Source organism: Algoriphagus pacificus, from assembly GCF_017254845.1.
GTDB classification, from domain to species: Bacteria; Bacteroidota; Bacteroidia; order Cytophagales; family Cyclobacteriaceae; genus Algoriphagus; species Algoriphagus pacificus.
Window position 1 is genome coordinate 288,358 of record NZ_JAFKCU010000003.1, and the last position, 56,837, is coordinate 345,194.

At 38.4% G+C, this 56,837-nt stretch carries 58 protein-coding genes (2 of these 58 only partly in view); 25 read left to right on the forward strand and 33 right to left on the reverse strand.

The annotated features are described in order from the left end of the window. From J0A69_RS13735 to J0A69_RS13750, 4 genes are all read left to right on the forward strand, one after another. A protein-coding gene (locus J0A69_RS13735) for an MATE family efflux transporter (protein ID WP_206587180.1) crosses the window boundary here: on the forward strand, window positions 1-1,314 show its 3' portion. The gene continues 69 nt to the left of window position 1, outside the view; the window shows 1,314 of its 1,383 coding nt (coding positions 70-1,383); the start codon falls outside the window, past its left edge; it ends in the stop codon at window positions 1,312-1,314. A 520-nt stretch (window positions 1,315-1,834) separates the two neighbouring features. Further along, window positions 1,835-3,253 (forward strand): sugar porter family MFS transporter, encoded by a 1,419-nt coding sequence (locus J0A69_RS13740; protein ID WP_206587181.1) that lies wholly within the window; start codon window positions 1,835-1,837, stop codon window positions 3,251-3,253. A 164-nt stretch (window positions 3,254-3,417) separates the two neighbouring features. Further along, entirely contained in the window at window positions 3,418-4,749 is a 1,332-nt protein-coding gene (locus J0A69_RS13745; RefSeq protein WP_206587182.1) for a vanadium-dependent haloperoxidase, read from the forward strand. A gap of 116 nt (window positions 4,750-4,865) precedes the next feature. Next, window positions 4,866-5,327, forward strand: coding sequence for a YehS family protein (locus J0A69_RS13750; protein WP_206587183.1), 462 nt, complete (start codon window positions 4,866-4,868; stop codon window positions 5,325-5,327). On the opposite strand, the gene J0A69_RS13755 is transcribed toward J0A69_RS13750, so the two are convergent. Next, entirely contained in the window at window positions 5,324-5,542 is a 219-nt protein-coding gene (locus J0A69_RS13755) for a YwbE family protein (protein WP_206587184.1), read from the reverse strand. The genes J0A69_RS13750 and J0A69_RS13755 overlap by 4 nt on opposite strands. A gap of 141 nt (window positions 5,543-5,683) precedes the next feature. On the opposite strand from J0A69_RS13755, the gene J0A69_RS13760 reads away from it, so the two are divergent. The 3 genes from J0A69_RS13760 to J0A69_RS13770 all read left to right on the forward strand — a co-directional run bounded on the left by J0A69_RS13760 (window position 5,684) and on the right by J0A69_RS13770 (window position 7,214). Next, window positions 5,684-6,154 carry a hypothetical protein gene (locus tag J0A69_RS13760; RefSeq protein ID WP_206587185.1) on the forward strand — a complete coding sequence of 157 codons (471 nt, stop codon included), beginning with the start codon at window positions 5,684-5,686 and terminating at the stop codon, window positions 6,152-6,154. 8 nt (window positions 6,155-6,162) lie between these two features. Beyond that, window positions 6,163-6,636: a hypothetical protein gene (locus tag J0A69_RS13765; RefSeq protein ID WP_206587186.1), complete on the forward strand. Its 474-nt coding sequence runs from the start codon at window positions 6,163-6,165 to the stop codon at window positions 6,634-6,636. Window positions 6,637-6,749: 113 nt separating this feature from the next. Next, window positions 6,750-7,214, forward strand: coding sequence for a hypothetical protein (locus J0A69_RS13770; RefSeq protein ID WP_206587187.1), 465 nt, complete (start codon window positions 6,750-6,752; stop codon window positions 7,212-7,214). Between the two features lie 67 nt (window positions 7,215-7,281). Here J0A69_RS13770 and J0A69_RS13775 read toward each other — a convergent pair whose 3' ends face one another. The 12 genes from J0A69_RS13775 to J0A69_RS13830 form a co-directional block, all read right to left on the reverse strand. Next, window positions 7,282-7,530, reverse strand: a complete 249-nt coding sequence (locus J0A69_RS13775; protein WP_206587188.1) for an acyl carrier protein — start codon at window positions 7,528-7,530, stop codon at window positions 7,282-7,284. Further along, the gene (locus J0A69_RS13780) at window positions 7,527-10,568 is read right to left on the reverse strand and encodes an efflux RND transporter permease subunit (protein ID WP_206587189.1); all 3,042 of its coding nucleotides are present in this window, start codon (window positions 10,566-10,568) and stop codon (window positions 7,527-7,529) included. Before J0A69_RS13780 ends, J0A69_RS13775 begins: the two co-directional genes overlap by 4 nt. A 1-nt stretch (window position 10,569) precedes the next feature. Next, on the reverse strand, window positions 10,570-11,619 hold the full coding sequence (locus J0A69_RS13785; RefSeq protein WP_206587190.1) for an efflux RND transporter periplasmic adaptor subunit: 1,050 nt from the start codon (window positions 11,617-11,619) through the stop codon (window positions 10,570-10,572). Between the two features lie 3 nt (window positions 11,620-11,622). Next, window positions 11,623-12,978: a TolC family protein gene (locus J0A69_RS13790; protein ID WP_206587191.1), complete on the reverse strand. Its 1,356-nt coding sequence runs from the start codon at window positions 12,976-12,978 to the stop codon at window positions 11,623-11,625. 52 nt (window positions 12,979-13,030) lie between these two features. Beyond that, entirely contained in the window at window positions 13,031-13,648 is a 618-nt protein-coding gene (locus J0A69_RS13795) for a TetR/AcrR family transcriptional regulator (RefSeq protein WP_206587192.1), read from the reverse strand. Between the two features lie 62 nt (window positions 13,649-13,710). Continuing rightward, window positions 13,711-15,573, reverse strand: a complete 1,863-nt coding sequence (locus J0A69_RS13800) for a monovalent cation:proton antiporter-2 (CPA2) family protein (RefSeq protein WP_206587193.1) — start codon at window positions 15,571-15,573, stop codon at window positions 13,711-13,713. Then, a complete protein-coding gene (locus J0A69_RS13805; RefSeq protein WP_206587194.1) occupies window positions 15,573-16,154 on the reverse strand; it encodes an NAD(P)H-dependent oxidoreductase in 582 nt (193 codons plus the stop codon). Before J0A69_RS13805 ends, J0A69_RS13800 begins: the two co-directional genes overlap by 1 nt. A 5-nt stretch (window positions 16,155-16,159) precedes the next feature. Then, window positions 16,160-16,594 carry a (4Fe-4S)-binding protein gene (locus tag J0A69_RS13810; RefSeq protein ID WP_206587195.1) on the reverse strand — a complete coding sequence of 145 codons (435 nt, stop codon included), beginning with the start codon at window positions 16,592-16,594 and terminating at the stop codon, window positions 16,160-16,162. 131 nt (window positions 16,595-16,725) lie between these two features. Beyond that, window positions 16,726-17,226, reverse strand: coding sequence for a hypothetical protein (locus J0A69_RS13815; protein WP_206587196.1), 501 nt, complete (start codon window positions 17,224-17,226; stop codon window positions 16,726-16,728). 73 nt (window positions 17,227-17,299) lie between these two features. Beyond that, the gene (locus J0A69_RS13820; RefSeq protein WP_206587197.1) at window positions 17,300-17,659 is read right to left on the reverse strand and encodes a hypothetical protein; all 360 of its coding nucleotides are present in this window, start codon (window positions 17,657-17,659) and stop codon (window positions 17,300-17,302) included. 63 nt (window positions 17,660-17,722) lie between these two features. Further along, on the reverse strand, window positions 17,723-19,213 hold the full coding sequence (locus J0A69_RS13825; protein WP_206587198.1) for a glycoside hydrolase family 32 protein: 1,491 nt from the start codon (window positions 19,211-19,213) through the stop codon (window positions 17,723-17,725). Between the two features lie 7 nt (window positions 19,214-19,220). Next, complete coding sequence (locus tag J0A69_RS13830) at window positions 19,221-20,486, reverse strand: glycosyltransferase (protein WP_206587199.1); 1,266 nt, start codon at window positions 20,484-20,486, stop codon at window positions 19,221-19,223. Between the two features lie 161 nt (window positions 20,487-20,647). On the opposite strand from J0A69_RS13830, the gene rfbA reads away from it, so the two are divergent. After that, window positions 20,648-21,508 carry a glucose-1-phosphate thymidylyltransferase RfbA gene (gene rfbA / locus J0A69_RS13835; protein ID WP_206587200.1) on the forward strand — a complete coding sequence of 287 codons (861 nt, stop codon included), beginning with the start codon at window positions 20,648-20,650 and terminating at the stop codon, window positions 21,506-21,508. Between the two features lie 58 nt (window positions 21,509-21,566). On the opposite strand, the gene J0A69_RS13840 is transcribed toward rfbA, so the two are convergent. Beyond that, window positions 21,567-22,322 (reverse strand): hypothetical protein, encoded by a 756-nt coding sequence (locus J0A69_RS13840; RefSeq protein ID WP_206587201.1) that lies wholly within the window; start codon window positions 22,320-22,322, stop codon window positions 21,567-21,569. 193 nt (window positions 22,323-22,515) lie between these two features. Here J0A69_RS13840 and J0A69_RS13845 point away from each other — a divergent pair, with 193 nt between their 5' ends. Continuing rightward, the gene (locus tag J0A69_RS13845; RefSeq protein ID WP_206587202.1) at window positions 22,516-22,902 is read left to right on the forward strand and encodes a DoxX family protein; all 387 of its coding nucleotides are present in this window, start codon (window positions 22,516-22,518) and stop codon (window positions 22,900-22,902) included. A 50-nt stretch (window positions 22,903-22,952) separates the two neighbouring features. Here J0A69_RS13845 and J0A69_RS13850 read toward each other — a convergent pair whose 3' ends face one another. The 6 genes from J0A69_RS13850 to J0A69_RS13875 form a co-directional block, all read right to left on the reverse strand. After that, on the reverse strand, window positions 22,953-25,724 hold the full coding sequence (locus J0A69_RS13850; protein ID WP_206587203.1) for a M14 family zinc carboxypeptidase: 2,772 nt from the start codon (window positions 25,722-25,724) through the stop codon (window positions 22,953-22,955). A gap of 107 nt (window positions 25,725-25,831) precedes the next feature. Then, window positions 25,832-26,854: a hypothetical protein gene (locus J0A69_RS13855; RefSeq protein WP_206587204.1), complete on the reverse strand. Its 1,023-nt coding sequence runs from the start codon at window positions 26,852-26,854 to the stop codon at window positions 25,832-25,834. A 3-nt stretch (window positions 26,855-26,857) separates the two neighbouring features. Continuing rightward, window positions 26,858-27,175, reverse strand: coding sequence for a DUF3817 domain-containing protein (locus tag J0A69_RS13860; RefSeq protein ID WP_206587205.1), 318 nt, complete (start codon window positions 27,173-27,175; stop codon window positions 26,858-26,860). A gap of 1 nt (window position 27,176) precedes the next feature. After that, window positions 27,177-27,755, reverse strand: a complete 579-nt coding sequence (locus J0A69_RS13865; RefSeq protein ID WP_206587206.1) for a hypothetical protein — start codon at window positions 27,753-27,755, stop codon at window positions 27,177-27,179. 80 nt (window positions 27,756-27,835) lie between these two features. Further along, window positions 27,836-28,363, reverse strand: coding sequence for an acyl-CoA thioesterase (locus tag J0A69_RS13870; protein ID WP_206587207.1), 528 nt, complete (start codon window positions 28,361-28,363; stop codon window positions 27,836-27,838). Between the two features lie 103 nt (window positions 28,364-28,466). After that, window positions 28,467-29,123 (reverse strand): protein-L-isoaspartate(D-aspartate) O-methyltransferase, encoded by a 657-nt coding sequence (locus tag J0A69_RS13875; RefSeq protein WP_206587208.1) that lies wholly within the window; start codon window positions 29,121-29,123, stop codon window positions 28,467-28,469. Between the two features lie 115 nt (window positions 29,124-29,238). On the opposite strand from J0A69_RS13875, the gene J0A69_RS13880 reads away from it, so the two are divergent. Beyond that, a complete protein-coding gene (locus J0A69_RS13880) occupies window positions 29,239-29,835 on the forward strand; it encodes a riboflavin synthase (RefSeq protein ID WP_206587209.1) in 597 nt (198 codons plus the stop codon). Here J0A69_RS13880 and J0A69_RS13885 read toward each other — a convergent pair. From J0A69_RS13885 to J0A69_RS13910, 6 genes are all read right to left on the reverse strand, one after another. Then, window positions 29,832-30,932 carry a lipase family protein gene (locus tag J0A69_RS13885; RefSeq protein ID WP_206587210.1) on the reverse strand — a complete coding sequence of 367 codons (1,101 nt, stop codon included), beginning with the start codon at window positions 30,930-30,932 and terminating at the stop codon, window positions 29,832-29,834. The genes J0A69_RS13880 and J0A69_RS13885 overlap by 4 nt on opposite strands. 65 nt (window positions 30,933-30,997) lie before the next feature. Further along, window positions 30,998-32,089, reverse strand: coding sequence for a formylglycine-generating enzyme family protein (locus J0A69_RS13890; protein ID WP_206587211.1), 1,092 nt, complete (start codon window positions 32,087-32,089; stop codon window positions 30,998-31,000). 69 nt (window positions 32,090-32,158) lie between these two features. Then, window positions 32,159-33,175 (reverse strand): hypothetical protein, encoded by a 1,017-nt coding sequence (locus J0A69_RS13895; RefSeq protein ID WP_206587212.1) that lies wholly within the window; start codon window positions 33,173-33,175, stop codon window positions 32,159-32,161. Window positions 33,176-33,391: 216 nt separating this feature from the next. Next, window positions 33,392-34,645 (reverse strand): sterol desaturase family protein, encoded by a 1,254-nt coding sequence (locus J0A69_RS13900; RefSeq protein ID WP_206587213.1) that lies wholly within the window; start codon window positions 34,643-34,645, stop codon window positions 33,392-33,394. Window positions 34,646-34,891: 246 nt separating this feature from the next. Then, complete coding sequence (locus tag J0A69_RS13905; protein ID WP_206587214.1) at window positions 34,892-35,437, reverse strand: ferritin; 546 nt, start codon at window positions 35,435-35,437, stop codon at window positions 34,892-34,894. A gap of 97 nt (window positions 35,438-35,534) precedes the next feature. Beyond that, a complete protein-coding gene (locus J0A69_RS13910; RefSeq protein WP_206587215.1) occupies window positions 35,535-36,881 on the reverse strand; it encodes a M28 family metallopeptidase in 1,347 nt (448 codons plus the stop codon). 68 nt (window positions 36,882-36,949) lie between these two features. On the opposite strand from J0A69_RS13910, the gene J0A69_RS13915 reads away from it, so the two are divergent. The 4 genes from J0A69_RS13915 to J0A69_RS13930 all read left to right on the forward strand — a co-directional run bounded on the left by J0A69_RS13915 (window position 36,950) and on the right by J0A69_RS13930 (window position 40,535). Next, entirely contained in the window at window positions 36,950-37,465 is a 516-nt protein-coding gene (locus J0A69_RS13915; RefSeq protein WP_206587216.1) for a DinB family protein, read from the forward strand. A 2-nt stretch (window positions 37,466-37,467) separates the two neighbouring features. Beyond that, window positions 37,468-38,262, forward strand: coding sequence for a PhzF family phenazine biosynthesis protein (locus J0A69_RS13920; protein WP_206587217.1), 795 nt, complete (start codon window positions 37,468-37,470; stop codon window positions 38,260-38,262). Between the two features lie 3 nt (window positions 38,263-38,265). Continuing rightward, on the forward strand, window positions 38,266-38,967 hold the full coding sequence (locus J0A69_RS13925) for a potassium channel family protein (protein ID WP_206587218.1): 702 nt from the start codon (window positions 38,266-38,268) through the stop codon (window positions 38,965-38,967). 86 nt (window positions 38,968-39,053) lie between these two features. Beyond that, complete coding sequence (locus tag J0A69_RS13930; protein WP_206587219.1) at window positions 39,054-40,535, forward strand: S10 family peptidase; 1,482 nt, start codon at window positions 39,054-39,056, stop codon at window positions 40,533-40,535. A gap of 46 nt (window positions 40,536-40,581) precedes the next feature. Here J0A69_RS13930 and J0A69_RS13935 read toward each other — a convergent pair whose 3' ends face one another. Beyond that, entirely contained in the window at window positions 40,582-41,454 is an 873-nt protein-coding gene (locus tag J0A69_RS13935; RefSeq protein WP_206587220.1) for a glutamate--tRNA ligase family protein, read from the reverse strand. A gap of 36 nt (window positions 41,455-41,490) precedes the next feature. Here J0A69_RS13935 and J0A69_RS13940 point away from each other — a divergent pair, with 36 nt between their 5' ends. Together J0A69_RS13940 and J0A69_RS13945 are read left to right on the forward strand one after the other, a co-directional pair. Beyond that, window positions 41,491-42,150: a DUF6503 family protein gene (locus J0A69_RS13940; RefSeq protein WP_206587221.1), complete on the forward strand. Its 660-nt coding sequence runs from the start codon at window positions 41,491-41,493 to the stop codon at window positions 42,148-42,150. 65 nt (window positions 42,151-42,215) lie between these two features. Next, window positions 42,216-42,950, forward strand: a complete 735-nt coding sequence (locus J0A69_RS13945) for a carboxypeptidase-like regulatory domain-containing protein (RefSeq protein WP_206587222.1) — start codon at window positions 42,216-42,218, stop codon at window positions 42,948-42,950. Here J0A69_RS13945 and J0A69_RS13950 read toward each other — a convergent pair. Next, entirely contained in the window at window positions 42,947-43,453 is a 507-nt protein-coding gene (locus tag J0A69_RS13950) for a DUF4442 domain-containing protein (protein ID WP_206587223.1), read from the reverse strand. The two genes, J0A69_RS13945 and J0A69_RS13950, sit on opposite strands and share 4 nt — an antisense overlap. A gap of 93 nt (window positions 43,454-43,546) precedes the next feature. Between J0A69_RS13950 and J0A69_RS13955 the strand changes: the two genes are divergently transcribed. Continuing rightward, on the forward strand, window positions 43,547-44,341 hold the full coding sequence (locus J0A69_RS13955) for a M48 family metallopeptidase (protein WP_206587224.1): 795 nt from the start codon (window positions 43,547-43,549) through the stop codon (window positions 44,339-44,341). A gap of 37 nt (window positions 44,342-44,378) precedes the next feature. Here J0A69_RS13955 and J0A69_RS13960 read toward each other — a convergent pair whose 3' ends face one another. Both J0A69_RS13960 and J0A69_RS13965 read right to left on the reverse strand, forming a co-directional pair. After that, window positions 44,379-45,185, reverse strand: coding sequence for a 3'-5' exonuclease (locus J0A69_RS13960; RefSeq protein ID WP_206587225.1), 807 nt, complete (start codon window positions 45,183-45,185; stop codon window positions 44,379-44,381). Window positions 45,186-45,243: 58 nt separating this feature from the next. Next, complete coding sequence (locus tag J0A69_RS13965) at window positions 45,244-46,599, reverse strand: UDP-N-acetylmuramate--L-alanine ligase (RefSeq protein ID WP_206587226.1); 1,356 nt, start codon at window positions 46,597-46,599, stop codon at window positions 45,244-45,246. Between the two features lie 139 nt (window positions 46,600-46,738). Here J0A69_RS13965 and J0A69_RS13970 point away from each other — a divergent pair, with 139 nt between their 5' ends. The 3 genes from J0A69_RS13970 to J0A69_RS13980 all read left to right on the forward strand — a co-directional run bounded on the left by J0A69_RS13970 (window position 46,739) and on the right by J0A69_RS13980 (window position 50,104). Then, window positions 46,739-47,422, forward strand: coding sequence for a lycopene cyclase domain-containing protein (locus J0A69_RS13970; protein ID WP_206587227.1), 684 nt, complete (start codon window positions 46,739-46,741; stop codon window positions 47,420-47,422). A 102-nt stretch (window positions 47,423-47,524) separates the two neighbouring features. Continuing rightward, complete coding sequence (gene dnaB, locus J0A69_RS13975; RefSeq protein WP_206587228.1) at window positions 47,525-49,102, forward strand: replicative DNA helicase; 1,578 nt, start codon at window positions 47,525-47,527, stop codon at window positions 49,100-49,102. A 3-nt stretch (window positions 49,103-49,105) separates the two neighbouring features. Continuing rightward, window positions 49,106-50,104, forward strand: a complete 999-nt coding sequence (locus J0A69_RS13980) for a quinone oxidoreductase family protein (RefSeq protein WP_206587229.1) — start codon at window positions 49,106-49,108, stop codon at window positions 50,102-50,104. On the opposite strand, the gene J0A69_RS13985 is transcribed toward J0A69_RS13980, so the two are convergent. Beyond that, entirely contained in the window at window positions 50,101-50,586 is a 486-nt protein-coding gene (locus J0A69_RS13985) for a hypothetical protein (RefSeq protein ID WP_206587230.1), read from the reverse strand. The two genes, J0A69_RS13980 and J0A69_RS13985, sit on opposite strands and share 4 nt — an antisense overlap. Before the next feature lie 89 nt (window positions 50,587-50,675). Here J0A69_RS13985 and J0A69_RS13990 point away from each other — a divergent pair, with 89 nt between their 5' ends. Then, the gene (locus J0A69_RS13990; RefSeq protein ID WP_206587231.1) at window positions 50,676-51,848 is read left to right on the forward strand and encodes a patatin-like phospholipase family protein; all 1,173 of its coding nucleotides are present in this window, start codon (window positions 50,676-50,678) and stop codon (window positions 51,846-51,848) included. A gap of 2 nt (window positions 51,849-51,850) precedes the next feature. Here J0A69_RS13990 and J0A69_RS13995 read toward each other — a convergent pair whose 3' ends face one another. Further along, the gene (locus J0A69_RS13995) at window positions 51,851-52,183 is read right to left on the reverse strand and encodes a tetratricopeptide repeat protein (protein WP_206587232.1); all 333 of its coding nucleotides are present in this window, start codon (window positions 52,181-52,183) and stop codon (window positions 51,851-51,853) included. A gap of 74 nt (window positions 52,184-52,257) precedes the next feature. Between J0A69_RS13995 and J0A69_RS14000 the strand changes: the two genes are divergently transcribed. The 4 genes from J0A69_RS14000 to J0A69_RS14015 all read left to right on the forward strand — a co-directional run bounded on the left by J0A69_RS14000 (window position 52,258) and on the right by J0A69_RS14015 (window position 55,971). Further along, a complete protein-coding gene (locus J0A69_RS14000) occupies window positions 52,258-52,995 on the forward strand; it encodes an electron transfer flavoprotein subunit beta/FixA family protein (RefSeq protein ID WP_206587233.1) in 738 nt (245 codons plus the stop codon). 35 nt (window positions 52,996-53,030) lie between these two features. Further along, window positions 53,031-53,999: an electron transfer flavoprotein subunit alpha/FixB family protein gene (locus J0A69_RS14005; protein WP_206587234.1), complete on the forward strand. Its 969-nt coding sequence runs from the start codon at window positions 53,031-53,033 to the stop codon at window positions 53,997-53,999. 5 nt (window positions 54,000-54,004) lie between these two features. Next, a complete protein-coding gene (locus J0A69_RS14010) occupies window positions 54,005-54,601 on the forward strand; it encodes a bifunctional nuclease domain-containing protein (RefSeq protein ID WP_206587235.1) in 597 nt (198 codons plus the stop codon). Window positions 54,602-54,684: 83 nt separating this feature from the next. Then, window positions 54,685-55,971, forward strand: a complete 1,287-nt coding sequence (locus J0A69_RS14015) for a NupC/NupG family nucleoside CNT transporter (protein ID WP_206587236.1) — start codon at window positions 54,685-54,687, stop codon at window positions 55,969-55,971. On the opposite strand, the gene J0A69_RS14020 is transcribed toward J0A69_RS14015, so the two are convergent. After that, a protein-coding gene (locus tag J0A69_RS14020; protein WP_206587237.1) for a M28 family peptidase crosses the window boundary here: on the reverse strand, window positions 55,972-56,837 show its 3' portion. The gene runs 610 nt beyond the window's last position; 866 of the gene's 1,476 nt are visible here — the last part of the coding sequence; its start codon lies beyond the right edge, outside the window — the gene reads right to left on this strand; the stop codon is at window positions 55,972-55,974.

Sequence of the window (56,837 nt, forward strand, 5' to 3'; positions counted from 1 at the left end):
AAGACTGCTATTTTTGTACTAGCCATCCCCATGATTTTGGAGATGATGATGGAGTCTTTGTTTGCCATCGTTGACATCTTTTTTGTGGCAAAGCTAGGAGAGCATGCCATTGCTACGGTTGGATTAACAGAATCAGTCATTGTGATTGTTTATGCCATGGGTTTTGGAATCAGTATGGCAGCAACAGCTTTGGTGGCTAGGAGGTTTGGGGAAAAAGAATACAAAGAAGCAGGAGCGGCCGCCTTTCAACTGCTGGTTGTAGGTGGGACTTTGGCCATTATCCTAGGAACATTGGGAGTTATTTTTGCGCCCCATGTGCTTGGATTAATGGGAGCGGAGCAGGCAGTAATTGATTCTGGCTCAACCTTTACAAGGATTGTACTTGGTGGAAATATCGCTGTTTTGCTGCTTTTTATGCTCAATGGTGCCTTTCGAGGAGCCGGTCAAGCGCATCATGCCATGCGTTCCCTTTGGATTTCCAATGGACTCAATATCATTTTGGATCCACTTTTCATCTTTGGTTTTGGTTCTTGGGGAGGATGGGGTCTTGAAGGAGCTGCTATTGCTACAACTCTTGGCAGATCGCTTGGTGTTGTTTATCAGCTATATCATCTGTTTAATGGAAAGCATAAGCTGACCATAATCAAAGAAAACATGCACATTTCATGGGAGCTGGTGAAGAAGATAGTAGATATTGCCATGGGAGGAATGGGACAATTCTTGATCGATTCGGTGTCTTGGATTGCTTTAACTCGAATGAATGCAGAATTTGGATCGGCTTCTTTGGCGGGATATACTATAGCTTTTAGAGTGTTGATTTTCACTTTGTTACCTGCATGGGGATTATCCGGAGCTGCAGCTACTTTGGTTGGACAAAATCTGGGTGCTAAACAAGTGGATAGAGCAGAAAAAGCTGTTTGGCTTACCACGAAATACACAGTGATTTTTATGGCATCTGTGACAGGGATTTATCTTCTTTTCCACCAAGAACTAGCAGGGTTTTTCACAGATATTCCAGAAGTTCAGGCCATTGCTGCACAAGGACTTTGGGTGATTGTTTTGGGCTATGTGTTTTTCGCCGTAGGGATGGTTTTGACTCAGGCGTTTAATGGGGCCGGGGATACCAAAACTCCAGCTTATATTAATATTGGAGTCCTTTGGTTTTTGGAAGTCCCATTGGCTTATGTTCTTGCTTTTCCATTTGAATTGGGCTACTTAGGCATATTTATCGCTATTTCTTTTGCCCATTCATTTCATGCTTTGGTAGCACTTTATTTCTTCAGAAAAGGGAAATGGAAGACAATTGAGGTTTAATTTCAAATAGACTTTTTCTCAAAAAAAAACCGGACCTAATAGATCCGACCTTTCCTAGCGTATTAATGCAATTGACTTAAAGGGTTATTCCTTTTTTGATTCTATAGTTGATTTTGGTTTTTCAGGCTTACTTGAAAGCTTCAAAAACTTCTTGAATATGAGAGGGAAGTGATTTTGAAATCCATCGATTTTGATTTCTTGGTTTACTTTATTTGAAGGAGTTGAATTAGCCATCTTTCTAAAAACTTAAAAGCATGAATAAAAATTAATTAGTTGAAAATATGCTTTTTAGTTTCCGAAACCAAAATATTTAGTTTTAATAAACTGAGTTTTAAGTTTTTTAACAAGTTTATTTAGTTTTTATGAGAAATAGCCCAGATTCCAAACTTTTGGGTCAATGCAAAAGTGTTTTAAATCTCAATTGGCAAAAAATCCACCAGATAGTTCAGGATAGTCAAAAGGATATTTCACTGAATTTTTAAAGCTATTCCTTATCTTTTTATGATAAACCAATCAACCTATGAAGAATCCTGCCCCAGAGTACCCGCTTTTTGAATACAATCAGCGATACATATGGCTCATCAGTCTCACAGCTGCATTGGGAGGATTTCTATTTGGATATGATTGGGTAGTTATTGGTGGCGCTAAACCATTCTATGAACCCTATTTCAACATCACTTCTGCAACTGATCAGGGATGGGGTACCAGTTCGGCATTAGTAGGTTGCATGGTTGGGGCAATTCTCTGCATTATTCTGAGTGATAAATTGGGTAGGAAGCGGTTACTTATCTTTTCGGGTTTTTTGTTTTCTCTTTCTGCCTTGGGCACGGCTCTTTCTGAGACTTTTTGGTGGTTTAACACCTACAGAATCATTGGTGGGATAGCAATGGGTATAGCCCTTAATCTTTCCCCACTTTACATTGCGGAGGTAGCTCCTCCAGAAAAACGGGGAATGTTTGTGACTATCAATCAACTGTTGGTTATGATAGGAGTGCTCTTGGCTCAACTTTGCAATTGGCAGATATCTTTAGTAGACAATAGCTTACCCGATAACGCAAGCTTTGATGTGATAGCTGCTAGTTGGAGTGGCCAAATGGGTTGGAGATGGATGTTTGGAGCAGAAATGATTCCAGCGCTCTTGTTTTTTCTCCTAATGTTTCTGGTTCCTGAAAGTGCTCGTTGGCTAGTCAAAAACAACCAAGAGCAAAAAGCTCGAAAAGTTTTGGAGAAAATAGGAGGTAAGCTATATGGTGAAGTAGCTATTGCAGAAATCAAAACCACATTAGCGGACGGGGATTTGGGCAAGGTTCATTTCCAAGATCTCCTGCGAAAGCCATTGCCGAAATTGATTGGGATTGGGATTTTTCTGGCTTTTCTTCAGCAATGGTCAGGATTGAATGTGGTGATCTATTATGCAGCTGATATATTTCAGGCGGCAGGGTATAATCTGAAACAGATGATGCTCAATATTGTGGTGATCGGTGGAGTCATGGTTTTGTCAGTTTTTATTACCCTGTTCACGGTAGATAGATTTGGAAGAAAGAAACTCTTGCTGATTGGTACTGGGGCTATGGCTATTCTTTATGGAATGATTGGTTACTCATTTTATGCAGAGCAAGGTGGTTGGGTGATTGTTGTCTTGGTATTGACCAACGTGATGTTTTATTCCTTTACTTTAGCCCCTTTATTATGGGTTGTTCTGTCTGAGATTTTTCCTACAAGAATACGTGGGGCAGCTATTTCAATCGGTGCTTTGGCACATTGGGTGGGGAATTTCACCTTGACTTACTTTTTTCCTGTGATCAAAGAAAACCTTGGATGGGCAAACAATTTCTGGCTTTATGGGCTGATTTGTGCTTTTGGATTTGTGGTAGTTTACTTGGTCTTGCCAGAAACCAAAGGAAAATCATTGGAACAGTTGGAAAAGGATTTTTTGTAGATTTTTGAAACTTGTGTTGGATTTTGTCTAGTTATTTCATCTCTTTATATCCTTAAGATACAATTTTTGATTTTTTATCCTTACTAAAGTTTTTGGGATACCTAATTGCTCAAATTGTTATGTTTTTTTAACCAACCACCAAATTTCAACACATGTTAAAACCAATGAAAAGCCTGCTGGCAGTGATAACTGTAGCAGTACTGGCGTTTGCCTGTAATCCGGATCATGGCTCGGACAAAGTAATTGTCCCAACAGCATCCACTTATTCCTCCGAAGTTGTCAACGATTGGGGAGAATTGATTTTAGTATTATCCAGAGATTGTCCTGGTTTTTCTCCTCCAGTAGTCGCCAGAGCAATGGGCTACATTGGGATCGGATTGTATGAAAGTGTTCATTATGGAATGCCTGGATACAAAACCTTGCAAGGTCAATTGAATCAGTTTTCAGTTGGCACACTTCCTAAAGTGCATTTAGGAGAGAAATATAATTGGGCTTTAGTAGCAAATTCAGCCATGGCTAGAATTGTGACGAATGTTTTTCCCAACGCAAGCCCGGAGAATAAAGCCGCTATTTCTCAACTTGAGGCTGATTGGATTGCGAAGTATGAAACTGAAGACATTGTGATTAAGGATAAATCCATTTCTTATGGGAATGCAGTAGGAACTGCTATGGCAAATTTTGCAGATACGGATTCTTACAAGGATGCATATGCAAATAATTTCCCATCAGATTATGTACTTCCTGAGGGCCCTGGTTTATGGGTGCCTACATTTCCAAAATTCCAACCAGCATTACAACCTTATTGGAAAGATGCCAGAGTTTGGTTGGTGGAAAATGTCGATGGTACACTTCCACCACCTCCTCCGCCATATTCTATAGAAGAGAATTCTGCCTTTTATAAAGAAGCAATAGAGGTATATGAAGTTGTTAATATTTTGACTGAAGAACAGCGGACAATTGCTGACTTCTGGGCAGATGATCCACAGCGGACTGCAACCCCAGGCGGACATTCATTTTCAATTGCTTTGGAGGTTTTAAGAAATGAAAATGCAGATTTGGCACTAGCAGCAATAACTTTTGCAAAGTTGGGAATGGCTGTGAATGATGCTTTTATTTCTTGCTGGAATGCAAAGTATATTTATAATCTTCTACGTCCAATTACATATGTTCATGAACATATTGATGGAAATTGGACCATTCCACTAGATACACCTCCATTTCCAGAATATACTTCTGGACATTCTGTACAATCTGGGGCTGCAGCACAAGTTTTGACTGATATTTTTGGAGAGAATTATGCATTTACTGATAATATGCATTTGTCCAGAGGTGATATTGATGGTAGCCCAAGAAGCTTCAATTCATTCTTTGATTTTGCAGATGAAGCCGCTATTTCAAGACTTTATGGAGGAATTCACTTTAGATCAGCCATTATAGTTGGTGTGGACCAAGGTAAGGCTGTGGGTAAAAATATTGCTAAAATTAAATTCAAGTAAGATTTGCCAACTCAGTGTTAAAAGGTGTGGAGCAATCCACACCTTTTTTGTTTGTAGTCAACAAAACCAAAGGCATTCATTTAAAAACCTTTAATTTTGGCCATTAATAAAATCCTATGAGCAACAACGATATTTTAAGAAGCCTTCGCTATACCTTTGACCTGAACGATTTTTTGATGATAGAAATTTTTGGAATGGCTGGTGTAGAAGTGGATAGACTGACTGTATCCAACTGGCTCAAGAAAGATGATGATGAGGAATTTAAACCTATTTATGATAAAGAATTGGCGGCCTTTCTAAATGGTTTTATTGTGTTGAAACGAGGAAAGAAAGAAGGGCAGAAGATTGTTAATGAAAAGAGTCTTAGCAATAATCAGGTATTGAGAAAACTCAAAATCGCCTTGAGTATGATTGATGAGGATATGTTGAATGTTCTGAAAACCGCAGAGTTTAGGCTTTCAAAGCATGAATTGAGTGCCTTTTTTAGGAACCCAAGCCAAAGCCAATACAGAGATTGCAAAGATCAGGTTTTGCGCAACTTTTTACGCGGATTACAATTGACCTATAGACCAAACTAATCCTCCTCAGGAAAGACTTCTTTCACTCTACCAACTTCTCCTGTTTCCAGCATGACTTTAATCCCATGAGGATGGGTTGGAGAACTGGTCAAAATCCGCTTCACAAATCCTTCAGTCAGTTCTCCAGATCTTTGATGGTGTTTTTGGACAATAGTTACTTCATCTCCAATCTGGATATTTTTCCGGATGTTACCAGGCAAGGTTTTTCTTTCCATCCGTCAAAGTTACTGATCCAGATTTGCTCAAATTAAATTTTAAAGAATTTTTGACTTATCTGTAGCATTTTTCTACTGGATCGCGTAATGAGTATATCAAGTTAAGTTTTAGTTCAATCATTTTTAACCAATCAAAATTTTATGAAACCACAATTACTTTTACTTTCTATTTTACTCCTTACAGTTTTCAGTTGCAAAAGCGAAGATGACATCAATCCAGAAAATAAAATCCTTGGATTGTATGAGTTTAAGCTGGAAAAGGTTGGGAATAATTACGAGTTGGACTTTGTGAATACCCTTGATTTTAAATCAGATGGGACTGTTTATGGAGAAGCTTTCACCACAAAAGCTGGAACTAATGAGGTGCTGGGGTATAGGTACTATTTCAATGGGATTTATGAAATTAAAAATGATAAAGTTTCTATTTCTGACATAGAGTCTTTTCATAGTATTTTCATGGATACCTTTTATTCTCCAAAAAGTGATTTGGTAAATTTAGATGAGGGCATGGCTCCAGAAGAATATTTGATCAAAGATGAATTTCAAACGCTTCAGATTGTTTGTCCAGCCAATGCAAATTGCTTTAATATGGAATTCAAAAAAATTAATTAGAAGGGTATATGAAAAGGATTTTAGTATTAGCGACTGTTTTTATGGCCGTTTTGGTCTCATGTAAAAACGAGGATGATGAATTGAGCCCGGGACAAGCTGTTTTAGGTAAATATCAATTGACTGAAAAGGATTTTAGTGAAGAACTGGATTTTGTAAGAATAATAGAATTAAAACCAGGTCAAAAAGTAGTCTACCAAACAACGGTGAGGGAAAAGGGCGGATCGGAGGATTTGGGTTTTGTGAATTATTTTGAGGGGGATTTTACATTGGAAAATGATGTATTGAACTTGAATTTTACAAAAACTTTTAGCTTAACCGACCCGGATATTTCTTATGTTCCTAAAAATGAACTTCCCGAAATAGAAAGAGACTATGAGTTTGCAGACAGATATGCTGTTTCTGATGACTATGAGGAGTTGTTTTATGTTTGTCCACCAAATGCTTTTTGTGCTCCACCAAAACCTTTTGAAAAAATAAATTAGGGCTTTGAATTGCTATTAAAAGGCTGTTTTCATCTGAAAAGCAGCCTTTTATTTTTTAGATCATTTCTGATTTTCAGGAATTTAACGTAGCTTTTAATCAAAGTATTTTTATCATGAAATTTCGATTCCTAGGTTTTCTCTTAATTGCTGCAGTTTTTCTTGCTTGCAATGAGCAAAAAGAACAAATGCTTCCAACTCAGCCTGAGTTAGGAAAATACCAATTGGAATTGAAAGGGAATTCATTTGATATAATCAATACCATTGAATTTAAGCCCGGTGGTAATGTTTTGGGATGGGGGATTATTAGAAACACCGGGGCAAAAGAAGATTTGGGTTATAACTATTATTATTCCGGTACCTATGTGATGGACGAAAATGAAGTGTCTATTTTTCAAGAGTCTTATTTTCAGGTAGGTGAAGCCGGAAAGCTCTTTGATACCAAAGAAATGCTGGTTTTGGTACAGACTAGATCTGCTAGCTCAGATTACAGTTTCCAAGCAAATTTTAAAGAACTTCATTTCATTTGTCCGCCAAATTCCATTTGCCTGGATGAAAGTATTTATAAGCGAGTTGATTAAATAAGAAAAAGGCTGCCTTCATTGAGAAGCACAGCCTTTTCTGTTGGTTTGTTTTCAGTTATATTTTTTAATTGTCCTGAGGGATATTCAAAAGCAAGGCAATCAAATCCTTCGGAGTATTTACTTCACCCAACAATTCATCCTGTAGTATGACATGAAGCTGGTATTCCAGTTCGAAAATCAACCCATTCAAGAAAATTGGATCCATATGCAATTGCTGGATGAAATGTGCATTTTTTTGTTGACCGATGAGGTTGATTCCATAGGAATGAAATACTTCCACCGCTTTTTTTAAGAGAGTAAACTGTTGGTTCATAGTGTTTCAAATTTTGGTGGTAGTAGTTTATACATCACCGGTGTAACAATTCTTGATAATAATGTGCTACTGATCAGGCCTCCAATCAAAACAATCGCTAAAGGAGAGATCAATGGATTGGTCGACAATGCGATCGGAATCAATCCCCCAATGGCTGTTACAGTAGTCAAAACAATCGGTAAAAACCTGATTTCGCCAGCTTCCCGAATCGCTATGTCCAGAGATTTTCCTTCCTTTCTAAGCTGATTTGTAAAGTCCACGAGTAAGATTGATGTTTTGACTTCTATACCTGCTAACGCAATTAATCCCACAACTGCTACAAATGAAAGTGAATTTCCTGTTAGCCAAAGTGCTATTAAAGCGCCGACCATTCCCAAGGGAATGACAGATAATACGATAATTGTGCTTTTAAAGGTTTTGAAAAGCAAAATTAATACGGCAATAAATAAGAAAACGGTAACAATTATCACGGACTGAAATCCACCAAAAGACTCTTCGCGTGTTTCAAATTCACCACCCATTTTATAGGAATAGCCAATTGGAAAATCAAATTGATCCATTTTTCCGATCACATCAGAGATAACACGATCACTTAGGTAATTTTGATCTACGAAGGCAGTCACCGAAACGGATCTTATTTTATTGTAATGATCAATTTTAAGGGTAGAGCTTTCCAGTTTGAGATTTGCAATCTGGGTCAAAGGTATTCCTTTCCCTTGCTGGTTATTGACATAGAGACCATTGAAGTTTTCTAAGGTTGGTCTTTCATCTTTTGGACTGGTCAAAAGAATTTCTCTGTCATTTCCATCCAAACCTGTAAATGAACCCAAGTTTAAGCCTGCTATTGCCAACCGGATCGTGCGGTCTACATCTGCAATATTCACTCCCAGCTGTCTGGCTTTAACCTTTTCAATGTCCACACGGATATCTGTTTTAAGATTTGCCACTGGGTTAGTCACATAAATCGTCCCCTCAGTAGCCTTTAGCATGGTTTCCACCCTTGCTGCCATTGCTCTTAAACTATCCAAATTTTCTCCACTCAAGCGAACTTCTACAGGAGCCGTAACAGGAGGTCCTTGTTCAAAATTCTTGACTTCGATTTTTGCTCCAGCATAGCTTGCAAACTTGTCTTTCAGACTTTCTATGATTTCCATTTTGCGCGGAGGATCTGTTTCAGGATCCAGTTGTACAAAAATTTGGGCGTAATCCGTTCTTTCGTTTTCTGGGATTTCATTGTAGTAAATCCTTGGATTTCCCTTTCCTACATTACTTGCGAAATTCAGTAATTCCGGGATGGTATTTAATTCCTCTTCCACCGCTCTCGTGACTTCATCCGTAGTACCAATCTTTGTCTGAAGCGGTGTAGTAATGTTGATCAGAAATTGTGGTTTTTCTGATGCTGGAAAAAGGCTAAAACCGATAATTGGGAACAAAGACAAAGACAAACCGAAGATTCCAAAGGCAATCAATAAGGTTTGAACTGGTTTTTTGATCGCTCGCTCTAAGATTGGAGCATAACTTTTATGAATAATGTTTTGCAACCAATCCAAGATTTTATTTCCGTCTTTTTTATGTTCTTTCAAAAGGGCAGAAGACAAAAAAGGAATAATGGTCAAAGAAACCAGCATGGATGCCAATACACTCATGATGACCGCCATAGGAAGACTTCGGATGAAATCACCTGATCCTTCTGGCAGAAAAACCAGAGGCATAAAAGCAATAATCAGCGTAACCGTACATCCAACCACCGATAGGGAAATCTGCTTGGTAGCCTTTAACGCTGCATCTTTCTTGGAATAACCTTCTCTGATCCAACGCTCGATGTTTTCTACCACCACAATCGAATCATCAACCAACAATCCCAAGGCAACCACCAAACCAACAATACTTAATTGATTCAAACCAAAACCAAAAGCATTTAGTAACACCAGACCGATAGCCAAAGACAGCGGAATAGAAATCATCACGATTAAGGAAGCTCTATTTCCAAGCGGTAACAAAGTGACGAAAACCAATGCTATCGCTATCAAAAAATCTACTCCCAGACCGCTCAAACGTCTATTCACATATTCAGCCTGGTCAAAGCTTTTGATCATGGCTACGTTTTCAGGCAAGCCATTTTGGTATTTTTCTAGAACTGGCAAATATTTCTTCTGAACGTCACTGATGTTGGATCCTTCCTTCATCGCGGCTGTGACAAAGATGGATCTATAGCCATTTAACCTCGTGATGTGCTTGTTTTCATCAAAGGTGTCCTGGACATCAGCCACATCTTTGAGAGCAATATTTTTCCCGTTGTAGGAATAAACAATGGTCTCAGCAATCTCTGTTGCAGAGGTATAGTTTCCACTGGATTTAACGTTGAATGATTTTGTTCCTGCTTCGATTGAACCTCCCGGAATATTGGTGATCTCGCTTTGGATACTTCCAATAATCGCATTGATCGGAATATTCATCTCAGCAATCTGATCCAATCTTAAGTCTATTCTTACAATTTGATCGGGTATTCCATGAATCTCAACTTTCTTTAGATCCGTTACTTTCTCCAATTCATCCTGAAGGCGGTCTGCCTCGCTCTTCAAAGTTTCTTTGGATGCATTTTCACTGATCAAAGCAATCTGCAAGATATTTACATCAGAGGGTCTCACTTTTCTGATATCGATGCTGACAATATCCTTTGGCAGGGAAGGGCGCAAGGAATTGACTTCCCTAACGAGTTCTTGATATTTTTCATTAACATCTGATTCATATTTGTATTCGACCAGCATCACGGCAACACCATCTTGTATTTTGGTGACGATTTTTTTGATGTCTTCTAGACCATAGACCACTTTTTCGATCGGATCTACAATTAGCTCCTCCATGTCCTCAGGACTGGCTCCTGGATACACAATCACAACAGGAAACTGTGGAGCTTCCATGGTTGGATCTTCTGACCTAGGCATATTAAAAAATGTGGTCAAGCCCAAAACAACCGTCATGATAAAGATGATCAGGGTAAACTGATAGTTCTTTACCGAGAAATCTGAAATCTTCATCTTACTCTTGGATTTGGATTGGAGATTGATCGTTTAGATAGGCTGATCCAGAGATGATCAAATAGGGGAAATTCTCCAAACCACTGATCACTTGCACAGTTTCATTCGATATTTTACCGAGTTTTACGGCTACCTTTTTTGCTGATTTCTGGTCATCTGTGACAAAGACAAAACCCTCATCGCCTTGGGCATCCAATAAAGCGGAATAAGGAATCTGCCAACCTTCAGTTTTAGCAGTAGGGTAAATGGTACTTCTTCCAAACATGCCGGAAGCTAGGTTGATAGAATCAGGTTTTTCGAGTTGCACTTCCACCCAGTAGGCGCCGGAAACCGGATCTGCAGCTTGGCTTTTGCGAGTGATTTTTCCTGGGATAAATAGATCTTCTTGGGATCCAAGAGATACTGTAGCGCTGTCTCCCAAGGCTATTCTGGACCAATTCGAATCATTGACAGTAGCTTTAAATTTCCAGGAATTTGAAGCAGTCCCATTTGTTTGTAAAACCGGACTTCCGGATGATACCTGCTGACCGTCATTGACAAACTTTCTAAGAACAAAACCGTCTTCAGTAGCTCTGATTTGAGAATAAGTCAAATTGAACTCCGCTGTGTTAAGTTGTTGTCTTGCTATTTCCAAAGCTGTTTTGCTGTTTTGGAATTGTTCCAGTGTGGCCACTGAATCCTGATATAGTCTCTCAGCACGCTCGTAATCCCGTTGTGCTTTCTCAAACCCAAGCTTTGCCTGATTTAATCCTGACTGAACTTCGGTTAAAACTAAGGCTGCCAAAACCTGACCTTTTTTCACTGCTTCACCTTCTTCTACATATACTTTTTGAACGATTCCGCCTGTTTTAAAAGAAAGAAGGGTTTCTTCATTGGTAGTGAAATTTCCTGAGGCTAGGATAGGAGAGGAAAGAGTTCCTTTCTTCAGAGAAGCAACTTTTACAGGAATGCTTTCACCTTTGTCAGGAGTTTGCTGCACTGCATCGGATTTTCCGCAGGCTGTCATCAAACCAGCCGCAAAAAGGATTAAAATAACTAGTCTTGTATTCATGGCTTAATAAGTTTCTATGGAAAGTTGGCGTTCTAAAGTGGCTAAAGACTTAAGCAAGTCATAAGATTGGATGGTTTGCTGCAAGGCAGCTTGTGTGTATTGATTTCTGGCGTCAATAAATTCAATCAGTGAATTGGCGCCTTCTTTAAATCCTCTGTCTACTAATCTCAAGTAAGCCTTGGAGGATTCTAGCTTCTTTTCTGAAGACCTTAAGGCTGCTTGGTTGGATCGGATTTCGTTTTTGGTCAGATTTAATTCCAACTGAATCTGATCGGTTACTAATTCCTCCTGAATCTGAATTTTGTTTAAATCCAGCTGACCTCGTTGGATTTGAGTTTTATTTCTTCCTCCTTGAAAAACTGGGATGTTTAAATTCAATCCAAAAAAGACGTAAGCACTACTTTGGGTATTGAATTCAAAATCAAAGGCTTGGCTACCTAGATCGACAAAAGTGTTGAGCTTTGGAACCCAGTAGTTCTTATTGTTTTGGAGTAACCTTTCTTGTATAGCGTTTGCAGTTTGGATCTGAAGAATTTCCGGTCTAGAGTCCAAGTTGTCTTCTGTAAGAAGAGTTGCCAACTGGGCTAAATCAACACTTTGTTCTTCATAGGTTACTGCTTCATCCAAAGGTCTGTTCAACAAGAAATTAATGTAATAGGAAGCATTTTTCTTTCTGTTCTCAGCTTCAATCAAAAGCGCATTGATATTTTCCACTTCGCTTTCTGCCCTCAGTACGGAAGCTGGAAGGCCTTTTCCATTCTTTAATAAGGATTCGTTATCATGGAGATTTTGCTCGACTAGATCTTTCGAGCTTTCAATTACCTCCAAAGCTTTTTCTGCTGTGCAATAATTGTAATAAGCTATTTTGATGTCCTCAATCAACTTTGCCTCGTAGATTTTTAGATTGTATTCAGTCATCTGAACCTGCTTAGCTCGAATATCTTTTTGGGCATTTAGATCTGTATTGATAAGGGGCATTGTTACTCGAAATCGAGCATCGTAAAAGTTATTTGGAAGAAATTGAGTCGATTGGTTTTCCAGTTGGGGAAATGCATTGCTTTGGGTCAACATATTTAAAGTGCTGTAAACACCATTCAGCAAATCTCCTAAGGGAACATCAATGCTTCTTCCTCCTTGAGCCAGATTATAGGTGGCGCCAAATTCAACGGCTGGAAGAAAGTAACTTCTGGCATCTTTAAGCGCTAAAAGACTTTTATCCAAAGAGATGGATTTTTCCTTTAGAACCAGGTTGTTCTCTAAACCATCTTGAATGTATAAGTCTAATTTACTTTGGCTAAATCCAGGTACGAAGAGCCCACCTGTAAATCCTAAAAGGATCGTAAAGAATTTTAGCTTCATATAATACATTGTTAAAATAATGAACAGTGTTTAATGGTTGGGTAAAAAAATATTAGAGCTTGTCTAATATTTTAAAAAAGGCTTCTAGTCCTTCTTGTACGATCGTATTCCTTTTTTCTAATTCTATGACTTCACAGCGTTTTCTGATATTCAATGAAACCAGACCGTGAACCGCTGACCAAACAAGGTAGGAGAGTGATTCAGAATCGTGTCCTTCAAAATACCCTTGACTGATACATTCTTTAATCGTCATTCTCAAACCATTAAATGATCCTCCTCCTTCTTTCCAATCATCATGCTCACTATCAAATAAATGATCCATCGGAGCTTCTTTAATAAACATAAGATCATACATATCAGGGTTTTCCATTGCAAACCTTATATAAATACTTCCCATTGCTTTCAGTCTTTCCAATGGATTTCTGACTGAATTCAAAACTTCCATTTTATTTTGAAGAGTCATAAACCCATCTTGGTGTAAGGCATGAAAAATCTCATTCTTATCCCTGAAGTGATGGTAGATTATGCCTGGGCTGTATTCAATTTTATCAGCGATATTTCGAATAGAGGTCTTATCAATACCTTTTTCCAGAAAAAGTTCTTTCGCTGCGGCCAGAATTGAATCTCTCAATTCCTCTTTTTCTCTTTCTTTTCTATCTGATATTCCCATGATTATTTATTGAACGTTCAAATATAAATGAACACTGTTCAATAAATCAAGTAAATTTAAAATTAATTTTCAGGATTTTTCATAGCTTCACTATCCCAGGCATGGTCGTTCATCGAGAATTTACGGCTTAGTTCCCCAGATAAAAGTGTCTCCTGACTTTCGATTTGCAGCTTTATTTTGGAGATATATTCCTTCTGGTTGTTTTTGTATTGAACCAAAACTTTTAGAGCTTCTTCATCATATTTCTTGAAACTAGCTGCCAATCTATGGATTGTATGCGCTCGGAATCCCAATTTTTTCAAGGCATCTTCACCCATGCGAATGGAAGTATCTAAATGTTCGCGGTAAATATTTTCCATCCCAGCCTCCATCAGTTCATATGCATCGACTCTGTTTTTTGCGCGAAGCATGATTTCAAGCTTTGGGAAATTCTCCTTACAGATTTCAATCAATTTGAGGTTTGTCTCTGGATTTTTGATAGCCGAAATCAATAAGGTAGCTTCCTCAGCTCCCGCCGAATGGAGCAAATCCAATCGTGTGGCATCACCATAATAAACCTTGAATCCCATTTTTCTTAAAAAATCAACTCTGTCTGGATTGTAATCAAGTACGGTAGCTTCTACACCATTTGCTCGAAGAAACCGTCCTAGAGTTGAACCGAAATGCGAGAAACCTACCAAAATAACTTTACTCCGAGTTTCGATTGTGTCCATTTCCTTTTTAGGGCCTTGGTTGGTTGACATTTTTGGAAATATCACCTTATCCAAAATTACCATCAAAATAGGAGTGATCGTCATACTCAAAGCTGTGATTGCCATAAGCGTATCAGAGATAGAGAGATCAATGATTCCCAACTGACTAGCAAAAGCATAAGTCACAAAGGAAAATTCACCGATTTGCGATAAGCCAATTGCAAATTTCAGATTGTTTCCTATCTCTAGTTTTTTAATTTTTCCAATGATTAAAAGAACCAGGGATTTTAAAATAATCACTCCAATTGTCGCTGAGATGATGATAGAGGCATTGGAAAAAATTAATCCAAAGTTGATGGTTGCGCCTACAGCCATAAAGAACATTCCTAAAAGAAGTCCTTTGAAAGGATCTAAATCTGATTCTAAGGCATGCTTATAGGGGCTATTTGCCAAGATCACGCCGCCTAAAAATGTTCCTAATGCGGGACTCAAACCCACAAATTCCATTAAAAAAGTAATACCTACCACAATCAGTAAAGCAGATGCTGTAAAGAGCTCTCTTAAATGAGTTTTTGAGACGTAATTCAATAATGGACCAAAGCCGTATCTTCCCAATAATATCACCAACCCAACTGCACCAAAAAGCGAAAGTGTTTGAACCCAAGCAGGAAATTGTTCAATAAATCCATGGCCTTCTCCTGAGGTATTTACTGTTTCATTAGCTACTGCCAACAATGGTAAAATGGCCAAAATCGGGATCACAGCTATGTCCTGCATCAATAGAACTCCGAAGGAAAGCTTCCCAACAGGACTTCCCATTACATTTTTTTCTTTCAGGGATTGCAAGACTATTGCGGTGGAAGATAGTGCCATGGAAAACCCAATTGTAATAGAGATTTGCCAAGTGAACCCAAATGCAATTCCTAAGCCGATAATCAAAGCTGAAGTAACAAGCACCTGTGTCAATCCTGCATTGAGGATCAGGTTTTTCATTTTCCAGAGATTTTCTGGTTCTAGCTCTAATCCGATCAGAAACAGCATCATGACCACTCCAAATTCAGTGTAGTGCATGATGTCTTGACCTTCCTGAATAAATCCCACCAAGTAAGGCCCAATAGCTATTCCTGCAAGCAAATAGCCCAAAACAGATCCCATTCCAAGTCTTTTAGCAATTGGAACACAAACGATAGCAGCTAAAATATAGACGATAGCACTTGGTAAAAATCCTGACATCAGCTTAAGTTTTGTTCTAGATGGGGTAGTGATTCACTTACAATTTTTTCTGCATCTCGAAGATGAAAAACCAGTTTTTGAAAGTCTAAACTCTTTTGATTGAGTTCATCGTCTTTAATTCGATGTGTGCCTCCTATATGAAAATAGGGTAGGTATTCCATTTTGCATAAGTATGCCGTCTGCTCAAAAGGACGCAAAAGTTCCTCTAAAGTAAACCTGTTTTTTCCATCTGGTTGATAAGCTTCTGAAGATCCACCAGAAGTGATAGAAGACAATAAATATTTCCCTTTCAAATAAATGCCTCCAGGTCCATAAGCCCAACCAAACTCCAAAACCAGATCCATCCATTGCTTCAACAAAGGAGGGCAGGAATACCAATAAAAAGGATGTTGGAATAGGATTATTTCGTGCTCAAACAATAATTCCTGTTCACTTTGAACATCAATATTGAAATCAGGATAGAGTTCGTACAAATCCCGAATCGTAACTCCTTCCAAACCCTCGATAGAGCGAATCAAAGCCTGATTTACTTCCGAATGTTCATATTTAGGATGGGCAAAAATGACCAAGACTTTTCTCATGTTTCTTATCCTTTGAATCCATTTTTCTTGTGCGATCCATCACAAAATGGCTTGTTTTGGCTTCCTCCGCATCGGCAAAACGCAGAAACCTTATTCTGATTTTGAATCTTACCATCAGGAAGTTTTACTTGGAGATTTCCATAAACCATCAAAGGCCCATTGGGCATCACTTCAACTAGTTGTTCTGAGATTACATCACCCGAACTCTTTTCTGATTTTTCTGGGAAATAATATCCTAGTGCTCCACTTGGGCACTTATTGATCTGCTTTACAATTTCTTCGGTAGTAGCACCCATTGCATCGATCCAAGGTCTTTTTTTATTGTCAAAAACTGAAGGTAGGCCATTTACACAATTGGCTGAATGGATGCATTTTGAAGGCTCCCAAGTAATGGTGACTTCTCCATTTGAGTATTCTTTGATTTTGTTTTCTTCAGACATAAAAGATTCGATTTGGTTTAGAAATTAAGAAAAAGAAGACAAACTGTGTTTCTAAAATCTATAAAATAAAAGCTCCCTGATTTATTCAAGGAGCTTTTAAACATGGATTCTAAATATTTGGTTTCAAGCCTTTAATCAGGTTGATTCATTTTTATCTGCTTCTGCAGAAATTCCAACCATTTTTTTGCAATACTTCTCTCGCTGGAGATGCTAGGAAATAGTTTGCCATCATAGATTTCAAGCATTTTTGGAGGATGAGACTCATCTATGAATTGAAGCTTAACCCCTAGATAGTCCATGACATCATGTTTGTATTTACCAGTTCCAGAAGTGTGAGTATATTCTTGAATACTGATATTTTTAATTTCCTTCAAATTAATAACTGATTGCTGTGGATAATTTCCTTGACGGAAATAGAGAAGTTTATTTTGGTCCGCATCAAATGCCAACTGGTGATTTTTCCATTTTTCGATCATTGTAGGATGTAAATGATGTAGTTCGGTAAACTCCTGAAAGTTGGAAGCTATGGGATTTTTAATTTTTGCTTTATATGAAGTATATGCAAAGGGTAGGATGATGCCTACGGTCAAAAAGAATGAAACCATAAGGTTCACTGGTTCTGAATGTACCATGATTTGATTGGTTAATGTGATTAAGTGTTTAAAGTTGTTGGCGAAGGCCAAAAAAGAATCTCTTTAAATCACATTACCAAGTGTAGAAAAACTGGAGGAAAGTTATTTTGACATCGAAAAGTGCCAGTGATTTTTTGAAAAATGTGGCGCTGAGATGTTTTCCTTTAGGGTCTAATAAAACTGAGATAAATCCCGAATTAGCTAATCCTAGCCATGTAGGATTGAATTCAAATCCAGGAATCTCAATAGACTCTTCAAGAATTGTTGCTAAATCAACAGGAAACGAAGCTTGCTGTACATGATCGTAGCGATGTTCCTGATTTTTTGATGGTGAAGGAACTGCTTGTACAAAAAATGAAAACAACAAAATAGAAGTCATCCACAGGCAGATTCCTGAAGTCATGACTGATCTATTTTGAAGGTTAAATTTCATTTAAATAGCTAATTGTTAGAAAATTTGGATAGATTAATTTGAATTATCAAGCGACTTATCAAACTATTTTTCCAGAAGGTGGATTTTCACATTTTTTAGGTTTTCTGACCAACTGATATTTTTCCAAGGACTTGTTGGGAACAGGGTAGAAGTCATTACTAATTCACCATCATTTACGAATATTTCAACGGAATGAGCATCTAAAAAGATTCTCAGATTTCTTGCTTTCCAGCTCATAGGGGCAGAATGAGCTGCTGCAAAATCGTCATTGAAATCTGATTTTCCTGCTTTGCTTCTATCGATAGTTACCAGTCCCATTTCTTTATTAATCGTAAATTCTTCACCCATTTCATTACTGAAAGTCAATTGAAATTCATCTGTTTCATCAACAGCTAATTCAATTTCTACTGCTTGAGAAGGAAGTGCAGAAGATTGACCGGAAAACACATAACTCGCTTCCCTAAGTTGGGTTAATTCTGAAGCAGGTTTTGATTTTACTAAGTAGGTTCCATCTATATCAAATAGGCTTAATTCTCTCGGAATAGTCATGGCTGATCGCCAAGTTTTGGTTGGGACATTCTGAGCATAAAGCCAATTACTCATCCATCCCAAGAATAAAGTTCTATTTTGATCTTCAGGAAGATTGCTCCAAGTCACTCCGGCATAATTATCCGGACCATAATCTATCCATCGAAGCATGGTGTCATCTGGAGTAAAGGTTCCATCAACAAAGTCTCCGATAAAATATTGCGTTGCTGATCCTTTCTGGGGACCTCCTGGATTGATGCTTACCAAAAGGACATATTTCTCTTCACCATTTTCTGTTTTTAGAGGGATCAAATCTGGGCATTCCCAGACTCCACCATGCGCTCCAACATTTTTTCCAAATTCACTTGTCTGGGTCCAATGAATTAAATCTGGCGAACTGTAAAAATTGATATGATCAGTCACAGCCAAAGTCATTACCCAATTTTTGGTACCATCCTCCCTGGTCACCAAACTTACTTTTGGGTCTCTAAAGTCCCGAATTCCTGGGTTTGGTAAAACAGGATTTCCATCATATTTCGTCCAGGTCATTCCCTTATCCAGGGAAAAAGCAATTGCTTGAGATTGATAATTGTTGATACCTGATCTTTCTCCCTCCATATCATGGTATGTGAATATCGCCACTATTGGAGGGTTCTCTTTGCTTCCTAAGCCAGATGTATTTTCCAAATCCACTACCGCTGAACCAGAGAAAATATAGCCAAGGCTATCAGGTTCAATCGCAATTGGCAAATGCTCCCAATTGATTAGATCTTTTGAAATAGCATGTCCCCAATGCATTGGTCCCCAAACAATACTATCTGGATAATGCTGGTAAAAAAGATGATAGGTCCCATCTAAATAAAACATACCATTGGGATCGTTCATCCAGCCTTTTTCTGGCGTGAAATGGTATTCAGGTCTGTATTGCTCAAGGTTACTTTTTTTGAATACTATCGTAGGGTCTTGAGCGCAAGCCATTAAAAGTGGGATTAGGAGGTATAAAATATTGTGGAGTATATTTTTCATTTTGGGATTAGGCTATAAGGTATTCTAATAGTTGTGTGGGATTTGCTTCATTTTCCATGAGTTTGGCTAGTTGCAAAGCATTGGTTTTGTAATTTTCATTTTGCCAAAAGTTCAATAAAGCAACTTCGAAGGTATCCTCTTTTAAGCGATGAATGCTAATTCCCAATGGTCCAAGCTCCCTTTTTGCAATTAATTTATTCCAGAAATATTGATCAATAATATGTGGAATAATCAATTGAACACATCCATGAACAGCAGCTTGATGAGTGGTGCCAGACCCTCCATGGTGAATCATTCCATACAGTTTTGGGAGAATGTAGTCGTAAGGAATTTGATTCACATAAAATATCATATCCGAATCAAAATCAACTTTTTGCAAACCTCCCCAGGATAAATTCACAATAGTTGGAATCTTGCGTTTAATCAAAAGCTTTACTAACATTTCTGAATGTTGTTCTGGCTTTGGGTTCGTCATCGAGCCAAAAGTCAATAAAATAACCTTGGGATGAGTTTTTAGCCACTTTTCCAGTTCAGGATCTACTATGTAAGTTCGAGTTTGATTTCGGAAAAAGTACCCTGTGGTCTTGGCATTTTCTGGCCAATTGCCAGGTTTTGGAAAAAGAGAAGGAGAGATAGTATAAAGAGTTTTTAATTCATTTTCTTCAAATTTTCTCATCGCAGCATCTTTCAGATCGAGAGAAGGAAAATCGCCTAAATAAGGTTTCATCATCCTTCTCATCATTTTATATCGAGCGCCATTAATCAATTTATAACTGATCAAATTCCATTTATCAGAAAATGGACCCCATTTTCCCAAGCCAATATGTGCAAATTCTTTGGTAGGATGTGTCAAGCAAGGAAGGGGAGACAATAGAAAAAAATCATTTGGATTGATCCTAGCTGCCAAATAGTGATACAATGCTTTGGCATGAAAAAGAACCTTGTCTGGCTTGACTTCTAATAGGGCATTACGTTGCTCCTTGATGATCAATTTCTGGATTTTCATGGAGTTTTTGATCAAGTTCAAATAGCCCTTGAGCTGCTTGAATCCTCCACCTCCGCCCATTACGGCTTTCCCGCTTTGGGTTTCCAGCATTTCTAAAAACCCTTTATCAAATCCTATTAACTGATAGCCTAGCTTTTCGACAGTCTCTCTAAACTGTTCTGGAAACTGACAAACTACCTCGTGTCCTGCTTCAGTAAGAATTTCTGCCTGCGCCAAAAATGGTTCGACATCACCTCGAGTACCAATCGCTACAAGTAGAATTTTCATCTGATTTTTTAAAATGTCCTACAATGGGTAGTTTTACATCTCAATCTACTTTTGATTTTTATATTTTCTATAGGAAATCGAGCAAAACCTTGAGCATAAAGAATCAATATGATTATTCAAATTGCGCGATTCCATATGATCCTAAAACCAAATATTAACAAATGAAAGGAATCATTTTAGCAGGAGGGTCTGGAACAAGACTTTATCCTCTAACTATTTCGGTAAGTAAACAATTGATGCCTGTTTACGATAAACCGATGATTTATTACCCTTTATCAGTCCTTATGATGGCTGGCATCCGTGAAATTTTGATAATCACAACTCCAGATGATAGCGCTGCATTCGAGAGATTACTGGGAGATGGTTCACAAGTTGGATGTAAATTCCAATATGCTGTTCAGCCTAGTCCTGATGGATTAGCTCAGGCTTTTATTATCGGTGAAGAGTTTATTGGGGATGACAAAGTAGCTTTAGTTCTTGGAGATAATATATTTTATGGTTCTGGATTGCATAAGACATTAAAGGAGAACACAGATCCTGAAGGAGGGGTGGTTTTTGCATACCATGTCAATGATCCACATCGCTATGGAGTTGTTGAGTTTGATGCTGACCAGAAAGCTATCAGCATAGAGGAAAAGCCTAGTGCTCCAAAATCCAATTTTGCTGTACCAGGGCTCTATTTTTATGATAATCGTGTGGTAGAAATCGCAAAGAACATCAAACCAAGTCCAAGAGGTGAATTGGAAATCACGGATATAAATAATGAATATCTGAAAAAGGGGCAGCTGCAAGTGGCTATTCTAAATCGAGGAACCGCTTGGTTAGATACAGGAACTCATCAATCTTTGCTTCAAGCCGCTCAATTTGTCGAGGTTATTGAGGAAAGACAAGGTTTGAAAATCGGATGTATTGAGGAAATTGCTTTCCGAAACGGATTTATCGGAAAAGAGCAATTGCTGAAAGCAGCTGAAAAACTTGGAAAAAGCGGATATGGGGCTTATCTGAGAAGGCTGGTAAGCTAAAAAATATAAAGGGGTTGAATCAATTACGATTCAACCCCTTTTGCTTTAAAAAGAATTCTTATTTGGAGATTTCTACAAATTTTGTGTCTAAGGTTTCATTCACAAAATAGATCTTTTTACCTCCGAAAGTTTGAGATTCAGTTGTGTAAGCTGCTGCTTGAACAATTCCCGTTGAAGTAGCTTTCATGCCTGATAGATCAGAAGCTGAAAAAGTCACACTGTTTGTTTTACTTGTTTTGGTCGCCACTTTATCCCCATCAGAAATCACCCAGATGATATTATCGCAATTGGCAGGAACTCCCTCAATAGCCAAAGTCACCGAACCAGCTACTGAAATGGCATCTGGAACATTGCTGAAACGAATGATTCCTGGCATTTTCTTAGTCGTCGAATAAGTAAACGCAGCAACACCATTTCCGCCAGCGACAGACCAGTCATTCCCTTGACCAGAATTCAAACCTAAAGTGATGTCCGTTGCCTTGTTTACATAAGAGTTTCCAACGGTTTGAAGAGTAAAATCATTGATCATGACATCTCCAGCTTTTACTAAACTTCCTCCACCTGCTGAGGAATAAAAATTTGCAGAGGCAACATCAATAAGAATGTCTCCTAAGCCAGGTACTGGAGTGGAACCCGGTACATTTGATTTTACTTTAATCGCAGCTAAAACTCCATCTGCGTCACCAGGTGTCTCCGGGGTTACATTGGCACTTTGTGCTTGCGTAGGATCCTTATCGTCATCTGAGCTACAGGATGAAAAATAGACGCCAAATACCAGCAAAAAGATCCATAGGTTTGATCTGAATAGTTTCATAAGTTATTGATTTAGATTATAAACCAAACTTACATTCTTGTAATCCGGGGAGGAATAAGGCATTTGACGTATTTTTTTAACAATCCAAAACCTTCGTATTTCTCCCTCTTTTTGTCACAATAGCCCCAAAGTCAAATTGATTTTAAAATTGATATTTGGGAGATAAACTTTAAAAGAAAATCAATACTGAAAAATGGCTATTTCAAGAACCAAAATCATTTTTAGCTGGGTTTGTAGTGGACTTGCTACTCTCTTTTTGCTGATGGATTCTATTATCAAAATTATCAGTTTGCCTGAAGCAGTCGAAACTACCCAAGAGTTGGGATACCAAGCTTCCATAGTTCCAACTTTGGGAATAATCCTTCTGCTTTGCACTGCAGTCTACCTGATTCCAAAGACTTCTGTTCTAGGTGCAGTTTTATTGACAGCATATTTTGGAGGTGCAATTGCCACACATCTGAGGGTTGAAAATCCATTATTCAGCCATGTTTTATTTCCGGTGTACATAGCAATTTTTGTTTGGGCAGGATTGATCCTTAGAAATCCTTCATTAAAAAAGTATTTTCTGATAACTACTTAAATGAAAAAGCCCTTGAAAATTAATTCAAGGGCTTTTCTTTCTTATTTGTATTATTTCAGATGATTCCAATTAATCAGTGCATTCCAAACCAATGGAGCATCGTGATGATTTAAATAGCGATGGAGTGGATCAAAAGTAAAGGCCAACACATTTCCTTTTCCGACCGGAATATTGAAAATAGAACCTTGACCGATGATAGTCTGCTCATTTCTGACCATTCCTGACCGTACATAAGGAACATCTTTTCCACCTTCTGGTTTTGCTTTTTCTTCGATTTCCTGATCTGGCATTCCCATAATTGGTCCTGTATATTCTACTTCATCTTTGAGTGGCTTGGTGCCATATTGAAGAAGCATCATATCTCTATCTTTTAAGTCAACTCTATACAATGGTCCATTTCCTCTGAAAATTGGGAAGGTTTCGGGGAAGCCATAGAGAACTGGGCTTTCTGTTTGTTTGATTTTAACTGTTACTACAGAACCCGGATGAAATAATCCTGAAGCTGAATACGATTCAAGATTTCTAACGATACCAGTTTCCGCTACCATGTTTGTTGAGTTATCTAATGTGATAATAAGACCACCTTCCTCTACAAACTTTTTAAGATTATCGATTCCCGAGAATCCTGGTCCTCCGGTAATATCAGGAGAAGAATCAGGGAAACCATGAGAAGGATACTCATCAGTTTTGGTAAAAGGCATAGGGCCAAATTCGGTGGTAACTCCATGAATGAAATCAGACCCATTTCCTCTTGCTCTTGGAACTAAAATAACATCATATTTTGCACGAAGACCTCCGGCCTTGAGATCATCCTTATCAATGGAAGTATAAGGAATGCCTCTTTGCTCAAATGTATACCTGGACCAACCTTCATCTTGTGTGTTAAACCAAGTATGATAGATCGCTACTTTAGGCAAGGTCACTATGTGAGTTTCTTCTGATTTAGGTTGCTCGCTGCCTTTAATCAAATCCAAACCAAAGTTGGTAGTCAGATACTCTGCCTGCTTTTGCGAAATCCCTTTGAAATAAAATGAACCCATGGATAAAGTGTCTGGCCCTGCCACAAACTCATTTTCCATGACATGGATCTCAGCTTTGCCATTTTCTGACTTTAGCCAGTAAAGTGCTGGAAGAACTGTATTCTGAGCAGTATAGGAGAGGTAATAATTTGATCCTGATCCACTGATTTCGCCTGTATAAACAGCATCTTCTGATACCATTTTCAAGTCATTTAAATCATAAGCGATGCTGTCTTGTTTTTCAACTTCAACTCCATACAAATAACCTAAAGTCCAAGCGATATCATCATAGGGAGGGAATTTTGCCTCCTTCGGATAATTCTGTTCGGTCAAAAGATTGACTGCAAGATTTCTATATGGCTGATCCAAAAGGACTTCATAATCACCTTCTTTTTCTCCGTTAACTGCTTTATGAACTTCTATTTTTTGAGCACGAAGTTGATTGACCAGATAAGCAGCCATGGCAGGATCTTTTTGATCTTTTGGAATGACAAAGGCTTTTGGTCCTTCAGTTTTTCCTTTCTGGATTGAGTTAACTCCCTTTTGATAGAAGTTTTTTAGCAATTGCTCTCCATTATGAGCAGCATAAGTCAAAGAAGCCAGAACGCCTGCTTCCATGTAATTGATATTGTTTCTGGCGGACCAATAGACTTTTTGAGTTGGTGGATCAGGTCTATACCATTCTCTACTGGTAGCTGGATCACCTGCATATCTTGCATTAGACAAATCTCTCATGTAGGTGTTTGCGCCTGCATTTCCGAAGGTTTCATAAAAGCGACCATTGGCATTGTGGTTATTTGCCACCCAAATTCCATAGCCAGGCCACCAACCATCATAAAATGCCCAAGTAAACGCGCCAGGCATACCTTGTGCAGCTAGACTTGCAATGTCACTATTGGCCATAATCTGCCATTCACCGATCGTTATCGGATCAACTTGCTCATTATAAGGACCTGTTCCGGTTGAGATATAAAGCAAAGGAACAGATTCATGTAAATCCAGCATTACTAATGGATGCCATTCGAAGAATATCTTGAAAATACCTTTTGTGATGCCCTGTGAAACCTGAAGACCATCTCTGTTATTGTCATGGAAAACATACTTTCCCCAATATGGAGTTGACTTAGGAAAATTATCATCATAATCAGTTCGGGCTTTGGTGTAGCGATGGTACCAATCCACTTGCTTGTCTCTTCCGTCTGGCTCTGAAACAGGATTGATCAATACAATCAGGTTTTCTCTGATGTATGTAATTGCTTTGTCTTCGCTTGTAACCAGTCGATAGGCAAGTTCCATCAGCATTTCAGGAGAACCCATTTCCGTGGAGTGCATACCTCCATTTAAATAATATACAGGCTTAGAGTCTGCAATAATTTCTTCGGCTTGATCTGGGCTGGTAATCCTAGGATCAGCCAATTTTGCCATTTGTCCTTTGTAATGATCGAGTCGGTTCATGCTATCATCATTACCGATGATTACCATGTAAATAGGTCGTCCTTCCTCCGTGGTTTCAACTTGCTTGATGCTCAGATAAGGCGACTTTTTAGCCAAAAGCTGATAGTAAGCATAGATTTCTTTGGTGCCGTGCATTACTCCTGGAGCACCGATGATTTGACCAAAATGCTTTTTCGGCGAAGGAATCTCGGGATGATCGACTACCCCTAAAACTGACGAAGGTAAAAAACGTGGGTCTGTTGTAAACTCCTTGATTTTTGCATTGTATTCCTCATCAATAGTCTGAGCATTCAGAAGAGTAGAGGCAAACAATCCAAAGAGTAAACCCACATAAAAACGAATTTTCATGGGTGAATTTGTTTGGTGGTTTATAATTCTAAAAGAGGGTAGAAGTTAAGCTTTTTCTTCGGGCAGAAGAATAAACAAATTAAAAAATGCCTAAACGGCAAAAGCTTCTATTTCTGAATGAGGTGCTCTAAACTGATTCTTAAGATTTGCCCCATGTTGTGGCATTGTAAATATTTTTCATTTGAATAATGTTTCGCCAATTCTTTTTTCAACGATTCGATATTCTCTGGAAGGGAAATCTTATCATGCTCCATTGACCGCAAGATATCATCAATACCTTTCTGCGAAGATTTTAATCGATTAGCGATCAGCGCTCTTTCTTCCTTTTGATATTGAAGCATCGACTCAGGAGTGATGTATTTCATTCCCAATTGGATCAAGACATTGTTTTCTTTGAAATATTGAGGAAGGTAAATTGACTTTTTGCCTTCGTAGGATTGCTGATCAAAATCGATGGCACGAATTCGATAGTGTGTCTCTTCAAAATCCGGAGTCACATCTATCACAAAATTTGCAGAATGCATATCTCCCAATAGCCTGACAAAACATCTTTCATTGAATTTCACGAATTCTTTGGCAAGTCGAATCGGATTCAAATGCGGATCTTGCATATGGACACGCATGAACTTATCTCCCGGAATTCCCGCAATATGCTCCTCGATCAAAGTATTTTGATGAACCAAGTAGCTGATTCTGTTCGGAGAAAGTAAATGTTCCAGCTCCAAGCCGTAAACTCGGGAAGCGTCAGCATTTTTGATGTAGAAGTAATCAAAGTTGTCATTGATTCTATTCACAATCCTAACCCGAAAAGGCTGTGTATTTCCATAAATGCATAGATCAATCCGATCCACATACAAATGCTCCATCACCGACATGTCACCTCCTGCTTTCAGAAGTGCATAAATCTTTTTGACATTCAGGTGGATTTCGGCACGATCAGACTCATCGTAAAAAACTGTCTCCCAAAGCGTATCCTGATCTTTGGAATCATATAGGGCGATAGAATTGGAATAACGCAGCAATTCATGGTAATGGATCGGAATATCCACCTCTCGGGAATATTTGATCAGGTACTTGCGTAATCCTGTACTGATCGGAAAAATCTTCTTTTTCTTGCTGATTAATGCCATAGGCTAAAAATCTACATGTTGACTTTTTTTCAGGTTTCTGTCAAAGATAAAAGGCCCAAAAGGCAACACTGCTGCGATCAAAGCAAAAAACGTCCTACTGAAATTCCATTTGAGTTTGTGAGCAGTAGGAAAGACCACATACATGTAAACTACGAATAGAACTCCATGAGCCCAACCTACAATTTTTACGGCCATGGGCATATCCATCATGTATTTCAAAGGCATAGCGATAAATAACAAAATCAGAAAGGAACATCCTTCGATCAAGCTGATCCATTTAAATCTTTTGGCCCAAGTGGTTTGTTCTGGAGTTAAACTCATGTTATTTATTGATGTTAAATAGGATTTGAAGGGCATTCCAAAGTTTGCGCTTCATCATTTTATCTTCTGCGATCTGAGATAGGGAATCTGCAAATAAATACTGAGTCTCTCGATCGGTGTAAACTTCATATGGAATCGCTGGAACAGAATTGACAGGATGACTGATTCTTCCGAATTTCAAAATTGTATGGGCATTGAGTGCCATGAAATCTTCTAAGGATCTTCCTTCCAAAATTTCAGAAGAGACCATTCCAACTTCATTCATGGATTTACCAACTGCATTGATCATTTTGACCAACATATCCATTACTTCCGCGTTCAGTTCCTCTTCTTCATGAACAATCAATAAACCATTGGAAAATGAGCCTTTGACTTGAATAGGCTCAGATTCAATTTTTTCCTCTTCTATAATTGGAGAATCATAGACTTCTTGTGATTCCTGAACTTCCGCTGGAGTACTTTTCGAGCTTGGTTGGACAACTTGAGAGGATGAATTTTCCAATTGCTGTTTGTCCTCTGGAATTAGAAAAAGGTCTTCTTCAAGGAAGAATTGTAATTCGTGGAGACTGATTTTTTCCATGATGGGAAATTGGTCAAAAATCAGCTGTTAGCAAAAAAAGAAGGGACAAATACGCTTGTCCCTTCTAAGATTTTTTTAATTCACTTGGTATTTGGAAGATTGAAAATAGATTTCAGTTCCACTGCATCCTCTGGTTTCATCCGTTGGGAAAGAACCAGTCTCAGTTGTCTTCTTCGTAATGCGCCATCGTAGTGTTCTTTTTCCTCATCTGTCTCAGGAATTACTTCTGGCACCTCGATAGGTTTTCCGTTTTGATCCACTGCCACAAAAGTGAAAAATGCACGATGGGTCATGATTTTCTTATTAGCAGGAATATCTTCTGCCACTACTTCTATAAAAACCTCCATGGAGGAATTAAATGCTCTGGTAACTTTCGACTTTAGCGTAACTACATTACCTAAAGCAATTGGCTCTTTGAAAGAAATACTATCTGCAGAGGCGGTTACTACAATTCGATTGGAATGCTTCTGAGCTGCGATAGCGGCCACTACATCTAGCCAATGCATCAATTTTCCACCCATTAAATTGTTAAGGGTATTGGTATCATTGGGTAAAACCATTTCGGTCATGATGGTAGCAGACTCTCTTGCAAATTTCTTTTTAGCCATAGGATTAGTTTTGCTTCAAAAATAGGTATAAAATTTTGAAATCGGTAATTCAAGAGGTAAATACAGAATAATATTCTGATTCTAAATGTTTTCATTCATTGGATTATCTCCAACCATCTTTACCCAAAAGAGGAACGAAAGCAAATCCGTCAAATTCTTCACGAATCACCTGCTTTTCAGATTTTTTTGTGAGTCGAAGCATCATCTGTCTCTTACGATCTCCAACGGGAATAACCAAAACACCCCCGATTTTCAATTGTTTTAAAAGTGAATTTGGAACGATTGGGGCACCTGCTGTGACCAAGATTTTGTCATAAGGAGCATGTGCTGCAAGACCTTCAGAACCATCTCCATAAAATAGATGCATTTCGATTCCTAGTCTCCCTAAAAAGCGTTTGGTCCCTTCGTAAAGTTTTTTTTGATACTCAATAGTGAAAACCTCAGCGCCTAATAGATGAAGGATAGTTCCTTGATATCCCGAACCTGTTCCAATTTCAAGGACTTTATCACCAGGTTTGATGTTTAAAAGTTCAGTTTGGAAAGCAACCGTATAAGGTTGGGAAATAGTTTGTCCTTCTCCGATGGGAAAAGCTTTGTCTTCATAAGCATGTGATATCAAAGCTGAATCGAAGAAAAAATGCCTAGGAAGTTGGTTGATCGCATTCAAAACGCTCTCGCTTTTGATTCCTTTTTCACGAAGCAAAGCAACTAGTGCTTTTCGTTTGCCTTTGTGTAGGTAGGTATCTTCTAATTTGAGCATCGGGAGGGTACTTATTTAATTTCTTGATCGAAGATAAAAGAATAATTGGCTTAATTTGAACTCTCAAATGGCAATTTTTGCTTACTCATTGAAAGCCCGAAGTTTATAAAATAGCATGTTTACAGGAATCATCGAATCATTTGGAACAGTCCAAAAAATCACCAAAGAAGGCACCAATGTTCATTTTGATTTGGAGTCAACTCTGACTTCTGAATTAAAAATAGATCAATCTTTGGCTCATGATGGAGTTTGCCTCACGGTAGTGGAAACAACTCCTGCAACTTATAGAGTAACGGCAATTGATGAGACGATTCAAAAAACCAATCTTTCCCAGTGGGTTGTTGGTAAAAAAGTAAACTTAGAGCGCTGCATGCCCGCTAATGGCAGGTTTGATGGGCATATTGTCCAAGGTCATGTGGATCAGGTGGGAAGGGTGAAAAATATCTCTGACCAAAATGGAAGTTGGTTATTTGATATTGAATACGACGATCATATCGGAAATGTGACCGTTGAAAAAGGCTCTATCACTATAAACGGCACAAGTCTGACTTGCTTCAATTCTAAACCTGGTCAATTCTCGGTTGCAATTATTCCCTATACCTACGATCATACCAATTTTCACCAATTAAAAATCGGTGATTTGGTAAACTTAGAGTTTGACATTATCGGCAAGTACATTGCCCGTATTGTAAACGGCTATCCAAAATCCTAAAGTTCGGGAAATTGCTTTTTCAGAAGCATCAAGTAGGGTTGTAGCATGTGATGCTGAAATAACTTTTCTGGAGCATCGACATAGGTCTGATTGTATTCTTGATCAGGATAAAGAATGACAAAGTTTCCTGTTCGGACATAATGATTACTTTGGTAAAAACCCGGATGCTCAAAGGCCGGTAATTGCTTGACCACTTCTTTTTCTGCGTATTTTCCGAGGTATTTTTCAAAGTTCTTTTGTGCTTTTTTAGTTGGCTTATTCAACTTATTATAAACCTTTTTGAAAATGAGGTTTTTTGGAAATTTCTGTGATTTAATGAATCCGGAAACATCCGAAAATGGATTAGTGGTACTGAAATCATTCACTGTTTGAATTGAAAAAGGAACTTCAGGAACCCAATCAGCAGGGTTAACCACATTAAAAGCCCAGCCACCCTGATTTATTCTTTCATAATCGTATGCGAAAAATAGGTTTCCTGGCTTGGGAGCAGCAGATAGAATAGTTTTGATCTGAACTTTCTTTCCCCATCTATTTTCCCTCTGTAAAGTATGCAAATAAGAACTGACCAAGTACCCAATCGCACCGCCTTGGCTATGGCCAGTAATTAAAACGTTGTCGTATCCCTCTCGCATCAGCCCATCTAATTTTGGTAGAATGGTTTCCATTAGCGCTCCAGTAGCAAGTGTCCAACCTACATGAACCGCAGCTTTTGGGTCTTCAGAAAATTCATAATCGAAGGTATAATTCGGGTTGAGCTTGATTTGACCTTTTGCAGGAATCATAGCTGCATAAAAATTTTCAAGCCAAGAGCTTGGATCAGGGATTGTTCCTCTGATATTGATGATAGCGGTTTTTTCAGTTTCATTGACCCACAAATACCACTTGTTTTGAAGACCTACAGTTGGAGATTCATAGATCATTTTTACATCACTTGGAACTGGAATACCTTTGGAAAAGACGCTGTCTTTTCCACTGTAAGCAAATATTCCCAAGATATTGAGGTATTCTTTTGCATCAAATCCACTTTTTAGTTGACAAACCCCTTCTGGAATAGAAGCTAAATGAATAAAGAGGACTAACAGGACTTTTTTGTTCATATGCTAGCAAATAAAAAAGGTGACACTTGATAGAAATGTCACCTTTTTTTGATTCAAAATCAATATTAGTTCATGCTTAATGTTTTCGTCTCTGGATCTTTCACACATCTGAAACCAACATTTGAAGTGCCTGAGTCGAAGGCTTGACCTTGTCTGGCAGAAGGTCTGTAGTTGACACAGTAATTTGCAGCGCAAAGAAAAGATCCGCCTTTGATTACTCGCTCCATTGCAAATGGATTATCAGGATTATAGCATGGGTTCATATCCTTATCCAATTTTGGAGCCTGTCCAGCAAGTCTTGCATATTTCAATGCATCGTACCAGTCGTCCGTAAGCTCCCAAACGTTTCCTATCATGTCATACAATCCAAATGTATTAGGAGCAAAAGATTTGACAGGTGAAGTACCGATGTATCCATCGTTACCTAGGTTTTCATTTGGGAAATTTCCTTGAAAAGTATTGGCTAAATATTGCCCATTAGGAGTGAGTTCATCTCCCCAGGCAAATCGTTTTCCGTTCATTCCACCTCGTGACGCAAATTCCCATTCAATTTCAGTAGGAAGTCTTTTTCCAGCCCAGTCAGCATAAGCTTTGGCATCTTCGTAGGCAATATGAACTACAGGATGTTTTTCTCTTCCCTCTATAGAGGACTCCGGACCTTCGGGATGTCTCCAGTTGGCTCCATTTACCCAAACCCACCAAAGGGAAATGTCCTGTAATGGGACTTTGTAAGGAGGAGGGGAGAAAACCATGGAGCCAGCAACTAAAACAGATTCGTCTGGTTTTGGTGTACCGGGAGGTAATTGCTTTTTCAACTCTTCCCATTCAGGTTTTCTTTCGGCAACAGTTACATAGCCAGTCGCATCGACAAATTCGGTAAATTCTTCATTTGTAACCTCATGGGTATCCATCCAATAACCGTCGACTTTCAAATTAACAGCTGGTTTTTCTGCTGGATAAGCATCCGCTTCGTTGGTTCCCATGACAAATTCCCCACCGGGAATCCATACCATACCTTCGATTTTCTCTGTAGGAGTAGGGGTTTCAGCCACCACTAATTTCTCTTCTTCTTGCTGCTCTTTCTCTTTTTCACTACAAGCAGATACAGCGATAGCGAAAGAAGCAAGAATGCTTAAATATGTATTAGGAAACCTCATAATCTAATTTTTATCCTCTGAAAAGTAAGAAAAATCAGACTAAAGTGCAGGTTAAATAGAGAGAAAGATTTATTCTAAGGTGGTTTTGAAGAGGTTAGCCTGAGCTTGGATTTTTTTTCTCAGTTTGTTGAAAAACTGTTTTCTTTCTTTTTCACCGACTTGACTTATTTGGGTTGATTTCTTAATCAGGTTTTTGATATTCCTATGCATTCCGTCATTAAACTCCTGATCAGATGTGCCCATAAAATAAATGACATTATAATTTAGGTAGGTTACTTTATTGTCATCCAACTCTACGAAAAAAGTATTGTCACCCAATACAAACTCATTGACAAAAAACTGATAGTCTGAACTTTCCGAGTCCGGAGAGCTTCCTAAATGGAATTTCTTACCAGCTTCAGCCATTTTTTCCAAATGATCTACCACTTCAATCAAGCAGGAATACAGCTTTAAAGTATCGTCAGGATTGGGGATTAATCCCATTTCCTCGTACAGATAAATCTGTCTTAAAGTGGTATTGATCCCTTCTAAATTCCATATTTCAGTGCTATCAATCCTATTGTATGTTGATAAGATTTTATTCTGTAGATGTGCAAGTTCGGGATGTTGGTTTTCCTCAATTAAAAATTTTTTACCATTGCTATCCTCTTGATATAGAATAGATTTTTTCCAAAAAAAGAATTTGAACGAGGCAAGTTCCTTATGGTAAAAATGGTACCAAGGAGGCATGTCTTTTAGAAGAAAATAGATGTGTTTTTTGGAAAAGCTTTTGACCATTTCTAATTGAGCCAACACGTCTTTCATCCAATTGATAAAATTGTCTGGCTCAAAATTATTTTGATTGCTTTTGAAAATGATTGTATTAGAACCCAAGCTAAAGAGCTTATCAATTGAAATATTGAATTTTCTACTCAACAGAAAAAGCTCATGGAGATTTAACAATTTTTCTCCTCTGATTCTTCGATAGGCACTGTCAATACTAACCTCTAGTGTTTCGGCGACCTCATCCACTATGGAAGAATAAGAAGGAATGACCGTCTTCAATGAATTAAAAAATTCAATTTGAAAATCTAGTGTTGATTTCATCTACCTTGCTAAAAGTTTAACTATAAAACAGTTGAATTAATATAGTTAAAATTCTTTTAACAGAAGAAATGATAAGCGAACACTAAATACTTAGAATAAAGTTTTAAAAATCAATGATTCTTTATTTTTAAAATATTCCAATAAAAGCTTAGATTTTTTGAATAAGAATGTTTCTCTATTTAAGGATTCATGGAGTCATTATCATAGCGAATATTTTTATTTATTTTTCTTGCTGAGGACAAATGAGTAGCCTAAACTGAATTGCCCTAAACCTCCTCCATCAGAAAAAATCCTTCCATATTCTGCTCTGATTGCATTTTTGGTTAAGTCTTTACTGTATGCTATCCCAAGATTCGTTGCGAAAAACCCGCTACAGTCTCTACAAAGGTTAAAGATGTATTTAGGAGATAAAGTAGCTTCAAACTTTTTTTCAACTATTGGTTGGGTGTAAAATAGGGTAGGTTGAAGTTGCCATGAGTCGACATCGAATGAGCTTCCTACTGGAATGAATAAAGAAAGTCTCTCTGGAACCATCGAGAATTTGGGGCCAATGCCGAAAATAGTTGAGCCACCTCCACCTTCTCCATTAAACCATAAATGGGAGATACGACCTCGGATATCAATGTTTTCTGACAAACCTATACCAAGATTAGCACTGACTTGGGTGACTCCTTTTGATTCGGAATCAGCTGCTGAATTGGTGTAAAAAGGCGTTACCTCAAAGTTTCCTTTTCCCAAAGTTCGGGCACTCTGCATGTCTGAAAATACCGGTACACAAGCATTGGTTAAGATGAGAAGGAGAACTATGATCAATAAAAGAGAAAAGATATTTGAATGTGATTTCATGGTTTCTGTCAGTTTAAAGTTTGAATTGGAGGATTTTGAAAAATACTTGGATAGCATCTGCTCTGTAATTTGGTCTTCTTTAGGCGGATAAGTCTTGAATAATCTATCCCAAAAAGAAGTGCTAAAGCTATAGCCGTGGTTTGGTCGGTTGTAATGATGTAAAATATGGGCTCTTTGTATACTTGGGAAAAGGGAATTTCCAATCGGTTGATGCAATAAATAATGAAGGAAATTGTAGGTCGTAATTCCAAAAAGGAACCCTGCAATTAGCGGTGAATACCCTCCATATTGTATGGAAAGCTTAAGGACAATTAAAAAAAACATCAAAAAAGTAATTCTATGAATTGCTTTGACTTTCAGGTTTTGGGGAGATTTATGGTGGTTGTGATGGTCAATTATATTCGAACTTGACCTTAGAATTAAGAACTCATGCATAACAAAACGATGCAGAAAATATTCTGTAAATGTCCAAAGCAGCCAACCTATTCCAAACAAACCAGTAAAGAATAGATAGGTATTTGCCTTGAATAAATGGCAGAGTAATAAAAGTCCAATAAAAATGATTGCAGCGATGTAGGTACATTTTTTCAGTGAAAAAGCGGAGGGTGTGGATTGTGTTTTCATACCTTTTTTTAAGAAAGGTAGGAGTTCAATTCCCGGGTCAGAAACCGCTTTTAAGAACTTAAAAACTAGAAAATAGCATAATTTCCTACAGTTTGAATCGTAGGTTTTTATACTTAGTTCTTGTTGCTTAAAGCCTGGCTTAAAAGTCTGTTTTTAGTAAGAATCAATAAATTAAAGTGCGGTGATTAGTGAACAAAACAAAAAAAGCGGCACTTGGCCGCTTCATTTTTTTATACTTGGTTTCTTTTAAGGATTTACTCCTGCAGAAGCAGCATGTAATTTTCCAAGTTCCTGATCGATAGTCCATAATCCGACTCCTTCCTCACCGATGATATCAAACAGTTCTAAAGCGCGTCTTGACATGGTTTCTTCTTCTCTTTGCTCAGTAACATACCATTGCATAAAGCTGAATGTCGCGAAATCCTTTACTCCAAATGCGTGATCCACAATAGTATTGATTGCCTTGGTTACTTTAATTTCATGTTCCAAAATCAATTCGAACACCTCTCTGAGGGAATTGAAGTTATGACGGATATCAGTAATCTCAGGTTGAATGGCATGTCCTCCAGCTTCGTTGATGTAATGGAAGATTTTCATCATATGCATCCTCTCTTCATCTGCATGCGTGTAAAGGTATTTGGCTGCATTCTCATACCCCATCATATGGCACCACGAAGCCATTGATAGATAATAGGCAGAGGATTTACCTTCCATTTCAACTTGCTTGTTGAGTAGCTTTTCTGTATCGATCAGAAGTGAACGCTGTAGTGTAACTATTTCTTTTGCTTTCATGGATTCAAGTGTTTTCTGTTTCTTTAAACATAATTTACCACATTCAGTTTCCGGAAACTAGGATTTCTTTCCAATTTAGAATCGGTTCAATTCCATATTACCTGCTCATAGGAACCGGGAATACAGGCAAGGATTCAGAACCATCTTCTCCAACTGCCTGAACGGCAAAGAAATAATTGTCCTTAGAATAGGGTAAAGTCAAAGTAGTCTCCTCTGTATAGAATTTTTTCTCCCATGTAGGTGCGGATGTTTCTCTCATCAACACATAATAGCCTTTGGCTTTTCCAGTTTTAGGAGCTTTCCAAAGTAGGATAGAGGAATTACTTAATCCGCGAACGTCTATTTGTACTTCTTCTGGCTGTGAAGGTGCCTGAGCCAAAGATGCCAAAGAAGAAATGTTTACAGCAGCTACTTTTCTCAGGTATTCAAAATCCATGAATTCAGGTAAATCACCGTACTGAATACCATTTTCTACTCTTACATTTTCATGCTGATGATAGAAATTCTCATTCATTTCAGACATTCTAACAGCTGTGAATCCATTTCTAGCAAATGAAGTTTGGTCTCCGCCTCTTAAAAATCTATCCGCTCTATAAATCAATTTCACTTCAAACTGATCCACATATCTTTCACCGACTTCTTTGATATATCTAGCCAACTGCCTGGATTTGCTGTCATTTTCAGCTCCAGTGTACCTTCTTAATTGCGCTTCTCTCTCAGTTTCAGATGCAGGAATTGTTTCTGAGAAAATTCTCATTTTCAAATTATCCTTAATCAATGTCCCAGAAGACTCACTGTTTCCAACAATATCATTATTTAAAACAGCTCCGATTTCCCATTCTTGTTCTTTTGCTTTGTCAGCCAAATAAGTGGCTCCTTTCAAACCTTCTTCTTCTCCAGTAAAAGCAACAAATAGAATGGTGGCAGGAAACTCTCTTGAAGCCATCACTCTGGCTAATTCGATCACAGCGGCAGTTCCACTTCCATCATCATTTGCTCCAGGGGCAATTCCTTCCTCATCCATGACATCTTTATTTCTGGAGTCCATGTGTGCGGAAACGATAAAAATTCTTTTGTCATTAGGATCAGTTCCTTTTAGAGTGGCAATGACATTCGCAGCGGGAGAGTCTTCAGTGATTCTTCTTCCATCTCCAGGAATTGTGAATTTTTCGATTTCAGCTGTCATTCTTCCACCGGATTTTTTAGCGAATGAATTGAACTTACTCAAAACATAAGCTTGTGCTGCTGGCATCCCATCCGTTTCATTGGTATTTAATGTGTGGCGTGTGGTGAAAGAGGCCAATTTGCGAACATAGTTTTCTAAAGAATCGGATGAGATTTCAGAAACCATGCTTGCGATTTTGGGATTGCGATTGACTGCAATCTGGGAATATCCAATGTGGCTGATGAAAATCAGTGATAATCCAAGTAAAAATTTATTCATGTTTGGTTTAAGTTTAAGGGTTCAGAGTAAATTTAACCCATAAAATCTTTTAACAAGCCGACTTTTACATGAAGACACTAAACCAACCTAAAAAGGGTGAATATTCTAATTTTTACTCCACATACCTCAATTTATTAACCGGTAATAATTACGAGGAGTTAATTCTAGAACAAATTGATTTATTGAATTCCTTATTTGAGGAAAAAGGGAAAGAATGGGCAGAAAAATCCTATGCCGAAGGAAAATGGACTGCAAAAGAAGTATTGGGGCATATCATTGATACCGAGCGAATCATGACTTTTAGAGCTTTGTGTTTTGCAAGAGGAGAAAAATCTGCTTTACCAGGATTTGATCAGGATCCTTATGTTTTAAATGCGAGATTTGGCCAGGTGCCAGTCGAATACCTTTTGGAAGATTTTAAAGCGCAGCGAATGGCTTTACTTTCAATGATCAGAATTTTACCCGAAGATACCTTGGATTTAGTTGGCCAAGCCAGTGGAAACCCAATTACACCGCGTGCCTTACTTTGGATCATTCCGGGCCATTTCAAGCATCATTATCAAATTTTTAAAACCAAATACTGAAAATGAATATTCCAATATCCATAATAGATGCTTTCACCAATAAAGCCTTTGGAGGTAATCCTGCAGCGGTTTGTCTATTGGAAGAAAAGCTAACAACAGATCAAATGCAGACCATTGCCATGGAAATGAACCTAAGCGAGACTGCTTTTGTGGAAAGGACTGAAGAAGCGGGTAATTTTGGCTTGAGATGGTTTACTCCAACTTTGGAAATCGACCTTTGTGGACATGCCACACTTGCATCTGCATTTCATATGCTTCATTCTGGCTGGGCAAATCCAGGAGAATCCATCCGGTTTCAAACTAGAAGTGGAGAATTAAAAGTAAAAAGCGATGGGGATTGGCTGGAAATGGATTTTCCATTGATTCCTACTTTTGAGGAGCCTCATCCGTATTTCAAGGATAATTTCTTTGGAAAGAAAATTCTGAAAATTTCTCAGCTACGGAAGAATTGGATCATCGAATTGGAAAGCTATGAAGACGTGGTTTCAGTTGCTCCTGATTTCCCTACCATTGCAGCATATTCGGAAGAGGGAATTATTGTAACCGCTTTAGGCAAAGAGCCTTTTGATATTTATAGTCGCTTTTTTGGCCCAAATGTGGGAATTAATGAGGATCCAGTTACGGGTTTTGCGCATTGTGCACTAATGGATTATTGGTATCAGCGAACAGGGAAATTTACGCTAAAAGCATTTCAGGCATCTAAAAGAGGAGGGATCCTTCATTTGGAAAAACATGATGACCGTGTCCTTTTGAGAGGGCAAGCAGTTCATGTTTTAAGTGGCGCATTGTATATTTAATCTATGATTGACCAAGCAGCAAGAAAAACAAAACCAGTTCGTAGAGTTTTCAAGCACTTTACAGACTATTGGCTGACTGACGCCAGTTTTGGAGTCTTGCTGCTTATTCTGGTCTTCACGGTTTTTGTACTTCCCATCTTGATCGAATATGAAAACGTCCATTTCATTTTCGTGAATACGGTGTTTTTATTCATGTTTTTTACGGGAATTTGGTCCTCAAGGGAAAGGTTCTTAGTCTTTTTAACTTCGGGATTATTCTTTACACAATTGGGATTGAGATTACTTCGATTTAGCGAATTAGATTTTGAGTTTTATCTCTCAGAAAGGATAGTAGGGATACTTAATATGTTGGTTTTTATATTTCTGAATATCAGACTTTTATTTAGGGATAGAGAGGTGAATATTTATAGGATCATTGGAGCCATTAATGTCTATTTGTTGGTTGCGATTCTTGGTGCATTCTTGTTTGAAATTATCCATTTGATAACTGGTTCAGGAATCGCGGGAGTTGGGGATCTTCAAGGTATAGATGAGGATTATGCCCAGTATATTTATTTCAGTTTGGTATCATTGACCACGGTTGGTTTTGGAGATTTGTATCCAACTCAAATCATGGCAAAGATGCTTTCCGTTTTTTTATCAACCATTGGGATTTTATACCCAGCAGTTGTTATTGCAAGGTTGGTGGGAACCAGTAAAAATTAAGTTTTTCGGCTTCCCATTGGTGTAATTTTTAGGGGCAAATAAGCGAATACCTTGTATTTTCAGATTTAAAATAACACCCCAACTTTATGAAAAAACCAATACTATCATTGCTATTGATGCTATGTTTTAGCCTAGCATGGGCACAAACTGAGCGTCATATAGAAGTTGAATCCAAGGTTGAGACAACCCATGAGACAACAATAAAGGGCAAAAAAATCCCTTACAAAGCCATTGCGGGTACCCAGCCAGTTTGGAATGAAAAAGGGATGCCAATTGCTTCCTTGTTTTACACATATTACGAGCGAACTGACATTTCTGACAAAACCACCCGTCCTCTGGTAATTTCATTTAATGGAGGACCTGGTTCAGCATCAATCTGGATGCACTTGGCCTATACCGGACCAGTTATCCTGAATATTGATGATGAAGGATACCCAGTTCAGCCATATGGTACAAAGTCTAATCCAAACTCAATCCTAGATGTAGCTGATATCGTTTATGTGGATCCCGTCAATACAGGTTATTCCAGAATTGTTGATGAGGAAACGCCAAGGTCTACATTCTTTGGAATCAATTCTGATATCAAATACTTGGCTGATTGGGTGAATACATTTGTAACGCGTCAAGGTAGATGGGCTTCTCCAAAGTATTTGATAGGAGAAAGTTACGGAACGACTAGAGTGGCAGGACTTGTGGCTCAGTTGCAAGGTGCGCATTGGATGTACTTTAATGGCGTGATCATGGTGTCTCCGACAGATTTGGGTATAGATCGTGGTCCACAAATCAAAACTGCCAATTACTTGCCTTATTATGCTGCTACAGCTTGGTATCATAAAGCGTTGGATGCGGATCTTCAAAATCAGGATTTGGATGATTTCCTTCCTGAAGTGGAAGCTTTTACGATTGATGAATTAATTCCTGCAATTGTAAAAGGAGGTAATCTACCTGCTGCTGAAAGAGAAGCTATTGCTGAAAAATTTGCTCATTACTCTGGCTTGAGTAAGGAGGTTGTTCTTGAGCATAATCTAATGGTTCCAACCAACTTTTTCTGGAAAGAATTATTGAGAGATCAGGGAATGACAATTGGAAGATTGGATAGCCGATACAAAGGTTTTGATCAAGCAGGAACAGGTGCGAGACCAGACTTTGATCCAGCTTTGACAGCTTGGAATCATGCTTTTGCGCCGGCATTTAATATTTATGCTAAAGAAACCTTGAAATACAATACTGATTTGACTTATAATCTTTTTGGTCCAGTGCATCCATGGGATAGATCCAATGAAAACACAGGTTATGATTTGGGAACAGCCATGCGTCAAAATCCTTATTTGCATGTGATGGTTCAATCTGGTCTATATGATGGTGGAACAGATTTCTTTAATGCTAAATATAACATGTGGCAAATCGATCCAACCGGTAGAATGAATGACAGAATTTCCTGGATCGGCTATAGAAGCGGTCATATGATGTACTTAAGAGCTGAAGATTTGAAAACTTCCAACGAGGACATCCGACAGTTTATCGAGAAATCAAAAGTGGCACCTGGAATGCCAGCGAAATACGATTAAGAAATAATATGGTAAAAGGAAGGCTGGACGCAAGTTCAGCCTTTTTTTATGGCAGTTGGGTTCTTTTAAAATCCTCAAAATCAGAAATTTCCTGATTAATTAAATTACCGATCATCTGGTAGATATCCTTTGGTTTTTTGCCCTCATTTCGAAGAAATTGGATGGAAGTGGCTCCTTCGGATTTGGAGAGTTTTGTTTTGTTAGGGCCTTTCAATAAAGCATGATGGTGGAAAATTATTTGACTAAACTCCTTGTTTTCCAAAGCTTCTGCTACTACCAATTGATCTAAAGAAGAACTCAAAAGGTCTGTTCCTCGAACAATAAAATCAACTCCATAATGGATGTCATCTACAACTGAAGTCAATTGATAAGCGGGAAGTCTATCTTTTTTGCGAACAATAAAAAATGCTCCATCTTCCGGAAGCGTATATGCTTTCTCTTGGTCTGGATAGCTTTTCATCTTGATGAAATCCGTATAAAATGTGTTAAACCTCCAAGCCGTTTCAGGCCTTTCCAAAGGAATTCTTCGATCGAGACAATAGCCTAAATAATACCCTGAGGAATCCAATTGCTGGATTCGTTTTCTGGTACAGTCACATGCAAAAAGTACTTTGGCATCCCGAAGTTTATCCAAAGCATCCAAATAGGAATTCATCCGGTGGATTTGAGACCATTCTGATTCAAACTCTTTGATGGTTTTAGGCCCTAAATCATAGCCTATTTCCATAAAATCCAAGGTGTCAAAAATATCCTGAACGTATTCCTGTCTGTACCTATCTCTGTCAAGATCGTCAATTCGAAGCAAAATCTTAGCTTGATGCTTTTCAGCCAAGGCTTTTGTCAGAAGAAAAGAATATAGATTTCCTAGGTGTAAAAAACCACTGGGAGTAGGAGCTATTCGGGTTAGTTTCAATTCCATTTGTGCAAATTAATTAGATTCGTAAAAAGTATTTCTATGAAATTTTCTTCACTTGTTTTAGTAGCCATTTTTGCTTTGGCATCCTGTCAGTCAAAAACTCCCTCAACTGGGAGAGAATTGGTTGAAAAATCTATACAATACCACGATCCAAGAGGCATTTGGTCAACTCTATCGGCTAGTTTTATTCTTGAAGATAGTTTGCCTCCCGGCAGAGATTCAAGATCCTACAAGTTTTTAATTGATAATGCCAATTCGCATTTGTCCTACAAAATAGAAGCATTGGAATTTGATGTTTGGAGTGATTCTGTGCAAGTGACAAAAGGAGAAATAGAAAAGGAACGAGCATTAAGAATGAGAAATTATTACACCTATTTATGGGGACTGCCAATGAAATTAAACGATGCTGGAACTGTAATAGAAGATGAGATAAAAGAAGAGGTTTTGAATGGTGTTACTTATCAGGTGGTGAGAGTTCCTTATGAACAGGATATTTGGTACTTCTATTTCGAGCCAGAAACTTACCGCATGGTTGCCTATAAGTTTTATAAGGACGAACCCAATCAAGTGGGTGAAATTATTTACCTAGAAGGAGAGGAGGAGTATAAAGGCATGAAAATTCCTGCAAATAGGACCTGGTATCGAACAGAAAAGCCTGAGTTTTTGGGTACAGATAAATTAATCAGAATAGAAGAATAAGTGGCTTAAGTTTCTTTAACGCGATAAATTTCTGCCTTTCAGTAAACAGGGATAAATTTGAATGAATGAAATCACTCAGTTTTATCCTTTTCTTTTTTCTTATCAGTAGGCTGGCATTTCCCCAAGTATCCTATTCTGGCAATATCCTCGATGCAAATGACATGAGTTATTTGGAAGGAGTTTCTGTTTCAGTTCTGGGTAAGTCATCCTCAGATTCTACCAATACAAGAGGTTATTTCAATGTGAAAGCATCTGAAGGAGATACTTTATTGATTTCGTTTCCTGGATTTATTGAGCAGCGTTTTGCTTTGGCAGAAGAGCGGTATCTTCAGATCCAGATTCAGGATAGAGCTAGGCTACTTCCAACATTTGAGGTGAATGCAGAACCTTATTCTTTTCGGTTCAAGGATGGAAAATTAACCCTGGTCGATCCTAATGAAGAAAAATCTCTTGCTTCGAACAAAGGTCAAGTAACTGCCGGATATCGCGATTCACCTGAAGGGGGTGTGGCGATTTATGGACCGATTTCCTATTTCTCAAAGAAATCCAGAAATGCCAGAGAATATGCCAAGAAGCTTGAATACTTAAAAAGGAGAGAAGGTTATTTAAGAATTATAGATTCAGATTCCATCAAAACTATCCTCACGGAAGATTACCGTTTGGATAAAGGAGAATGGGATCCATTGATTATAAAATTCAATCAAATGCATGCGCATCATGAATTTTTGGATTGGTCAAGTGAAAAAGTTTATGCCCGATTAAGAGAATTTATCGAGTGGGAAAAAGACTGGTCTAATTAGGATTTTCTTTTAAATGACCAAGTAACATAGAATTTAGCCACGACTTCACCGCTTTTGTTTTTTCCCGTAGAAACCAAAGTCATGGTACCGGTATCCTGAGGAGCTAATGAATCAATCAGTTCATTTAATTCTAAGCCTTGATCACAAGTGAAAGTGATTTTTTGATCAGATTTTTTGAGAAACTCTGCCTTAAAGTCCACGACCAACATGCTAAATTTTCCTTTTCCTGCTTGTGTCAGCTGACATAATGCCCCTGTGCTTAATTCTCCAGCTCCGGCAAGTGCTGCAAAATAGATTGACTTAAATGGATTTTGGCTTTTCCAGGAATAAGGAATCGTCACTTCACATTTCTCCATCGTTAAAGTCTTGACCTTTAAGCCCCAAAATGCTGCGCTTGGAAGTTTAAAAAGCATCGCAAACCAAAAAACAAAAGGGTTTGTCATTTTGGATTGATAGGATTTTGCAGCTGCATTTAAGGCAGGTGTTGAAACTGAAGATTCCATTATGTTTTAATTTTGTCTTCAAATTAGTAAAAATTGGACAGGAATTGATTTTGGTATTCTATTTGAAAATAGAAAAGAAAAACAACCAACAAAATGAAAAAACTAGCAATAATTTTTGGAATCGGAATGATTGCATACGCCTGTGCAAAAGTTCCTTTGACAGGCAGATCGCAACTGGCATTGGTTTCCAGTGAAGAAATTCAGCCTTTGGTAAATGAGCAATACGATCAGGTATTGAAAGAAAATAAAGTGGTAACAAATACGGCCGACGGGCAAAAAGTTCTCAAAGTGGGGAACAGGATGGCAAAAGCTGTTGAGGACTATTTGAGATCCCAAGGTTACGCAGATATAGCAGATAATTTCCAGTGGGAATTTAACCTTTTGCAAAGTGATCAAGTAAATGCTTGGTGTATGCCGGGAGGTAAAGTAGCCTTCTATACTGGTATCATGCCTATTACCCAAACAGAAACTGGGATTGCGGTAGTTATGGGCCATGAAATTGCTCATGCAGTTGCGGCGCATTCTAGAGAAAGAATGTCAAATGGTCTTCTTGCCAATTTTGGTGTAAGCGTATTATCCTCTGCCATCGGTCAGAATCCAACTTTAACACAGTCTATTTTTCTTCAGTCTGTAGGTATTGGTTCCGAACTAGGGATGTTGAGTTTCTCCAGAAAACACGAAACTGAAGCTGATGAATTGGGTCTTACTTTTATGGCATTAGCTGGATATGATCCAAGAGAAGCGCCGATTTTCTGGGAAAGAATGCAGGCTCAAAGTGGGGGACAAGCTCCACCAGAGTTCTTATCTACTCACCCGGATCCTAAGAATAGAATTAAAAAGCTAAATCAATGGATGCCTGAAGCCTTGAAATATTATAAAGGTCAATAAATAGAAAAACCCGGAACCTTAAATTCCGGGTTTCTTTTTATCTATTTGTGAAGCCTCTCAATTTCACTTGGGTTAATTTCCTTTTGGTATCTAATGGGAAATCTCCTCGCATCATCCAATCATAGTAGCCTGGTTCTTCCTTAAAAACCTGTTCGATAGGTTTTCCTTTGTGTTTACCGAAGTTAAAAACTTCTTCTCCTTGGCTATTAAAGACAAACCTACCTGCAAGATCAACCATTTTTTCATTGACCAGGTCATGGATTTTTTTCATGTCGTTTTCAAAAACTCCAAGCTTATTTCCTTGAAGATCAATAGCTTCTTCACCAACATATCGTTCTACTTGAGCTCTAAAAACATCAAGAGTTGCCAAAGTATCCGCTTCTGCACTATGCGCATTTTCAAGGGTTTTGCCACAGTAAAATTTATAGGCTGCTGTCAGATTTCTCTTTTCCATCAAATGAAAAATCTTTTGGGCATCGAGCAGGTTTCTTTTGTCAAGGTCAAATTCGATTCCTGCTCTAAGGAATTCTTCCACTAGAAGAGGGATGTCATATTTCAATACATTAAAACCAGAAAGGTCGGATTGGCCGATAAACTGGAAAACTTCCTTCGAAATATCCTTGAATGAGGGTTCGTTTTTTACATCCTTATCATAAAGTCCATGGATCAGGGATGCTTCTAGAGGAATCGGTACTCCTGGATTTACTCGTCGTGTATAGATTTCTTGACCACCATCGATATTGAGTTTGACTATGGAAATTTCTACAATTCTATCTGTGGAAATATTGGTTCCAGTGGCTTCCAAATCAAAAAATGCAATGGAATTTCTGAGATTTAATTTCATTTCTTAGGGTTTTACGTTGACTCACCGAAAAAATTCCGACAAGAAAATCTTTTATAAGTTAATTGAATTTTGCTTTCAATTCATCCAAATCCATGTTGTCGTAATTCCCGGAGGACATTAACAATAAGTTGGTTTTGGAGTAATCCTGTGAAAGCAAAAACTTTTTAAGCTCTGAACTATCAGTGAATAATATCAAATCAGAACGCTTGAAGCCATTTCTCAAGGTTTCCTCATCCATTAATTCAAGCTTTTTCAAAGCTGCAGCATGAGGGTTTAAATAGATTACGGCGATATCCGCAGCATCCATGGAACCTTCATAATTTGGTAAAAACTCTTTATTCAAGGAAGAGTAGGTGTGAAGCTCTTGAACAGCAATCAAGGTTCTTTCAGGAAACTGAGCTTTAACAGCATTTGCCGTTGCCATTAGTTTAGAAGGGGCATGAGCAAAATCCCTATATAGAGCTGAATTGTCATTACTGGCCATTAACTCCTGCCTTTTTGCAGCTCCTTTAAATTTACTGATAGAATCATAAAACTGTGCTGCCGTCAATCCCAAAGACAAGCAGATGTACATGGCACCTTGGAGATTCTGAAGGTTATGCTCTCCAAAGATCTGAATAGGAATCAGGCCGTTTTCAGTTTTCAGGAAGGTTTTACCATTTTCTATGATCGCAGGATGTGCCTTATATGGAGTTTTGACAGCTTCAATTTCCACTTGCTCTGCCGCTTGTTTTACTAGCTTATCTGCTTCGCAATAGATCAATTCTCCAGACTCAGGAGTAGTTTCCATAAAAAGCCTGAATTGCTCTTTGTATTCATTGAAATCAGGAAAAACATTGTAATGGTCCCAAGCAATACCGCTAACCAGAGCAATGTCATGCTTGTAATGGAAGAATTTAGGTGTCCTGTCTATTGGAGAAGTCAAATATTCATCGCCTTCAATAATAATAATTGGAGCATCAGATAGCCTAACCATGAGATTAAATCCTTCGATTTGAGCTCCAACTAAGTAATCGAAATCAACTTTCTGATCCTTTAAAACATGCAAAATGATCGAGGTAATAGATGTTTTTCCATGGGAACCGGCTATTACTACTCGTTTTTTATCTTTGCTTTGATTGTAAATGAATTCAGGAAATGAATAGACTGGAATTCCGAGTTCTTGGGCTTTTTGAAGTTCGGGATTGTCAATTCTTGCATGCATTCCCAAGATAATTCCATCTAGCTCTGAAGTGATTTTTTCTGGAAACCAACCATAGGCTTTCGGTAAAATTCCAGCTTTTTCTAGCCTTGTTCTTGATGGTTCGTAAATCTCGTCATCTGATCCTGTCACCTGATATCCTTTTTCTACTAAGGCTAGTGCTAGGTTATGCATGACTGCTCCACCTACAGCGATGAAATGATATTTTTTCATATAAGTTGGTTTCTTTAGCTTTCTTTGGATTTTCAAACTTAAAAATAAAAGTCGGGTGCTGAGGACTTAACGATTCAATATTCGAACAATTTTTTGAGGCTCCTACATTTTAGCTAATTTCATATCCGATTTTCGTTTTATGATTCCAGATAAATACGCCTACCTCAGTCTTGCCATGATGTACATGATCGTCTGGGGAATTGTATTTTGGAAAAATCCTTGGAAAAAGGGCATGATCAAAGTTGGTGTAGCAGGGGGAATGATGGGAATGATTGCTGAATTATGGTATTTCAGAGATTATTGGAGGCCACCGACAATCTTCGGCACCGGTATAATAGGCATTGAGGATTATATTATTGGTTTCGCACTATTTGGCGTAGGAGGGTATATTTATTCATCTTTTACCAAAAGAGAAATAGATCAAAGCAGGCAGTCCAAAGCAGTTAACAGGCAGTTTTTCTTCATGTTTGTATTGGCTTGTTTCAGCTTGACCGTTTTCAGTGTTGGACTTGGGATTCATTCTGGCTATGTGACTTTTCTGATCTTCTTAGTTCTATCCATTTATATTTGGTTCAAAAGACCAGACCTCATTGGTCAATCAATAATTTCGGCCTTTGCCATGCTAGCCATTTCTTTTGTTATTTATTACATCAATTTCAACATCCTTTTCCCTCATTTCTGGGATACCTATGGCATGCTGGATGTTCCTGTTTTAGGAATGAAAGTCTTCAATATTCCCTTTTCTGAAATGCTATGGCACTTTTCCTGGGCCATGCTTTGCAGTATGTTCAGGGGTTTTAGAAATGGGGTGTACTATAAATAATCTGAATTAAACCCAAGGCTTGATTTTTGCTTCTTATTAATGTTGATAAGTATGGCAAAACTTGTTTAAAACTCATGGTCGGAAGACCATACATTTGTTAATATGACTGAGAAAAGTAGCAATCCCCGAATTACCCGAAAACCTGGCGTCTCTAATGTTCCCAATATGTTGGGAAAAATGCCTCCTCAGGCAGTAGATCTTGAGGAAGCAGTTTTAGGTGCTTTAATGCTTGAGAAAGATGCTTTGACTAATGTCATTGATATTTTGAAAGTGGAGAGTTTTTACAAGGACTCTCATCAGGTTATTTTTCAGGCTATTCTGGATTTGTTTACAGATAGTCAACCGATTGATTTGTTGACCGTCACCAATCAACTTCGTAGAAATGGGACTTTGGAGATTGCAGGTGGAGCGTTTTATGTCACAGAGCTTACCTCTAAAGTTGCTTCTGCAGCTAATATTGAGTATCACGCCAGAATTATCACTGAGCAATCCATTAAGCGTGAGATGATCCGAATTTCTTCTGAAATACAAAAGGATGCTTACGAGGATACTACCGATGTTTTTGAGCTCTTGGATAAAATGGAGCAGTCACTTTTTGAAATTTCTGAAAAGAATATCAGAAAGAATTATTCCGACATGAAATCCATCATGAGGGAAGCTATCATTGAACTTGAGTCAAGAAGAGATCAGAAAGATGGTTTGACAGGTGTTCCATCAGGATTTACTGCTTTGGATAGAGTTACTTCCGGTTGGCAAAAATCTGATTTGGTGATCATTGCAGCACGTCCTGCGATGGGTAAAACAGCTTTCGTTTTGTCTGTATTGAGAAATGCAGCTGTGGATCATAATAAGCCAGTTGCCATTTTCTCTCTGGAAATGTCCTCTGTTCAGTTGGTTAATCGTTTGATCAGTTCGGAAGCAGAATTGGATTCGGAGAAAATCAAAAAAGGATCCTTGGAAGATCACGAATGGGCTCAGCTTGTACATAAAACAGCTAAGTTGTCTAAAGCTCCTTTGTTTGTGGATGATACGCCTGCTTTGTCAATTCTGGAACTTAGAGCTAAGTGTAGAAAGCTTAAAGCACAGCACGACATTCAAATGATTGTAATTGATTACTTGCAGTTGATGTCAGGTGATTCCAAAGGAGGAGGCGGCGGAAACCGTGAACAGGAAATTGCAAGTATTTCCCGTGCCTTGAAGAAAATCGCAAAAGAATTGAGCGTTCCAGTCATTGCACTTTCGCAGCTTTCCAGAGCGGTAGAAACAAGGGGTGGAGATAAGCGTCCTCAATTATCCGATTTGAGGGAATCTGGAGCCATCGAGCAAGATGCTGATATGGTTATGTTCCTTTACCGACCAGAATATTATGGAATCACAGAAGATGAGGAGCATAATTCTACCCAAGGAGTTGGGGAAGTGATTATCGCAAAACATAGAAATGGTTCTTTGGATACTGTAAAACTTCGATTTATCGGACGTTATACAAAGTTCCAGGATTTGGATCATTTTGGATCACCAGCCATGAACCAACCAGTTTACGCATCTAATTTCTCCAAGCAATCCTCTGGTGTTTCTTCCTTTGATGCGGGACAAACTGTGAAAATGCAAAGCAAGGCTAATAATGATTTTGATGACACCGATGATCTTTTGAATCGTCCTAATTCCCCTGTAGATTTTTAAGTTATGAAAGCTGTTACTCTTAATTTTACCACATCTTCTAAATTGAAATTAGAGGATGTGCCTGTTAGGCCTTTGGAAAATGGTGAAGTCTTGGTGGCAATCAAAGCAGCAGCTCTGAACCATCGCGATGAATGGTGTCGTCAAGGTCTTTATCCAAATATCAACGAAGGAGTAATTCTAGGTTCTGATGGATCAGGTATTGTTGAAGAAGTTGCTGAAGGAATTGATTTAGGGTGGATAGGAAAAGAAGTAATCATCAATCCAGCTATCAACTGGGGTGAAGATCAAAAAGTGCAAAGTAAGGATTTCCAGATTCTTGGAATGCCGAGGAATGGGACTTTAGCAGAGAAAGTAATTGTATCTGTAGATAGGCTTCATCTAAAGCCAAAGCATTTATCTTTTGAAGAAGCTGGAGCTTTGCCTTTGGCAGGGTTGACAGCTTTTAGAGCTTTATTCTATCAAGGTCAATTAAAATCCAATGAAAAAGTCCTGATTACAGGTTTCGGAGGAGGAGTAGCTCAGTTTGCTTTTCAGTTTGCAAAAGCTGCAGGAGCGAAAGTTTATGCAAGTAGCAGTAGTGAAGAAAAACGAAATGTGGCTAAAGAACTTGGCGCAATTTCGGTCTACGATTATACAAAAGAGGATTGGGTTGAAAATGCTCTTAAAGAAAGCGAGGGCTTCGATTTAATTATTGATTCTGCTGCTGGAGATGCTTTAAATAATCTTATCAATGTGGTAAAACCGGGAGGAAAGATTGTTTTCTATGGTGCTACAAGAGGTAATCCTTCAACTTTGATCGCTAGAAAAGTCTTTTGGAATCAGATTAAAATCATAGGAACTACCATGGGATCTGATCAAGATTTTGAGGAGATGGTTTCTTTTATAAAAGATCATGAAATCAAACCAATCATTGATCATGTTTTTACTTTTGAGCAGGCAGAAGAAGCGTTTGATCGGATGAAAGCTGGGAAGCAGTTAGGGAAGATAGTTTTGACTCCTTAGACTTTTTCATAAGTCTCAAAGAATTCCTTTTTAGCAATCCTGTAGATTTCATTTTTTTCTGGTGGAGTGACTAAAAAATCATTGACACGAAGCAGAGTTAGCTCGTTCCAAGGAGCCTCAAATTCCATGCAGTCTGTTTTTCCAAAAAAGGCCAAATCATCAGCATTGATTTCTATTGCTGTTATTTTACCGATTGGTTGATAGCATCCCCAACCTTTCTCAAGAGATTGGATCAACTTGTATTTTTTCTCAAAGACTTCAGGTTTTACTAGGTATTGTTCTGAGGAGGAAGTTTGATTTTCAACCAACCAATCTCCAGCTTTTGCAGTGTTTTTCGTTTCATCCCCATCATTTGTTCGAGTGATGATCAAAGTCCCTGGAACAGCCTTTCTTGCCTTGATGAGGCTCTTCTTTTGATAGGTAACCCCCTTATTTTCAAGGATTGGTAAAAAATGTTTTAACATTTCTTGCTGAGAAATCATAGGAAAAATCGCTTTGATTGAATGTCCAAGCACTCAATTTAGTAAATTGATGAACAAATCTTTTCTTAAGCTCCTTAAAAACAATTTTTATGAAAACGCTTGCACAAAAACTTGAACCAGTTGGTCCCAAAAGAATCCTTGCTTTAGACGGGGGAGGTATCAGAGGAGCACTTTCTTTAGGCTATCTGAAACATCTGGAAGAGCTCCTTAGAAAGCAGCATCAAAATGAAAAGCTCTTACTTTCGGATTACTTTGATATGATTGGTGGTACCAGTACAGGCTCCATCATTGCTGCCGCCTTGGCGATTGGGATGTCTGTGGATGAGATCAAGCAAAAGTATTTCGAGTTGGGCACTAAGATTTTTGGAAAGAAGTATAAATGGTACAAGATTTTCGAAATTGATGATCTTTTCAAAGCTAAATACGATGATAAAGCCTTGGTGCAAGAGCTTCAAAATGTATTTGGCGATACTCTTTTGGGAGATCAGGAAAAGATAAAAACCGCTTTAGTGATTGTAGCGAAAAGAGCCGATACAAACAGTGTCTGGCCTTTGAATAACCATCCAATGGGTAAGTTTTATGATACAGGGGATGGGGATAATAAGAATTTGCCTATCTGGAAATGTGTAAGAGCCAGTGCTGCTGCTCCCACCTATTTTTTGCCTCAATCCATCGAGGTGGGAGGAGATAATGGTTTTGCCGCATTTGTAGATGGAGGGGTGAGCATGGCAAATAATCCTTCACTCCAGATGCTGATGGTGGCTACGCTTAAAGGATTTCCTTATCGATGGCCTATGGGAGAGGATAATTTAATGGTTGTTTCTGTGGGAACAGGCATGACGAAATGGAAAAAGCTACCTCAAAAAATCAGTAAAAGCCATTTGCTCAACTGGGCTTCGAATCTTCCTGATATGTTTATGCAGGATGCGAGCTGGCATAATCAGCTGATCATGCAGTGGCTTTCAAATTCTCAAACGGGTTTTGAAATAGATAGGGAAGTGGGCATTTTGGATGAGGATATACTATCTGATGATCCTAATCGGAAAAAGGGGTTGATCACCTATTTGCGTTACAATGTGTTTTTGGATGTAGATGAAATGAACAGGAGATTTAATCCAACAAAACCTTATACACAATCTGAAATCGACAACTTGGCAGCGATGGACAATGCTAAAAATTGCCAGAAATTATATGATTTGGGTTTTGCTGCTGGGGCTCAGGAAGTCTTGGCAAGTCATCTTCCAGCACAATTTAAAATTTGATCCTAGTCAAAATCGTTCTCGAATAAAAAGTTTTGGTAAGCGTTTTTCAATTCTTTTAAGGCTTTTAATTCTTGCTGGGATTCTGCCAAAATCAACCCATTTTCGAAGGTTTTTTTAGCTTTTTCAATCTCATTGTTTTCAGCAAAAAACTGCGCTGCCGTGTAATAGGTTGGTAAATAGGAGCTAAAGTCCTTTAAAAGTAAGTCAAATAACGAGGCAGCTTTTGGGGCATCAACTTCTAGGTACTCCAGTGCCAAAGCATACCAGTTAAAAGGGTTTTCCGGCTCTTCTTTGGTGAAGCCTTTTAATAGCTCCATTCGATCTAAATTGCCCATGAATAGTTTTTTTAATTAGCTCCTTACTGTTAATTTCACACGAAATAAATCTAAAATAATCTAATTCTAAACCAATGAAGATTCTTGTTTGTATCACACACGTTCCAGATACGACCTCTAAGATTCAGTTTACTGCCGATAATACCAAGTTTGATTCCACAGGTGTTCAATTTATAATTGGACCTTACGATGACTATGCTTTGGCAAGAGCTGTTGAATTAAGAGACCAGACTGGTGGAAAACTAACAGTGCTAAATGTAGGAGAAGCTGAAACTGAACCTACTTTGAGAAAAGCTCTAGCAATAGGCGCCGACGAAGCCATCCGTGTTAATTCTTTCCCTAAAGATTCATTTTTTGTAGCAAAACAAATTGCACATTATGCCAAAGAAGGATCTTATGATCTGATTTTGATGGGAAGAGAATCTATTGATTTCAATGGAGGAATGGTTCACGGAATGGTAGGTGAATTATTGGATATGCCTTCTTTCTCTCCTGTGATGAAACTGGATGTGGATGGCACGACTGTAAAAATGGCCCGTGAAATCGAAGGAGGAAAAGAGATGTTGGAAGCTAGTTTGCCATTGATTGCAGGTTGTCAGGAACCGATAGCAGAATGGAAAATTCCAAATATGAGAGGTATCATGTCTGCCAGAACAAAACCTTTGAACGTGGTGGAAGCAGTTTCTTCAGAAACACAAGCTGCTGCTACTTCTTATGAGCTCCCTCCAGCTAAAGGAGCTGTTAAATTAATTGATAAGGATAATGTAGGTGAGTTGGTAAAACTCCTTAAAAATGAAGCAAAAGTGCTTTAATTAATTATCATTAAAAATTTATAAATCAAGATATTATGTCGATTTTAGTATATATAGAACAGTCAGAGGGAAAGATCAAGAAAACAGGATTGGAGGTAGTTTCATTCGCGAGTGCCTTGGCTGCAAAAACCGGTGAAGGGGATGTAGTTGCTGTGGCATTGGGTACCATTTCAAATGATGAATTAGCGGCAGTAGGTTCTGCAGGAGCTAGTAAAGTTTTGCATTGTTCAGATGCGCGATTGGATGCAGGTGTTATTTTGGCACATGCTTCGGCAATTGCTCAGGCATTTGCAAAAGTGGGCTCAAAGACCTTAATTATGGCTAAGTCTTCTTTAGGTGATGCCGTTGCAGCTAGACTGGCAGTCAAACTGAATGCAGGTTTGGTATCCAACGTTGTCGAACTTCCAAATACTGACTCAGGATTTAAAGTTAAGAGAAGCATTTTCACAGGAAAGGCATTTGCTGAAACAGAACTGACTACTGAAAACAAGATTCTTGCTATTAAAAAGAATTCTGTTGATCTAAAAACAGATGGTGGTTCTGCTGCGGTTGAATCTTTAGAGGTGACACTTTCTGAAAGCGATTTTAATTCAAAAATCACAGCTACTGAAAGAGCAACAGGTGAAGTACTACTACCTGAAGCAGATATTGTAGTTTCTGGTGGTCGAGGCATGAAAGGCCCTGAAAACTGGGGAATGCTGGAAGAAATGGCTAAAACACTAGGTGCAGCTACTGGCTGTTCAAAACCTGTTTCTGACATCGGTTGGAGACCTCATCATGAGCACGTAGGACAAACAGGTGTAAAAGTAGCCCCAAGTTTATACATAGCAATAGGAATTTCAGGCGCGATTCAACATCTTGCAGGTGTTAATTCTTCGAAGTGTATCGTTGTGATAAATAAAGACCCTGAAGCGCCATTCTTTAAGGCAGCGGACTATGGGATTGTTGGAGATGCTTTCGAAGTTGTACCTAAATTGACTGAAGCATTAAAAGCTGAATTATAATTTTTGTGGAAAAACTAGTTGAACTGGAAATTTTAGGTTTGTCATCAAACCATTCACAATCAGGGTCTTTTACTCTGGTGATGGGAGAGGTTGAAGGGAGTAGAAGATTGCCAATTGTGATAGGAATGTTTGAAGCTCAGGCGATTGCTATTGAGATTGAAAAGATTATACCCAATCGCCCGATGACTCATGACTTATTTAAGTCTTTTGCAAATAGCTTTAATTTTGAAATTGACAAGATTGTCATTTCAGACATGAAAGAAGGTGTTTTCTATGCCAAAATCCATTGTCATAATGAGAGTTCTGAAGTGGAGATAGATTCCAGACCTTCAGATGCTATAGCTATTGCGGTAAGATTTGATTCTCCGGTTTTCTGTTCAGAGAAAGTGATGTCTGAGGCTTCCATTGAATTTTCCGAAGAGGAAAAGAAAGAGGAAAAATCGACATCTAAGCCTGCCACTCAAAAAATCAGCTCTAAAAAGGAAAATTCATTGAAAGATTTCAGTTTGGATAAACTGAACCAGATGCTGGATAAAGCCATCAACAATGAAGATTACGAAAAAGCAGCCCGAATAAGGGACGAAATCAACAAAAGAAATTGATTCTTACAAAGCCTGGAGCTATCCAGGCTTTTTTCTTGATCTTGACTTAGCTATTTTTAGCCTTTCTAATTAAAAATTAATTCATGGATTATTTGCGGGGTGTCTTAGGGCTTGCTGTCATCGTGATGATAGCTTTTCTTTTTTCAAACAGTAAGAAAAGAATTGACTGGAGACTTGTAGGAATCGGGATTGCCCTTCAACTGGTTTTTGGATTTTTGATTACCAAAGTGCCCTTAGTAGCTCAGGGTTTTGCTGTTCTCAGTGAAGCCTTTGTTAAATTTTTAAGCTTTAGCCGAGACGGTGCAGCTTTCATTTTTGGAGATCTGGCAGGAGACAGCTTTGGGTTTATTTTCGCCTTTCAGGTATTGCCTACCATTATTTTCTTTTCTACGGTTTCAGCAGGCTTGTATTACTTAGGAGTCCTTCAAAAGATTGTTTTTGGAATCGCATGGGTCATGGCTCGAACGATGCGACTTTCGGGCCCAGAAAGCCTTTCTGCCGCTGGGAATATATTTTTGGGTCAAACAGAAGCTCCGCTTTTGGTTAGACCATTTATTCCTCAAATGAGTAAATCTGAGTTGATGTGCTTGATGACTGGAGGAATGGCTACTATCGCTGGTGGAGTACTAGCAGGATATGTGGCATTTTTGGGAGGAGATAGCTTAGAGGAGCAAAGTAAGTTTGCAGCCTATTTGCTTGGTGCAAGTATCATGAATGCTCCAGCTGCGATTGTGATGTCAAAGATGTTTGTACCCGAGGTAGAAAAAGAAACCAAACAGGATAAGCTGGAAGTGAATGAGGAAGCAATGGGAGTAAACTTGATTGATGCCATGTCAATTGGAGCTTCAGAAGGTCTAAAATTAGCTCTAAACGTTGGAGCAATGTTATTGGCGTTTATTGCAGTGATCGCGGCGGTTAATTATGTCTTGAGCGGATTGATCGGAGAATATACTGGTTTGAATTCTTTTGTGGTTTCCAGTACTGGTGGTCAGTTCCAAGGCTTTTCATTAGAATATCTATTTGGCCAGGTTTTCAGGGTCTTTGCTTGGGTGATCGGAGTGGAATGGACTTATACCTTGCAAGTAGGTAGTTTATTGGGACAAAAGACTGTAATCAATGAATTCGTAGCCTATTTAAGTCTATCTGAGATGAAGGAATTGGGAACACTTAGTCCCAAATCTATCGTGATAGCGACTTACGCACTTTGTGGATTTTCAAACTTCAGCTCCATTGCTATCCAATTAGGAGGAATCAGTATCATTGCTCCCAATCAACAAGGAAACCTGAGCCGATTAGGACTCAGGTCTCTTTTAGCTGCCTCTCTGGCCTGTTTAATGACAGCAACTATTGCTGGAATGCTATTCGGTTAATTATTTTATCCCATACAAGGATTTTCCAACTCCTTCATATTTGTCACCTGGAACCCAAAAAGGTTTCTCGGACATGTTAGCTATTTTTTGGGCTGCCAAAATATAGGCTTTCCAATATTTAACTGCGTAATCCAAATCGAATGATTCAACGCTATCCGCCTGTTTGTGGTAGTACTTGTTTATTTCATCATCAAAAGCAGTAAATCCCAAACTAAACGTTGGAGCAGGTACACCGTGCTTTGCAAAGCTTACATTGTCAGATCTATCGTACAAACCCTGTTCAGGAGCTGGATCTGAGATAGCTTTCAAACCAATTTCAGAAACTGCCTCTGAGATTAGATTATCTGCTGTGGTTCTTCCTAAACCAATTACCGTGATGATAGAAGTGTCATTATAACCACCATTATCAATGTTCAAATTGAAAATGATGTCTTTCAAAGGAATAAGTGGATTAGAAGCAAAATAGGCACTTCCTAATAATCCTTTTTCTTCTGCTGTCCATGCAGCCAATAGAATAGATCTTTTTGGAGGGTTTTCAGCAAAATATTTTGCTGCATTGATCACAGCAACTGTTCCAACAGCATTGTCTCTGGCTCCATTGAAAATGGAATCTCCATTGGCATCTGGCTCACCAACTCCCACATGATCATAGTGGGCAGAAAGCAACACAAATTCATTCTTAAGGGCAGGATCTGTTCCTTCTATCCAGGCAACAACATTTTTACCTTCAATTGCCTGATTGGTTTTCTTTTGAATTTTAAAGCGGGCTTCATCCATTTCACCTTTTGCCATTTCTGACTTGATGGAATTTTTAGAGTCTTTCACCCAGATATACGGTAAATCTCCTGCTTCTCCTTGATCAATTG

Excerpts from the sequence above, each read along its gene's own strand:
- J0A69_RS13740 (WP_206587181.1), top strand. The coding sequence starts at position 1,835 with ATGAAGAATCCTGCCCCAGAGTACCCGCTTTTTGAATACAATCAGCGA.
- J0A69_RS13745 (WP_206587182.1), top strand. The coding sequence starts at position 3,418 with ATGAAAAGCCTGCTGGCAGTGATAACTGTAGCAGTACTGGCGTTTGCC.
- J0A69_RS13750 (WP_206587183.1), top strand. The coding sequence starts at position 4,866 with ATGAGCAACAACGATATTTTAAGAAGCCTTCGCTATACCTTTGACCTG.
- J0A69_RS13755 (WP_206587184.1), bottom strand. The coding sequence starts at position 5,542 with ATGGAAAGAAAAACCTTGCCTGGTAACATCCGGAAAAATATCCAGATT.
- J0A69_RS13760 (WP_206587185.1), top strand. The coding sequence starts at position 5,684 with ATGAAACCACAATTACTTTTACTTTCTATTTTACTCCTTACAGTTTTC.
- J0A69_RS13765 (WP_206587186.1), top strand. The coding sequence starts at position 6,163 with ATGAAAAGGATTTTAGTATTAGCGACTGTTTTTATGGCCGTTTTGGTC.
- J0A69_RS13770 (WP_206587187.1), top strand. The coding sequence starts at position 6,750 with ATGAAATTTCGATTCCTAGGTTTTCTCTTAATTGCTGCAGTTTTTCTT.
- J0A69_RS13775 (WP_206587188.1), bottom strand. The coding sequence starts at position 7,530 with ATGAACCAACAGTTTACTCTCTTAAAAAAAGCGGTGGAAGTATTTCAT.
- J0A69_RS13780 (WP_206587189.1), bottom strand. The coding sequence starts at position 10,568 with ATGAAGATTTCAGATTTCTCGGTAAAGAACTATCAGTTTACCCTGATC.
- J0A69_RS13785 (WP_206587190.1), bottom strand. The coding sequence starts at position 11,619 with ATGAATACAAGACTAGTTATTTTAATCCTTTTTGCGGCTGGTTTGATG.
- J0A69_RS13790 (WP_206587191.1), bottom strand. The coding sequence starts at position 12,978 with ATGAAGCTAAAATTCTTTACGATCCTTTTAGGATTTACAGGTGGGCTC.
- J0A69_RS13795 (WP_206587192.1), bottom strand. The coding sequence starts at position 13,648 with ATGGGAATATCAGATAGAAAAGAAAGAGAAAAAGAGGAATTGAGAGAT.
- J0A69_RS13800 (WP_206587193.1), bottom strand. The coding sequence starts at position 15,573 with ATGTCAGGATTTTTACCAAGTGCTATCGTCTATATTTTAGCTGCTATC.
- J0A69_RS13805 (WP_206587194.1), bottom strand. The coding sequence starts at position 16,154 with ATGAGAAAAGTCTTGGTCATTTTTGCCCATCCTAAATATGAACATTCG.
- J0A69_RS13810 (WP_206587195.1), bottom strand. The coding sequence starts at position 16,594 with ATGTCTGAAGAAAACAAAATCAAAGAATACTCAAATGGAGAAGTCACC.
- J0A69_RS13815 (WP_206587196.1), bottom strand. The coding sequence starts at position 17,226 with ATGGTACATTCAGAACCAGTGAACCTTATGGTTTCATTCTTTTTGACC.
- J0A69_RS13820 (WP_206587197.1), bottom strand. The coding sequence starts at position 17,659 with ATGAAATTTAACCTTCAAAATAGATCAGTCATGACTTCAGGAATCTGC.
- J0A69_RS13825 (WP_206587198.1), bottom strand. The coding sequence starts at position 19,213 with ATGAAAAATATACTCCACAATATTTTATACCTCCTAATCCCACTTTTA.
- J0A69_RS13830 (WP_206587199.1), bottom strand. The coding sequence starts at position 20,486 with ATGAAAATTCTACTTGTAGCGATTGGTACTCGAGGTGATGTCGAACCA.
- rfbA (WP_206587200.1), top strand. The coding sequence starts at position 20,648 with ATGAAAGGAATCATTTTAGCAGGAGGGTCTGGAACAAGACTTTATCCT.
- J0A69_RS13840 (WP_206587201.1), bottom strand. The coding sequence starts at position 22,322 with ATGAAACTATTCAGATCAAACCTATGGATCTTTTTGCTGGTATTTGGC.
- J0A69_RS13845 (WP_206587202.1), top strand. The coding sequence starts at position 22,516 with ATGGCTATTTCAAGAACCAAAATCATTTTTAGCTGGGTTTGTAGTGGA.
- J0A69_RS13850 (WP_206587203.1), bottom strand. The coding sequence starts at position 25,724 with ATGAAAATTCGTTTTTATGTGGGTTTACTCTTTGGATTGTTTGCCTCT.
- J0A69_RS13855 (WP_206587204.1), bottom strand. The coding sequence starts at position 26,854 with ATGGCATTAATCAGCAAGAAAAAGAAGATTTTTCCGATCAGTACAGGA.
- J0A69_RS13860 (WP_206587205.1), bottom strand. The coding sequence starts at position 27,175 with ATGAGTTTAACTCCAGAACAAACCACTTGGGCCAAAAGATTTAAATGG.
- J0A69_RS13865 (WP_206587206.1), bottom strand. The coding sequence starts at position 27,755 with ATGGAAAAAATCAGTCTCCACGAATTACAATTCTTCCTTGAAGAAGAC.
- J0A69_RS13870 (WP_206587207.1), bottom strand. The coding sequence starts at position 28,363 with ATGGCTAAAAAGAAATTTGCAAGAGAGTCTGCTACCATCATGACCGAA.
- J0A69_RS13875 (WP_206587208.1), bottom strand. The coding sequence starts at position 29,123 with ATGCTCAAATTAGAAGATACCTACCTACACAAAGGCAAACGAAAAGCA.
- J0A69_RS13880 (WP_206587209.1), top strand. The coding sequence starts at position 29,239 with ATGTTTACAGGAATCATCGAATCATTTGGAACAGTCCAAAAAATCACC.
- J0A69_RS13885 (WP_206587210.1), bottom strand. The coding sequence starts at position 30,932 with ATGAACAAAAAAGTCCTGTTAGTCCTCTTTATTCATTTAGCTTCTATT.
- J0A69_RS13890 (WP_206587211.1), bottom strand. The coding sequence starts at position 32,089 with ATGAGGTTTCCTAATACATATTTAAGCATTCTTGCTTCTTTCGCTATC.
- J0A69_RS13895 (WP_206587212.1), bottom strand. The coding sequence starts at position 33,175 with ATGAAATCAACACTAGATTTTCAAATTGAATTTTTTAATTCATTGAAG.
- J0A69_RS13900 (WP_206587213.1), bottom strand. The coding sequence starts at position 34,645 with ATGAAAACACAATCCACACCCTCCGCTTTTTCACTGAAAAAATGTACC.
- J0A69_RS13905 (WP_206587214.1), bottom strand. The coding sequence starts at position 35,437 with ATGAAAGCAAAAGAAATAGTTACACTACAGCGTTCACTTCTGATCGAT.
- J0A69_RS13910 (WP_206587215.1), bottom strand. The coding sequence starts at position 36,881 with ATGAATAAATTTTTACTTGGATTATCACTGATTTTCATCAGCCACATT.
- J0A69_RS13915 (WP_206587216.1), top strand. The coding sequence starts at position 36,950 with ATGAAGACACTAAACCAACCTAAAAAGGGTGAATATTCTAATTTTTAC.
- J0A69_RS13920 (WP_206587217.1), top strand. The coding sequence starts at position 37,468 with ATGAATATTCCAATATCCATAATAGATGCTTTCACCAATAAAGCCTTT.
- J0A69_RS13925 (WP_206587218.1), top strand. The coding sequence starts at position 38,266 with ATGATTGACCAAGCAGCAAGAAAAACAAAACCAGTTCGTAGAGTTTTC.
- J0A69_RS13930 (WP_206587219.1), top strand. The coding sequence starts at position 39,054 with ATGAAAAAACCAATACTATCATTGCTATTGATGCTATGTTTTAGCCTA.
- J0A69_RS13935 (WP_206587220.1), bottom strand. The coding sequence starts at position 41,454 with ATGGAATTGAAACTAACCCGAATAGCTCCTACTCCCAGTGGTTTTTTA.
- J0A69_RS13940 (WP_206587221.1), top strand. The coding sequence starts at position 41,491 with ATGAAATTTTCTTCACTTGTTTTAGTAGCCATTTTTGCTTTGGCATCC.
- J0A69_RS13945 (WP_206587222.1), top strand. The coding sequence starts at position 42,216 with ATGAAATCACTCAGTTTTATCCTTTTCTTTTTTCTTATCAGTAGGCTG.
- J0A69_RS13950 (WP_206587223.1), bottom strand. The coding sequence starts at position 43,453 with ATGGAATCTTCAGTTTCAACACCTGCCTTAAATGCAGCTGCAAAATCC.
- J0A69_RS13955 (WP_206587224.1), top strand. The coding sequence starts at position 43,547 with ATGAAAAAACTAGCAATAATTTTTGGAATCGGAATGATTGCATACGCC.
- J0A69_RS13960 (WP_206587225.1), bottom strand. The coding sequence starts at position 45,185 with ATGAAATTAAATCTCAGAAATTCCATTGCATTTTTTGATTTGGAAGCC.
- J0A69_RS13965 (WP_206587226.1), bottom strand. The coding sequence starts at position 46,599 with ATGAAAAAATATCATTTCATCGCTGTAGGTGGAGCAGTCATGCATAAC.
- J0A69_RS13970 (WP_206587227.1), top strand. The coding sequence starts at position 46,739 with ATGATTCCAGATAAATACGCCTACCTCAGTCTTGCCATGATGTACATG.
- dnaB (WP_206587228.1), top strand. The coding sequence starts at position 47,525 with ATGACTGAGAAAAGTAGCAATCCCCGAATTACCCGAAAACCTGGCGTC.
- J0A69_RS13980 (WP_206587229.1), top strand. The coding sequence starts at position 49,106 with ATGAAAGCTGTTACTCTTAATTTTACCACATCTTCTAAATTGAAATTA.
- J0A69_RS13985 (WP_206587230.1), bottom strand. The coding sequence starts at position 50,586 with ATGATTTCTCAGCAAGAAATGTTAAAACATTTTTTACCAATCCTTGAA.
- J0A69_RS13990 (WP_206587231.1), top strand. The coding sequence starts at position 50,676 with ATGAAAACGCTTGCACAAAAACTTGAACCAGTTGGTCCCAAAAGAATC.
- J0A69_RS13995 (WP_206587232.1), bottom strand. The coding sequence starts at position 52,183 with ATGGGCAATTTAGATCGAATGGAGCTATTAAAAGGCTTCACCAAAGAA.
- J0A69_RS14000 (WP_206587233.1), top strand. The coding sequence starts at position 52,258 with ATGAAGATTCTTGTTTGTATCACACACGTTCCAGATACGACCTCTAAG.
- J0A69_RS14005 (WP_206587234.1), top strand. The coding sequence starts at position 53,031 with ATGTCGATTTTAGTATATATAGAACAGTCAGAGGGAAAGATCAAGAAA.
- J0A69_RS14015 (WP_206587236.1), top strand. The coding sequence starts at position 54,685 with ATGGATTATTTGCGGGGTGTCTTAGGGCTTGCTGTCATCGTGATGATA.